We start from the raw sequence: 57,671 nt of genomic DNA on the forward strand, positions 1-57,671 counted from the left end.
GAACCTGTCCGCATTTTTGTGGGCGAGGCGGTTGAACAGCACGTTATCCACGCGCCTGCATAAATCGCTCGCCGAACAGGATAGCAAACTGGTTCATTGCTGATTTCCAGTCGAACGCGGACCGCACGGTCTTGGCCAGTACGTTGCGCAGCGCCAGCCAGAGCAGCTTGATGGCCGCCTCGTCATTGGGGAAGTGACCACGGGTCTTGATGATCTTGCGTAACTGCATGTTCAAACTTTCTATGGCGTTCGTGGTGTACACGACCCGTCGAATCTCCGGCGGAAACACGTAGAACGGCACGACGTGTTCCCACGCGCGTTGCCACGACTGCACGATCGTCGGGTACTTCGCGCCCCAGGGTCCGTCGGCGAAGTCTTGCAGCGCCTGCCGTGCCGCCTCTTCGCTGGCAGCCGCGTAGATCGGGCGCAGCGCGGCGGCGAGCACCTTACGGTCCTTGTAGCTGGCGTATTCGAGGCTGTTGCGGATCAGATGCACGATGCAGGTCTGAACAGTGGTCCGCGGATAGGCCGCGCCGATGGCTTCGGTGAGCCCCTTCAGGCCATCGACCACGGCGATCAGGATGTCCTGGCAGCCGCGCGTCTTCAGTTCGTTGAACACCTTGAGCCAGAACTTGGCCCCCTCGGTCTGCTCGATCCAGAGGCCCAGCACGTCGCGCTGGCCGTCGGCCTGAATGCCCAAGGCCAGATAGACGGCCTTGTTGCTGACCACGCCGTCGTCGCGGATCTTGACACGCAGCGCATCGAAGAACACGACCGGATACATCGCCTCAAGTGGGCGACTCTGCCAGCTCAGTGCCTCGGCCATTACCTCGTCGGTGACCGAGCTGATGAAGTCGGGAGATACCTCGGTGCCGTAGCTCTCAGCCAGAAAGGCCTGAATCTCGCGCACACTCATGCCGCGGGCGTACATCGCGATGATGCGTTCGTCGAAGCCGGTGAAGCGGCGCTCATGCTTTGGAATCAGGATCGGTTCGAAGCTGCCGTCGCGATCGCGGGGGACTTCGACCCGAACCGGGCCGCGATCGGTGATGACCGTCTTGCCGCTGGCGCCGTTGCGCTCGTTGGCTTGCCCGGCCGGCTTGGACTGGCCCGACGGGTAGCCCAGATGCATATTCATCTCGGCGCCCATCGCGCGTTCGATGACTGCTTTGTTGAACGCCAGCATCAAATCCTGGACCTCGGTCGGCGTCATCGGCCCCTTGACCAGTTGGTCCAGCAGTTCCTTGGGCAGTTCAGGCAGCGGCCCGCGGGCCGCTGCCTGACGCGCTACGGTTTGCCTCTTCTTCTTCATCGACATATCCATGACTTTTGCCTCTCATGATATGCCCCGCCCACAAAATGACGGATAGGTCCCGAGCCATTGATCGCGTCCGTACTTGTCGCGGTGATCCGGCCCGCAGCGACGTTCGTGATCTGACGTTCCGAGCCGCTTGCACCGACGCTGACGACGCTGCTCGGGGTTGTGCCGGCAAAAGAATAGGCCGCGCCGCCAATGGTGGCGCCCGACGTCGGGTGCGGGACATCGGTCGTGGAATTCGAACCGAGCGCGACGTCGCCGGCGTTGTTTGCCTGCGCGCCGTTGCCGAGTGCGATGGTGTTGTCGGCATTGGTCAGCGCGAGGTTGCCGATGGCGACCGCGTTGTTCATCGCGTAGGCCGGCGAGCCGAGGGTGCCCGGATTGCCGTTACGGTCGACGGCGTTGCCGTTTACGCTGAGGGTGTATCCCGTGCCGGCGCCGTTGCCGATCGCGACGTTGTTGCTGCCGGTTGTGTTCACGCCGGCGGCTGCGCCGGTCGCGACGTTACCGCTGCCGATCGTGCCGGCGCCTGCCGCCATGCCGGTGCCGACGTTCATGTTGCCGTTCGCGAGGCCGCCCGCTACTACGCCGGTATAAACGTTGGCGTTACCTTGTGCGCCGGATGCGACGAACGTGCCGATGGACACGTTGTTGTCGCCCGTGACACCGCCGGCCGCCGTACCGATCACGGTATTCATGTTGCCGCTGCTGGCGCGACCCGCGCCCGCGCCGATCGCGACGGTGCCGGGGCCGGCCGCCATGGCGTAGTCGCCGAGCGCGACGGTGCCGGTGCCGGCCGCGAGTGCATTCGTGCCGACTGCGGTTGCGAACGAGCCGGACGCGCTTGCGCCGATACCGGACGCCATCGAGTTCAGGCCGGTCGCGCCGTCGTTGTTGTAGTTGGCCTGCGGCGTACCGTTGTCGTTGACGCTGTAGTAGTGCGTCTTCGCGGCGGCGATCGCGGTCGACGTGGAAGTCGACAATGAGCTGATGCCGGTCGAGGTCGAGGTCGAGAGCGACGTCACCGTGCTATCAGTCGAGCTGAGGCCCGTCGACAGCGAGTTGATACCCGTCGAGGTTGACGTGGACAGCGAACTGATCGAGCTATTGGCCGACGACAGCCCCGTCGACGTGGACGTCGACAGCGACGTCACCGTGCTATTCGTCGAGCTCAGGCCTGTCGACAACGAATTGATACCTGTCGAAGTCGACGTGGACAACGAGCTGATCGAACTGTTTGCCGACGAGAGGCCGGTCGACGTCGAGGTCGACAGCGAGGTCACCGTGCTATCGGTCGAGCTCAGGCCCGTCGACAACGAGTTGATGCCGGTCGAAGTCGACGTCGACAGGGACGTGATCGAACTGGTCGCCGACGACAGGCCGGTCGAGGTCGAGGTCGACAGCGAGGTCACCGTGCTATCGGTCGAGCTCAGGCCCGTCGACAACGAGTTGATACCCGTCGAAGTCGACGTGGACAGCGAACTGATCGAGCTGGTCGCCGACGACAGGCCGGTCGACGTCGAGGTCGACAGCGACGTCACCGTGCTATCAGTCGAGCTGAGGCCCGTCGACAACGAGTTGATGCCGGTCGAAGTCGACGTGGACAGCGAGCTGATCGAACTGGTCGCCGACGACAGGCCGGTCGACGTCGAGGTCGACAGCGAGGTCACCGTGCTATCGGTCGAGCTCAGGCCCGTCGACAACGAGTTGATGCCGGTCGAAGTCGACGTGGACAGCGAGCTGATCGAACTGGTCGCCGACGACAGGCCGGTCGACGTCGAGGTCGACAGCGAGGTCACCGTGCTATCGGTCGAGCTCAGGCCCGTCGACAACGAGTTGATGCCAGTCGAAGTCGACGTGGACAGCGAGCTGATCGAACTGGTCGCCGACGACAGGCCGGTCGATGTCGAGGTCGACAGCGAGGTCACCGTGCTATCGGTCGAGCTGAGGCCCGTCGACAGCGAGTTGATGCCGGTCGAAGTCGACGTGGACAGCGAGCTGATCGAACTGGTCGCCGACGACAGGCCGGTCGACGTCGAGGTCGACAGCGAGGTCACCGTGCTATCGGTCGAGCTGAGGCCCGTCGACAACGAGTTGATGCCGGTCGAAGTCGACGTGGACAGCGAACTGATCGAGCTGGTCGCCGACGAGAGGCCGGTCGATGTAGACGTCGACAGGGACGTGATCGAACTGTTTGCCGACGACAGGCCAGTCGACGTCGAGGTCGACAGCGAGGTCATCGTGCTATCAGTCGAGCTCAAGCCCGTCGACAACGAGTTGATACCCGTCGAAGTCGAGGTGGACAACGAGCCGATCGAACTGTTTGCCGACGACAGGCCGGTCGACGTCGAAGTCGACAGCGAGGTCACCGTGCTATCAGTCGAGCTCAAGCCCGTCGACAACGAGTTGATACCCGTCGAAGTCGACGTGGACAACGAGCCGATCGAACTGTTTGCCGACGACAGGCCGGTCGACGTCGAAGTCGACAGCGAGGTCACCGTGCTATCGGTCGAGCTCAAGCCCGTCGACAACGAGTTGATGCCGGTCGAAGTCGACGTGGACAGCGAGCTGATCGAACTGGTCGCCGACGACAGGCCGGTCGACGTCGAGGTCGACAGCGAGGTCACCGTGCTATCGGTCGAGCTCAGGCCCGTCGACAACGAGTTGATGCCCGTCGAAGTCGACGTGGACAGCGAGCTGATCGAACTGGTCACCGACGACAGGCCGGTCGACGTCGAGGTCGACAGCGAGGTCACCGTGCTATCGGTCGAGCTCAGGCCCGTCGACAACGAGTTGATGCCAGTCGAAGTCGACGTGGACAGCGAGCTGATCGAACTGGTCGCCGACGACAGGCCAGTCGACGTCGAGGTCGACAGCGAGGTCATCGTGCTATCAGTCGAGCTCAAGCCCGTCGACAACGAGTTGATACCCGTCGAAGTCGAGGTGGACAACGAGCCGATCGAACTGTTTGCCGACGACAGGCCGGTCGACGTCGAAGTCGACAGCGAGGTCACCGTGCTATCGGTCGAGCTCAGGCCCGTCGACAGCGAGTTAATACCCGTCGAGGTCGACGTGGACAACGAGCTGATCGAACTGGTCGCCGACGACAGCCCCGTCGATGTGGACGTCGACAGCGACGTCACTGTGCTATCGGTCGAGCTCAGACCTGTCGACAACGAAGTGATACCCGTCGACAGCGACGAGATCGCGCCGCTGGACGACGACACCGTCGTCGACAGCGAATCCACGATCGAATTGGTCGCGAAGAGCTGCGAGCCGTTGATCGCGTCGGTACTGGTTGCCGTGATTTGACCTGCCGCGACATTGGTGACCTGACGCGTGGCGCCCGTGCTGGCGTTGCCGACACTCACCACGCTGCTCGGATTGCCGCCCGCGAACGTGCTGGTCACGCCGCCGATGGTGCCGGTCGGTGTCGGATTGGGTGCGGTGGTGACCGAGCCGCTGCCGAGCGCGACGTCGCCGGTGTTGTTGGCGATGGCATTCGGACCGATCGCGACCGAGTCGGTGCCGAGCGCCTGGCTGTCGGCTGCCGTCGAATTCGCGTGGAAGTACTTGATGCCCTGGTTGTTGATGTTATTGATCGCCGAGCCGACGCTGTTTGCGGTCGACGTCGTACCGTTCGCGTTGTAGGTGGTGTATGACGGAGCGGAGACTGTTCCGGTCGTCGGGTCGTACGTGGCACCACCGCCGAGCGCCGAGGCCGTGCTGCTGCCAAGGTTGTCGGTCTTTGTCGAAACCGTGCTGAGACCGGTGGACAGCGAGTTGATACCCGTCGAAGTCGACGTGGACAGCGACGTGATCGAGCTATTAGCTGATGAGAGGCCGGTCGACGTCGAGGTCGACAGCGACGTCACCGTGCTATCGGTCGAGCTCAGGCCCGTCGACAACGAGTTGATACCCGTCGAAGTCGAGGTGGACAGCGAGCTGATCGAGCTGGTTGCCGACGACAGACCCGTCGACGTCGAGGTCGACAGCGACGTCACCGTGCTATCAGTCGAACTCAGGCCTGTCGACAGCGAAGCGACCGAACTGTTGGTCGAGCTCAGGCCAGTGGACAGCGAATTGATACCGGTCGAGGTCGACGTGGACAGCGAGCTGATCGAGCTGGTAGCCGACGAGAGGCCGGTCGACGTCGAGGTCGACAGCGAGGTCACCGTGCTATCGGTCGAGCTCAAGCCTGTCGACAGCGAAGTGATGCCCGTCGAGGTTGACGTGGACAACGACGTGATCGAGCTATTGGCCGATGAGAGACCGGTCGAAGTCGACGTCGACAGGGACGTGATCGAACTATTCGCCGACGACAGGCCCGTCGATGTGGAAGTCGACAGCGAAGCGACCGAACTGTTGGCCGAGCTCACGCCGGTGGACAGCGAATTGATACCGGTCGAGGTCGACGTGGACAGGGAGCTGATCGAGCTGTTAGCCGACGAGAGACCGGTCGACGTGGACGTCGACAGCGAAGCGATGCTGGTCGAGGCCGAGGTGGAGAGGCTCGTGAGACCGGAGCCGATTGACGACATCGCTTGATTGGTGGCGTACAACTGCGAGCCGTTGATCGCATCCGTGCTCGTGGCGCTGACCTGGCCTGCCGCCACATTCTGGATCTGCCGCTCCGCACCTGCCGCGCCCACGCTCACCACGCTGCCAGCCGCCGGATTGCCGCCGGCATAGGTAGATGTGACGCCATTGATGGTGCCGGTCGGCGTCGGAGTGGCGGCCGTCACGGTCGAGTTGTTGCCGAGCACTACCGCGCCATCGAGTCCGGTGGAAACCGTGACGTTACTGCCCACCACGAATGCGTTGTTCGAGTTGATGGTGTTGCTGTTGCCGAGCGAGTACGACCCGCTTCCGGTGATCGTAGTCGGGTCGCCGATCGCACCCGAACTGCTGCCGCTCACGACGTTGCCCGTCCCGATGCTGATCGACTGGGCGCCGGTAGCCGTCGCACCCTGACCGATCGCGATCGCGCCGCCGGCGCTCGCCAGCGCCTGCGTACCCATTGCGATCGTGTTGCTTGCAGTAATGCCGCTTCCGGCAGAGGTGCCGAGCGCGATGTTCGAACTGCCCGTTACCGAGTTGCCTGCACCGAGGCCGCCCGCAAAGTTGGAACTGCCATTTACCGTGTCGCCGGCATTGTCGCCGACGGCGATGTTGGATGAGCCGGTCACGGTGTTGGCAGCGTTATTGCCGATGCCAACGTTACGATGGCCGGTCACCGTCGAACTCGCGAAGGAACCGACGCCGATGTTGTTGTCGCCGGTGGTCTTGTAGCCCGAGAGTGCACCCACGCCGACGTTGTTGTAGCCATCGACGATTTGCCCCGCCTTCCAGCCCACGCCGACATTCAGCGCACCCTTTACATTGCTGCCGGCGACACCGCCGACCGCCACGTTGTTGCCGGTGACCCCTGAGAAGACGATCGGTTGGGTGCTGGTGTCGGACACGTTGCTGCCAGTGCCCAGACTGCCGACTGCTACGTTCGCCGTACTCGACACGTTGTTGCCGACCTGAAGGCCAACCGCGGTGTTGACGGTCGAGCTATTGTTCTGCCCGGACTGGACGCCCATGGCGAGGTTGTCAAAGCCGGTGGAATTGATGCCCGCCTGCTGTCCGATCGCGATCACGCGGTTGCCGGAAGCGACCGCGCCGGTGCCGATGGCAATCGCGCTCGTGGTGCCGGATGCAATAGCGCCCGCACCGACGGCGATGCCGCTCGCCCCGGCAGCGGATGCACCCACGCCTGCCGCGAGCGAATTGAGGCCCGTTGCGCCGTCATTGTTGTAGTTGGCGCCTTGCGTGCCGCCGTCATTGACACTGTAATAGTGCGCCTTCGCGGCGGCGATCGCCGTCGAAGTCGACGTGGACAGCGACGTGACCGAGCTGTTGGTCGAGCTGAGGCCAGTGGACAACGAGCCGATCGAACTGTTGGCGGACGACAGGCCCGTCGATGCGGACGTCGACAGCGACGTCACCGAACTGTTCGTCGAGCTCAGGCCAGTGGACAACGAACCGATCGAGCTGTTGGCCGACGACAGGCCCGTCGATGCGGACGTCGACAGCGACGTGACCGAGCTGTTCGTCGAGCTCAGGCCGGTGGACAACGAACCGATCGAGCTGGTGGCCGACGACAGACCCGTCGATGCGGACGTCGACAGCGACGTCACCGAACTGTTCGTCGAGCTCAGGCCAGTGGACAACGAACCGATCGAGCTGTTGGCCGACGACAGGCCCGTCGATGCGGACGTCGACAGCGACGTCACCGTGCTGTTCGTCGAGCTCAGGCCAGTGGACAACGAACCGATCGAGCTGTTGGCCGACGACAGGCCCGTCGATGCGGACGTCGACAGCGACGTCACCGTGCTGTTCGTCGAGCTCAGGCCAGTGGACAACGAACCGATCGAGCTGTTGGCCGACGACAGGCCCGTCGACGTGGACGTCGACAGGCTCGCGATGCTCGATGTCGTCGTGCTCGCCACCGCGAAGAGCTGACTGCCGTTGATCGCGTCGGTACTGGTTCCGCTGACGAGGCCCGCGGCGACGTTCTGGATCCGGCGTTCCGCATTCGGCTGTCCGACGCTGACGACGCCACCGGCCGAACCTGCGCCAGCGTAGTTGCCGAACGTCTGGCTACCGATCGTCGTGTTGTTGACCGTAGTGGTGCCGGCGGTCGTCGTCGACGACGCGCTGGTCGTTACCGAGCGGCTCCCGAGAGCAATCGAATTCGCGACGTTCGCTGTCGAACCGACGCCGATGGCGACAGCATTCGAGACCGACGCGGTAGCATTTTGTGCGAACGCGACCGACCCTGCACCCGATGCGGTCGCGTTCGAGCCGAGGGCCGTCGCATAGGAATTCGAGGCCACAGCCGCGGCGCCGACGGCGACTGCACCGGCGCTGCCGCTCGCCGTCGATCCATTCCCGAGTGCAAGCGCATCGGCGCCGGTGGCCTGCGCGTTGGCGGAGAAGCTGCCGCCGTTGCCGAGCGCAATCGCGCCGGTGCCCGTCGCGGTTGCGGAATTGCCGATGGCGACTGAACCGTTGGCGCCGGTCGCGCTCGCCGAGCTACCGAGCGCGACAGAGCTGTTGGTCGCCATGCTGCTGTTGCCCAATGCGACCGAGCCTTGACCTGTCGCGGAATTCGCATTGCCGATTGCGACGGCGCCCTGGCCATTCGATGAGTCGTTCGCGCCCAGCGCGACCGCACCCGTCCCGATCGCCGAGTTCGGATCGCCGATCGCGACCGCGCCGTCGCCCGTCGCCGTTTGGCCGCGACCGATTGCGATGGCACCACCAGCCGCCGAGCTGCTGTTGGCAATCGTGCCACTCGAGCCGATCGCCACGTTCTGGCCGGTCGCGCCGGAGATGACGCCATCACCCTGGGCGATGCCATAGGCGCCATTAACCGTCGCGCCCCGACCGACTGCGATGCCCGACGTCGCCGTAGGCGCGACAGACGACTGACCGCCAACCGCGATCGCGTCCGAAGCGGCTGCGCTTGCACCGGTGGTTGCGTTTCCGCCGATGGAGACCGAGCCCGCGCCCAAGGCCTTCGCACCGGTGAACGTGCCTGCCACGCCGCCGCCGCCCAATGCAGTCGCGTTGACGCCCGACGCGGTGGCGAAGTTGCCGAACGCAGATGAGCCGATAGCGCTGGCCGTTGCCGAGTTGCCGGTAGCCACCGCGTTCGCGCCGCTTGCGGAGGCAGCATTGCCGAGCGCGGTGGCATAGTTTCCGGTTGCATTGGCCGTATTGCCGTATGCCGAAGCATCCTGCCCGTTAGCCGTAGCCGAGAAGCCGATCGCCGTTGCGGGCGTAGCCGCCGCCGTACCCGTCGTACCCTGAGCAAACGCATTCTGGCCGATCGCGATGTCGCCAGCACCCATTGCCTTGGACGTAGAACCGAGCGCCACTGCATTGCTGCCCGCGCTGGTCGCCGTCGCGCCCAGCGCGATCGAGCTGCCGCCGCTGGCCGTCGATGCGTTGCCGATGCTGAGATCCGAGCCCGCCGCCGCCGTGCCTGCCGTACCAATCGCGATCGCATTCGCGCCGCTCGCCACCGTCGCCACCGTGCCGCCGCCCATTGCGATCGACGCATTGCCGGAAGTGGTCGTACTCAACGTCGCGACGCTGCCGATTCGCATTGCGTTCACGCCGGCAGTACTGCCGCCACCCAACCCCAGATTGCCACTATTGACGTACAACTCGCCGCCCAGCGTCAGCGAATTGGATCCGACGCCGCTCGACGGACCGTAGAGCAACGCGCGGTTCGTCTGGGTCGCCTTATCGGACGAAATGCACATCGTCGAGGCCGACCCGAGCTGCGAAAGCGAGGGAACGGGTGTAAATCCACCCTGACCACCGAGGGACAGTGAAGTCGCGCTCGTTGGAGCATTGGTGTTGTTGTAGTTCCCCATCACCGAAACGCCTGACTGATCGAACGTCCAGCTACAGCCCGCATCGGTGCCGTCGTTGATGAACAACCCGTAACCCGCGTGTGCGGAGGAGGCAAAGCATGCCAGCAGCACGGCCGCGGAAAGCGGACGAAGTCGCCAGACACTCGCAAGCGCTCCGACCGAGGCTTCGCCATCCGCGCGCGAGACGACCGAGGATCGATTGGGTTTGCCGCGCGCCGTAACAATTTCCGATGCGGCAACCCAGGCGCCGAGCGCCTCATTCCATATTGAACGGTATGATTTATTCATAGAAAATTAACAGATTTTGATATTTAATTGTCCTAACTTCCTACACCAACCCATACCGGACAACGATGTATTCAATCAGCAGCCAGATGGCTTATTCAATCAATGACAATCAGGAATTCCCACAAACGACCAGCGTCCCCATCACTGATGCTCGTGAGTCAGCATCGCCGCAAACTGAGCGATATCGCTTCTTCAATATTGAGTTGGGGTTTCCCGACGAACATGCCCTGTTGCCCCACGTCCCCGTATGCGCTCAGCCATTTGAATTGCGCTTCATTCTCGACGCCCTCAACCACCACATCCAACCGCAACTTCGAACATAGATCGAGCAGATTCTCCAGAACGATAGCCGCCCGGTCGGATTTCGGCATATGCTTCAAGAACATCTTGTCGAGCTTCAGGCCGTCTATGTGCATCATGCTCAGCGCGATGAACGGTGGATGAGCAATACCGAAATCATCACAGAACAGCCTTATTCCGCGGTCTCTCAATGGCTTCGTGAAAGCACTCAACGACAGAAATTTCGACGCATCTTCTGTCTCGACGATCTCCAGATCGAGAAAATCAGCGTCAATTCCATAGCAAGCAGCCGTTGTTTCGATCTCTTCGCCGAACCCCTCCCGCACAAGAAGCGACGCAGGAATATTGATTGCCACGCGCGGCAGCGGCCGATGAGGCATCGCGTTCTTCGCGGCGACAGTTTCCCTGCAGGCGACTGCCAGCACAAAGCGGAATGCATCAAGTGCCGTCTCATGATCGCTCAAGACGTCACTGAATGCTCCGGCAGTCAATAGTCCGAATTGCGGATGGTCCCAGCGCAGCAGGCATTCGACGCATGACACCATGCTGCTCGGCGCATGCAGGATTGGCTGAAAAACGACGTGAAACTCCCCTGCTTTCAGGCCTCGTCGCACTCGCTCGGCGAACTCCCCGTTATCGACGCCGCTCGACCTTCCGCCGAGAGCATTTGCGGGCTCTTGCATAAACCACCCCGAATTTAATAATAACCCGCCTCACCCGAACCTATCTATCAGGCGTCCACATCTTTATTGTTATTCTTTGTCAATTTCACGAAACGAAAATAGGGCAAAAAAACTGATACCGCTTGTCACAAGCAGATACCAGGCAAGCGACATCGGATTCCCCGTCGCCTGAAGCAACCATGTCACATTGAATTGTGCAAATCCGCCGAAAATAGTGACGCCAATCGCGTAGATTACCGATAGCCCGGTTACCCTGATGTCCGCGGGGAATTGCTCGAGCATCAACAGTAAAAAGGCAGCCGCACCGATTGCACAGATGAACATGATGACAAACACCACCAATATCAGCAGCGCAATGGACGGCCTGTAATAAACCAGGGCAAGCAACGGATAAACCAGCAGCAGCGTTGCGCCGGATGTCGCATACAGTACCGTCTTGCGACTCGGAACATGATCGAGCACACGGCTGGAAACAATCGCCCCGCCCATGATTGCGATGCCGGCCGCACATCCCGAAAGATACGACGCGGCCTGCGGCAAGTGCAGTTCCTTCACCGCGTACAAGGGCATGTAGAAGCCCAATATGTACACCGCCGTCGTCCCGCTGATGATCAGCAGCACGCCGTGTCCCACACGCCCCGCATATCGATGCAGCAATTCCGCAATCGGCCATCGACGCGACTCGCCGCGAACGAGCGTCTCGTGGAGATTTCTACGAATATAGAATCCGACCGGTCCTATCAGAAGCCCGAAGATGAACGGAACACGCCATCCCCATGCGACGAGATTTTCGCGGGACAATGCTCTTGTCAGCAGAAAGCCGAACAAAGCCCCGAGGAGAACGGAGGCGCCCTGGCTCGCCATTTGCCAACTGACCATATAGCCGCGACGCTCCAATGCGCCGGACTCCATCAGATAGGCGGTCGACGTCCCGACCTCGCCGCCAGCAGACAGCCCCTGCAAAAGCCGCCCCGCCACGATCAGGATCGGCGCCACGATTCCGATCTGCGAATAGACCGGCGTACAGCCGATTAGTGCAGTACCGAGAACCATCAGACCAATGGTCAACGTCATCGCGGCCCTGCGGCCGTGTCGATCCGCGTAGCCGCCGATGATCACGCTGCCGGCGGGTCTTGCAAGAAAGCCCACGCCGAAGGTTGCCAGCGCGAGCAACAACTGGCCGGTCTCGCTTCCGACAGGAAAGAACTGCTGCCCGATGATCGCCGCAAAAAAACTGAACACGGTGAAGTCGAACAATTCCAGCGCATTGCCGATCGACGCGGCAACGATCACCTTCCTGTCCTGACCCATTCTCGAGGGACGGCCAGGGCGTCGGTGAAGTGGAACGTGATCGTGAGTGTTGCAGGACATAAGACCGCACCAGCGACGGGATACCCGCCAAATGTTCACGATCATCCGCGCGTGCGGAACCGACGTCTATTGAAATGTCCTCGCCCCCCTTAACTGTTTGGTTAACCTCTCGGATCGCGTGCTCGGCAGGCGCGATGCACACGCAAGCACCGCGGACCTCAATGTCCCAACAGGAGGCGCGTATGTGGATAAATCGGAATCGGTTCTCCGAGCGTATCGTTCACGCATTCGAGGAACGTCGTCATTGTTTTCGTCTGAACCGTGCCGGCACGCTGCAGGCTATACAACTCGAGATACGGTGGCGGGGTGATCAGAGGCAACGCGACCAACTGCTCTCGATAGATGGCGAGGAGCTCTTGAGTTAGCAGCAAGACGACGTCGAACTCGGCCGCCAGCATAAGTATGATGATAGGCGACGTACACAACAATGAGTGCGACGGCGGCTCGAGTCCAGCCGCGCGATAAAGCCCGGTGACATAGTCGCGATGTGCGCCTGTCGAATCCACGTAGACCCATGTCGCCTCGCGCAGATCTTGCAGAGAGGTAGCCGTGCTGTAAGCACCGTTTCGCGGCGCCGCGAGCGACAGCGGCTCCACCTTCAGTCGATTGCTTTCCACGCCGGACGGCAACGTGGCGAACGACGGTAACGCGGAGAACGCCAGGTCGAGCTTCCCGGCATTGAGGAGATCGTGCAGGGTTCCCGTGGCGTGATCATGGAGTTCGACGTCCACCATGGGCATTTGCTGACGGAAGCGAATGATCGCGCGCGTAATCAATAGCGCGGCCATAGGGCTCATGCCGATGCGGATCCTGCCGCTCGCGATCCCGCGCAACGTTGCCATGTCCTGTTCGCCTCGCCGAAGCTCTTCGAGCACGATGCGCGCCCTCACGAGCAGCGCGTCGCCTGCTTCTGTCGGCGTCATCCCGGTATTCGTACGATTGAAGAGCTGCAAACCCAGCGACTCTTCCAGTTCACGAAGCGTCTTGGAAACGGCAGGTTGTGTGCGATGCAATCGGATCGCGGCACTTGCAAGGCTGCCGGTTTCGGCAATGGTAACGAAGACTTTCAGCTGGCTAGGCTTCATCTCAATGTGGAGAGAGAACGGGTTCAACGAGCGGATCGCGCAGACTACGACAGATGCCCGCTTTGCGACATGACCGGAGTGTCAATCAATGTCATTCCACGCGACACGACCGCATCGGCCCGACTTCATGCGATGCATCCCCACCTCCATATGCAGCGGCCTTCATGAAAACGAATACGAAAAATCCAAAGGAAAATCGCCTCCGGCCCCACACGCAGTTCGCTTCGCGAACAGCAAACGCCGAATTGATTGGACCGCATCGCCAGACAGAGAATTCCGACCCTGCGTTGAATTCCTCGTGAATTTCATTTCGTCCGACGATTCCACGGAGCCTTGAATCACGCGCTCATTTTCCGTGACCATGTCACAACGTGACGCCGTCGATCAGCGTCATCAACCAGGCACCCCGGGCGTTCGCGGCCTGAATACTACTTCAGAGGAACGCGCCGGGAAAATTCTGAAAGAAAGTCGATGCGAGGATGGAAGTAGTCATTCCTCAAAATATCTGAATTCCTTAATTTCTTTATCCGCCACGAATCGTCTCTATATTTCCAGAAGCTAAGTCATCCATAACAATTCGAAAAATTCGGCCCCATGCAGCCTCATCATCAACCGCACTATCGCGTTGCTTCCGGTGACACGGAAGAGAAATGCATCGCTTCCTTCACCAGGGACCTCCCCCTCGATCCAGAAGAACGAGCGACGTTCCTTGACCACCGGCAAGGGCCGCTCACTCGCTCCACCTCCCCCATCCAACCCCAATAATTCCCCTTGACGCCCTATCTTTCGATATATATCTTTAGATATGTTTTACGACACATAGGACACGATCATGCGACACAACCCCTCCCGCGGCCATGCCCGATGCGACGGTCACGGTGCGCATGCCCGCCCCGACTGGTTCGCCGGTCTCTGGTACGCGATCGGCCGCCACCGTCGCGGCGGCCACGATGCGTTCGGTGGCGGCCCGTTCGGCGGCCGGGGCGGGCGCGGCGGCTTTGGCGATTTCGGCGACGACGGCATGCCGCGCGGCCGCCAGTTCAGCTCCGACGATCTCCAACTGCTGCTGCTCGCGCTGGTGGCCGAACAACCGAGCCACGGCTACGAACTGATCAAGGCGCTCGACACGCGCTCGAATGGTTTTTACAGCCCGAGCCCCGGCATGGTGTATCCGGCGCTCACGTATCTCGAGGAAGTCGGCTTCGTCGCGTCGCAGGCGGAAGGCAACCGCAAGCGCTATGCGCTGACCGACGCAGGCCGCGCGCATCTCGACGCCCAGCGCGAACGCGTCGACACGCTGTTCGCGCGCCTCACGCACCTCGCTCGCAAGATGGAATTCATGCGCCGCGCGTTCGCCGGGGAATCGGCGGGCAACGAAGCGCAGGACGAATCGCAGGCCGGCTGGCTGCCGGAATTCGTCGAGGCGCGGCTCGCGCTCAAGCGCACGCTACTGCACAAGAGCGCCGCCGATGCGGACGAACAGCGCCGCATCGCGGCCATTCTGCGCCGCGCGACGGCCGAAATCGAAGGCGGCGGCGGCGCGTGATCCGCGCCGCCGCGTCACCACTCAGGAGAACGGATTAATGCAGAACACATCCGAACGCACCGTCACCCGCGTGCGCCACACCCTCAAGTTCCGGCTGCTGCAGGTGCTGCGCGTGCAGACCGTGACGCCGCATCTGCTGCGCGTCACGCTCGGCGGCCCCGATCTCGCGGATTTCGAATCCGCGTCGTTCGACGATCACGTGAAGGTCTTTTTCCCGCCGGCCGGCGCGGAACGGCCCGCGCTGCCGACGCTCGGCGCGAACGGCCCCGAGTTTCCGGAAGGCGAGCCGAAGCCGGTCGCGCGCGATTTCACGCCGCGTCGCTTCGACCGCGCCGCCTGCGAGCTCGATCTGGAATTCGTGCTGAACCATCCGGGCCCGGCCTCGCAGTGGGCCGCGCAGGCACGCGTCGGCCAATGGCTCGGCATCGGCGGCCCGCGCGGTTCGTTCGTCGTCCCGACCGGTTTCGACTGGCATCTGCTGATCGGCGACGATACGGCGCTGCCGGCCGTCGCGCGGCGTCTCGAGGAATTGCCGGCCGGTGCACGCGCGGCGGTCGTGCTGGCAGTCGCGGATCGCACCGCGCAGATCTCGTTCGATACGCGCGCCGACGTGCATGAAATCTGGCGCTTCCGCGCCGAAGCCGACACGGCGAACGGCGACGTGCTGCTGAATGCCGTCCGTGACCTGCCGCTGCCGTCGTCCGGCGACGGCTACGTGTGGGCGGCCGGCGAAGCGCTGTCGATGCGCGCGGTGCGCCAGCACCTGACCGGCGAACGCGGCGTCGACAAGTCGCGCATCCGCGCGGCGGCCTACTGGAAGCGCGGCGCGGCGGCCGTGCACGAAACGCTGGAAGACTGACCGGGATGGGCGCCCGGTTGCCGGGCGGCTGAAACAATCGTGGCGCCGGCGCAGCGGCGGGCTTGGCATCGGCATCGCGGCTGGTATATATGTATGTCTGCGACGCCGCTGTCGGGCGACAGCCGCCGCAGCCCGCCCAGGAGCGCCCGGTCATGACAAAAGAAAGCCACGCTTCGCCTTTCCTTCGCCACCTGAAGATCGCCGGTTATTGCGGCCTCGCCGCAGTCGTCCTCGCGCTGTTCGTCGCGATGTGCGCGATCCTGACGGAAAGCGCCCTCGACCGCGATGCCGCACGGCATCCGGCCGATACGCCCGAACTGCACGATGCGGACGGCGGCCCGTCCGCCTCGGCCGAATCGGCCCGCACACCCGGCTCGTCCGGCTGACGGCGTCCTGCCCGCTTCCTTCCGCTTACGGCGCCTGCCGGCGCCCCCTCACGACCGCATGCACCGAATCGCCGAGCCGTTCGAGCAGCGCGGTCACGCGTTGCCCGTACAGGTGCGCGGCCAGCGCGCCGACCGTGCCGACCAGCACGCCGCCCGCCATGTCGAACGGCCAGTGCACGCCCGCATAGATGCGCCCCCATGCGATCGCGACGGCCATCGCGGCCATCACGAAACCGGTGACCCGCGTCGTGCCGCCGAGCAGCAGGCCGACCGCCATGCTCCACGCGAACGTCATGTGATCGCTCGGAAACGAGCTGTCCGGCGCGTGCGGAATCAGTTGCGTGCCGACGCCGGCCATGAACGGGCGCGGCGAGAACCAGACATGCCCGAGCACCTGCGCGAGCACGAGCGCCACGCAGACGCCCACACCGGCTTCGATCGCCTGGCGCCGCGCGGGGCGCGCGCCGAAGATCCAGGTCAGCAGCAGCACCGCGGGCAGCGCATAGACGAGCCAGTCGGCGGCGAAGATCGCGAGGTGGGCAACGCCCGGGTGCGGTGCACCCCCGGCGTTGATGGCGGAAAAGAGGGCGAGATTGAGGTTCTGCATGAATCCGGTTGCGTGGGGCGTAAAAGATCGGCCGGTTGCCCGGCCGGATACGAACGATGCCAGGGCGTGGCCGCTTAAGCGGTGCTGAGTGCTGAATGCGGCAGCCGCCCGGACAAGGCCCGCGCGGCGAACGGACTTAGATCCTGCACCGCAACACAAGTTCACACAATTGTCATATTACCGCGCGAACGTCCCCGTAAAGGCCCACCCCGCCTCCCGTAAAGGCTCACCTTTTTCACATGATGGCGTCATCGACACGTGCCACCATCGCCCGGCCCGAGTGTCGTCCAGGCCGTTTGCCTCATTCATCTCAATATTTACGCGTCGAATTATTCGAAATCGGCAACAATTAATTCCAGATGCGGCATCGCACAACGGCAACGCACAGGCATACGATTACGACCACTCATCCACGAAGCGATCAACAACAAGGAGTCCGCATGAAACCCAGCGATGTCCGATCGAAAGCGTTTGCGATGCCGTTGACCAGCCCTGCGTTCCCGATGGGCCCGTACCGTTTCGTCGATCGTGAGTTTCTGATCATCACGTACCGCACCGATCCGGACCGCCTCCGTGAAATCGTCCCCGAGCCGCTGCAGGTCACCGAGCCGCTCGTGCATTACGAATTCATCCGCATGGCCGATTCGACCGGCTTCGGCGATTACACCGAAAGCGGCCAGGTGATCCCGGTCGAATACGACGGCAAGCCGGGCGGCTATACGCTCGCGATGTATCTCGACGATCACCCGCCGATCGCCGGCGGCCGCGAGCTGTGGGGTTTCCCGAAGAAGCTCGCATCGCCCACGCTGCACGTGAACACCGATCACCTCCTCGGCACGCTCGACTACGGCAAGGTGCGCGTCGCGACCGGCACGATGGGCTACAAGCACAAGGAACTCGACATCGACGAGCAGGCGAAGCGGCTCGCCGGCCCCAATTTCCTGCTGAAGATCATCCCGCACGTCGACGGCACCGCGCGGGTGTGCGAACTGGTGCGCTACTACATGCAGGACATCAAGATGAAGGGCGCGTGGACGGGCCCCGCTTCGCTCGAACTGGCGCCGCATGCGCTCGCGCCGGTGGCCGACCTGCCGGTGCTCGAGATCGTCGAAGCCCGGCACATCGTCGCAGATTTGACACTCGGCCTCGGCGAAGTCGTCTACGATTATCTGGCCCAGTAACACGTCCGCAGTCCTTTCTCCCTGTCAATCCTTTCACCACGGGAATTCGAACATGAGCAATCTGAATGGCAAGACCGCAGTCGTCACGGGCGCCGCGAGCGGCATCGGCAAGGAAATCGCGCTGGAGCTGGCCAAGGCAGGCGCGGCCGTCGCGATCGCCGACCTGAACCAGGACGGCGCGAACGCGGTTGCCGACGAGATCAACAAGGCAGGCGGCAAGGCGATCGGCGTCGCGATGGACGTGACCAACGAGGAAGCCGTGAACAGCGGCATCGACAAGGTGGCCGAAGCGTTCGGCTCGGTCGACATCCTCGTGTCGAACGCCGGCATCCAGATCGTCAACCCGATCGAGAACTATTCGTTCTCCGACTGGAAGAAGATGCAGGCGATTCACGTGGACGGCGCGTTCCTGACGACCAAGGCCGCGCTCAAGCACATGTACAAGGACGATCGCGGCGGCGTCGTGATCTACATGGGCTCGGTACACTCGCACGAAGCGTCGCCGCTGAAGTCGGCGTACGTGACGGCCAAGCACGGGCTGCTCGGCCTGGCCCGCGTGCTGGCGAAGGAAGGCGCGAAGCACAACGTGCGCTCGCACGTCGTGTGTCCGGGCTTCGTGCGCACGCCGCTGGTCGACAAGCAGATTCCGGAGCAGGCGAAGGAGCTCGGCATCAGCGAAGAGGAAGTGATCAAGAAGGTGATGCTCGGCAACACGGTGGACGGCGTGTTCACGACGGTGCAGGACGTCGCGCAGACGGTGTTGTTCCTGTCGGCGTTCCCGAGCGCCGCGCTCACGGGCCAGTCGTTCATCGTCAGCCACGGCTGGTTCATGCAGTAAGGTCCCTCGCCTCCCGAACGGGAGGCGATTCCCCGCAGCACCGCTTATTCTTACGACGGGATGCCGTCTGTCGACGTCATTCCGTTCGCCTCCGCCGTCCACGGCGGGATTTCTCGGAGCAACTGATGAAACCGCACGCGCGTACAGAAAAGCAGGCCGTCGATGCGGCGGACCTGCAGCACGAAGCCGGCGCGCCGGCTGCTGCGCGGTCGCTGCCGTACGAAACGATCGCGCTCGTCCTGCAGGGCGGCGGCGCGCTCGGCGCATACCAGGCCGGCGTGTTCGAAGGGCTGCATGAAGCAGACATTCCGCTCGACTGGATCGCGGGCATCTCGATCGGCGCGCTCAACACGGCGCTGATCGCCGGCAATGCGCCCGAGCATCGCGTCGAGCGCCTGCGTGAATTCTGGGAAACGATCTGCCAGCCGGCGTTCTTTCCCGCGGTGCCGGCCGCGTTCGAGTTCGCGCTGTTCAACAGCATCGACCAGATCCGCACGTTCTTCACAGCATCGCAGGCCGCGAGCGCGATGATGCAGGGCCAGCAGGGCTTCTTCGTGCCGCGCTTTCCGACGCCGCTGCCGGGCGTGTCCGACCATCCTGAAAAAGTCAGCTGGTACGACACGTCGGCGCTGCGCACGACGCTGCTGAAACTATGCGATTTCGACCGGATCAATTCGGGCGAGACGCGCGTGTCGGTCGGCGCGGTCAACGTCGGCACCGGCAACTTCGTGTACTTCGACAACTCGCGCATCCGTCTCGCGCCCGAGCATTTCATGGCGTCCGGTGCGTTGCCGCCCGCGTTCCCGCCCGTCGAGATCGAGGGCGAGTATTACTGGGACGGCGGCGTCGTGTCGAACACGCCGCTGATGGAAGTGCTCCGCGCCCGGCCGCGCCGCGACACGCTCGCGTTCCAGGTCGATCTGTGGAGCGCGCGCGGGCCGCTGCCGCGCACGATGGCCGACGTCGCCGAGCGCACGAAGGACGTGCAGTATTCGAGCCGCACGCGTTTCGTCACCGATACGCTGCAGCGCGAACAGCGCTACCGCAACGTGCTGCGCCACGTGCTCGACCAGGTGCCGGAAGAGCAGCGCAAGAACGACCCGTGGTGCGTCGAGGCCGACGCGATGTCGAGCGGGAAGAAGTACAACATCCAGCACCTGATCTATCAGCAGAAAGCGTACGAGCATCACTACAAGGACTATCAGTTCGGTCTGTCGACGATGCGCGACCACTGGTCCGCGGGTCTCGACGACATCCGCAAGACGCTCGCGGTGAAGGACGGCCTCGCGCTGCCCGTCAACGACGCGGGCTTCGTCACGCACGACATTCACCGCCGCCGGTAATGCCGTGTGCAACGGGCCGGTGCGCCGCATGCGCCGGCCCGTCCTCCTTTCCGATTCGACATGCCGATTTTCATTGCGCTATTCGCGCTCATCGCCCTGGGCTGGGGCGCCGTTCACCTGTTTCACGTCATCGCCGCGCAGTTCGGCCAGCCGGTCGCGATCGCGGCCGCCGTGCTGGCCGCCGCGATCCTGATCGCACTGATCGCGTGGTGGCTCAAGCGCCGTCGCGACATCGCACCGAACACGAAGGAAGAAGGCTGGACGCATATCGTGCATCGCGCGTGGGGCGAGTTGCGCGTGTCCGCGACGCAAGGGCTGCTGTGGCTGTCGCATGACGGCGCGGACGGCCGCTATACGCTGTCGCAGCTCGACGGCTGCGAGGCCGCGCCGATCGACGGCCGCTGGCATCTCGTCGTGCGCGTGCGCGACGCCGTGCGCGGCGAATGGAAGCTGCCGATGATGAACAAGCACGATGCACAGCGCTGGGCGCGCGTGCTGATGCTCGCGAAGGACAACCGGCTCTGAACTGAACGCGCGTTCGGCCCGCACGGGCCAGCCGCACGACGGCCCGCTATCGCGCGCCGAGTGCCCGCAGCGCATCGAGCACGTGCTGCGTCGTCCGTTCGACCGGGCCGGCCCGGTGGGCAATCCCCAACTCGCGCCACAACGCCGGACGTAGCGGCCGCATGACGATGCGCGCATCCGGCAGCGGGGCCCCGGCCTCGTGCGGCAGCAGCGTCGCGCCGTACCCTGCGGCGACCAGGCTCTTGATCGCATCGTTGTAGTTGAGTTCGATCCGCGGCTCGGGCCGGTGGCCGCCGAGCGCGAACCATTCCGTCGTGAGCCGCGACAGACGCGTCGTCGCATCGTTGAGAATCAGCGGCCGCGCGGCCAGATACGCGGGCGTCACCCGGGCCGGAAGCGGCCAGTCCGCGGGCAGGAAAGCCATCACCGGGTCTCGACGCCACGCGCGGATCGACAGCCCCGCGACCGGCGCTTGCGGCAGCGCGACCAGCCCGACATCGAGCGTGCCTTGTGCAATGCGCGCCAGCGTGTCCTGCGACGTGAGCACCGCGATCTGCACGTCGATATCCGGATGCTGCGCGCGCAATCCGGCCACCGCCTGCGGCAACAGGTGTGCGATCGCACCGGTCGATGCGCCGAGGCGTACGCGCCCGGTCAACCCCTGCACCTGTCGCTGCACGTCGTCCAGCGTGGCCTCGACTTCCGCCAGCAGACGCCGCGCCCGCTCCACCAGCACTTCTCCGATCACCGAGGGGCGCACGTTGCCGCGGGTGCGCGACAGCAGCGGCGCGCCGACGCGGCTTTCCAGCTCGGCGACATGCAGACTGACGGTCGGTGGCGCGAGATGAAGCCATTGCGCCGCCGCCACAAAGGATCCCTGGTCCGCGATTGCGACCAGCGTACGCAGGCGGTCCAGACTGATCTCGCGCATCACACACCTCTCGTTCAGGAAAGCTGAATCTGACGGTCAGCAAATTCAACTTTTCCTATTCTAGGCGTTCGGTGGACGATACGGCTTCCCCCGACGACCGAACGCGACGAACACGACCATCATGAGCTTCCCCACTGTCTTCATCGACGGCGACCAGGGCACGACCGGGTTGCAGATTCACGCGCGTCTGCGCGACCGCACCGACGTGCAGCTGCTCACGCTTCCCGCCGCCGAACGCAAGGACCCCGCGCGGCGCGCCGACGCACTCAACGCGTGCGATATCGCCATCCTGTGCCTGCCCGACGCGGCCGCGCGCGAAGCGGTCGGCTTTATCCGGAACCCGGCGGTACGCGTGATCGACGCGAGTTCGGCCCATCGCACGCAGCCCGAATGGGTCTACGGCTTTCCCGAGATGGCCGCCGGACACGCGCAACACATTGCGCAGGCGAAGCGCGTGACCAATCCGGGCTGCTACCCGACGGGCGCGATCGGCCTGCTTCTCCCGCTGCTGCAGGCCGGGCTGCTGCCGCGCGACTACCCGGTGAGCATCCACGCGGTGTCCGGTTACTCGGGCGGCGGGAGGGCTGCCGTCGACGCATTCGAATCGGGCGACGCCGCCGCACGCGCGTTGCCGCTACAGGTCTACGGCCTCGCGCTCGAACACAAGCACGTGCCCGAGATCCGGCAGCATGCGGGGCTCGCGCATCGCCCGTTCTTCGTGCCGGCCTACGGTGCCTATCGGCAAGGCATCGTGCTCACCATACCGATCGAGCTGCGCCTGCTTCCGGCCGGGGTGACCGGTGAGCGGCTGCATGCGTGTCTCGCGCACCACTACGCGAACGCGCGTCACGTCGACGTGATGCCGCTCGCGGACGCACGCGCGGCAACGCATCTCGATCCGCAAGCGCTGAACGGCACCAATGATCTGCGGCTCGGCGTGTTCGTCAACGCAGACGGCGGTCAGGTGCTGCTGTCCGCCGTGTTCGACAATCTCGGCAAAGGGGCATCCGGCGCTGCCGTGCAGAATCTCGACTTGATGCTCGGCGCGCTGCACGCGGCGTGACGCTCCGCAGGCATCGTCGGCGGTGCCTGCGCACGCCCCCGTAAAAGCTCACCTTTAGCCGGTTTCAGGCCGTATCGTCACCCGCGGCGCCATTCAGGCCGGCCAGCGTCTCCACCAGAAAATCCACGCACACGCGCACCTTCGCCGACGCCGCGACGCGTTCCGGATACACGGCCCAGATGTTCGCGGGCTGGATCGCGTCCGGCAGCACGCGGCACAACGCGCCGCGCTCGATCAGCGGCCCGGCCTCCCAGATCGAGCGCAGCACGATGCCGCGCCCGGCCAGCGCCCATTGCACGGCCACTTCGCCATGGTTCGTCGACAGCGCGCCGCCGACCTTCACCGTGGCCGGTTCGCCGCGCACGTTCAGCCGCCATACGCCGAACGGATGATCGCGCTCCTTGATCGCGAGGCAATCGTGCGAGGCCAGATCCGCGAGCGAGCGCGGCGTCCCGCGGCGGGCGAGATAGTCGGGCGACGCGCACAGCACGCGATGGTTCGTGGCAAGGCGGCGCGCGATCAGGTGATCGGCGATCTCGTCGCCGATGCGCACGTCGAGGTCGTAGCCCTCGCCGGCCACATCGACGAGCCGGTCGAACAGATCGAGCCGCACGTTCAGTTGCGGATAGCGCGCGCTGAAGTCGAGCAGCGCCGGCGCGACGACGTGCCGGCCGAAGCCGAAGCTGCTCGACATGCGCAGCGTGCCGCGCGGCACCGTGCGCGTGGTCGACACATCCTCGACGAGATGATCGACGTCGTCGAGAATCTTTTCGGCGCGCGCGAACACGCGCTCGCCGGCTTCGGTGACCGTCATGCGGCGTGTCGAGCGGTGCAGCAGGCGCGTGCCGAGCTGCGCCTCGAGCATCGCGACGCGCTTGCTGACATACGCGGGCGACACCGCGAGCTGCTCGGCGGCCGCACTGAAGCTCGCGAGGCGGACGACCAGGCTGAACACGCGCAGGTCGTCGAGGTTCGGCGATTTATTCACGATTCGTGGAAAGTCGATTAACTTTTGAGCGATTTTAATCCATATGGAAATAAATAGAATGACGTGACGGGCCGCTGCCTTCCCCGCAGCCGGCCGAACAGCCAAGGAGATTTGCATGACCGACAGGACTTACAGGATTGCCGTGATCCCCGGCGACGGCATCGGCCGCGAAGTGATGCCCGAGGGCCTGCGCGTGCTCGAAGCCGTGACCGCGCGCTTCGGCGTGCGCTTCGACTTCGTCGAGATCGACTGGGCGAGCTGCGACTACTACGCGCAGCACGGCACGATGATGCCGGACGACTGGAAGGCGCAACTGTCGGGCATGGACGCGATCCTGTTCGGCGCGGTCGGCTGGCCGGCGACGGTGCCCGATCACATTTCGCTGTGGGGCTCGCTGCTGAAATTCCGCCGCGAATTCGACCAGTACATCAACCTGCGGCCCGCGCGCCTGTTCGACGGCGTGCCGTCGCCGCTCGCCGGCCGCCGCCCGGGCGACATCGATTTCATGATCGTGCGCGAGAACACCGAGGGCGAATATTCGTCGGTCGGCGGCACGATGTTCGAAGGCACCGAGCGCGAAGTCGTGATGCAGCAGTCGATCTTCACGCGGCACGGCACCGAACGCGTGCTGAAATTCGCGTTCGAACTCGCGCAGCGGCGCGCGAAGCGCGTCACCGTCGCGACCAAAAGCAACGGCATCGCGATCAGCATGCCGTGGTGGGATGCGCGCGCGGCCGAAATGGCCGAACGCTATCCGGAAATCGCGGTCGACAAGCAGCACATCGACATCCTGTGCGCGCGCTTCGTGCTGCAGCCGGACCGCTTCGACGTCGTCGTCGCGTCGAACCTGTTCGGCGACATCCTGTCGGATCTCGGGCCGGCCTGTACGGGCACGATCGGCATCGCGCCGTCGGCGAACCTGAACCCCGACCGCACGTTCCCGTCGCTGTTCGAACCCGTGCACGGTTCGGCGCCCGACATCGCGGGGCAATACATCGCGAATCCGGTCGCGATGATCTGGTCGGCGGCGATGATGCTCGACTTCCTCGGTAACGGCACGGGCCGCGAACGCGACGCGCACGATGCGATCGTCGCCGCGATCGAGGACGTGCTGCGCACGGGGCCGCGTACGCGCGATCTCGGCGGCAACGCGGGCACGCAGGAAGTGGGTGAAGCGATCGCCGCACGGATTGCGGGTTGAGGGTTGAAGGTCATGCCCGGCGCTCGCGCCGGGCATGACCTTCGTGAAACGGTCTGCGGTGAGCGACGCATGATGCGGTTGCGCACGTGTGCGGACTCCGCCGATGCGTCGGCGGTGAAGTCGAGCGGTGAGCAACGACACGTCGCGACGCGCACTGCTTGTGCGGTCTTTCGTTGAGCGTCGAAAGATGATCCGATCGGTGAGTTGCACGTCGCGCTCGCACACACCGATCGTCAATGCACGATCGCTTAAACGCGATCGGTGAGATGCATCACGCGGTGAAGCACACCGCAGCACTTCGACGCATGCACCGTTTTACCCGCGCGATGTCGCGTCGATCTATTCAACGCACACAGCTCGACGCGATATTTCACCTCGTCCCGAAAAATCTCACCTTCAGCGGACGGCTCCCGAATTTCCTCACCATTGAACCCGGGTGATGCGTTCGCCGATCCGTCGAACGCATGCGAGCATCACAGCCCGAGGTCGGACAGCCCCGGATGATCGTCCGGACGACGGCCAAGCGGCCAGTGATAAAGACGGTCCGCTTCGCGAATCGGCAGATCATTGATGCTCGCGTGACGATGCGCCATCAGGCCGTTTTCGTCGAACTCCCAGTTCTCGTTGCCGTACGAACGGAACCAGTTGCCCGCATCGTCGTGCCACTCGTACGCGAAGCGCACCGCGATGCGATTGCCGCCGAACGCCCACAGCTCCTTGATCAGCCGGTAGTCGAGTTCGCGCGCCCACTTCCGCTGCAGCAGCCCGACGATCTCGTCGCGGCCCGTCACGAATTCCGCGCGATTGCGCCAGCGGCTTTGCGGCGTATAGGCGAGCGATACGCGTTGCGGGTCGCGCGTGTTCCACGCGTCCTCGGCGGCGCGCACTTTCTGGCGCGCCGTGTCGAGCGTGAAGGGCGGAACGGGCGGACGAACTTCGGGGGAAGCGGACATGGGTTGCTCCTGTTCAGGGTTCTGGCTGCGAATGCACGCAGCCGGTTCGGATTCGCTGCGTCGACTACCGCGATACGGTATCGAGCAGCAGTTCAGCCGTCGCGCGCGCATCGCGCGCGGCGTTTGCATCGCCGCTGACGAGCGCCACGCCGATCGCGCCGTCGATCAACACGAGCCACTGACGCGCGATGCGCGCGAGCCCGCGGCGCTCGATGCCGGTTTCATCGGCATAGGCGTCGAAGCGCTCGCGCACGAACGCCAGCAGGCGTGCCTTGTGCATGCGGGCAACGATGCGCACGGGATCGTCGGCGTCGGGTATCTCGCCCGACGCATTCAGGAACGCGCAGCCGTGAAAGTCGGGCTGCCCGAACCAGTCGCGCAGCACGTCGAACATGCCGAGCAGTTGCGCGCGCGGCGCCTTGCCGCGCGCCAGCGTGGCGTCGACGAACCAGCGCATCCAGCGTTCGTCGCGACGTTCGAGCGCGGCGACCACCAGCGCCTCTTTCGATTCGAAATGCGAATAAAAGCTCTTTCGTGCCGCGCCGGATCGCTTGACGATCGCATCGACACCGGTCGCATGGATGCCGCCCGAATAGATCAGCGCTTCGGCCGCGTCGAGCAGCCGGTCGCGAACGCCCGGGTCGCCGGAGGAGTCGAGAAGTGTGTTCATGGGTTTACGGTAGAACGATCGTTCTCCGTCGTCAATACCCGGATGAAGAGGCCCTGCCGGTGGGAGGGCTGAAGTGCCCGAAGCGCCGGCGCGTCGTGTTGAGCCTTCAGCTCGCCCCGCGCGGATCGAAGGGTGAACGGATCAAGTAGTGGTCTGCGCACCGATCAAGGCCAATCGGTGTCGATCGCATCGCGCATCAGTGAGTCGCAACGCTGTGTGCGGCTCACGGTTGATGTTCCGGTTCGGCACGATGTCGCATACGGTGGCGTGCGAGCGCTCGCACGCCAAGCGAAGCGAAGCAGGGAAGTGCGGGGAAGAGGAGAAACAGGCGCCGAATGGCGTGACGAGGAGAAGCGATGCGTCTGTCGACAGGTGAAGCGACCATGCAACTGCACGTCACCGACGCGGGATCGTGTGGCGATTCGGCGCGCAAACACAGCTCCCGAATAATCTCACCTCAAGCGTTGAATCGCGCGTTCCGACGCGCGACGTTGCGCGTGCAAACGAAAGCGGGGCAGTCGGCGAACGCGCCGCACTGCCCCGTCTCGACGCTCGACTCAGACCGTCCAGTCGAGAATCACCTTGCCGCTTTCGCCGGACAGCATCGCGGCGAAGCCTTGCTCGTAGTCGTCGGCTGCGAAGCGATGCGTGATGATCGGCGACAGGTCGAGGCCGCTCTGCAGCATCGCGACCATCTTGTACCAGGTCTCGAACATCTCGCGGCCGTAGATGCCCTTGATCTCGAGCCCCTTGAAGATCACCTGGTTCCAGTCGATCGCCGTCTGCGCGGGCGGGATGCCGAGCAGCGCAACCTTGCCGCCATGGTTCATCGCCTCGAGCAGGCTCGTGAATGCGCTCGGCACGCCGGACATCTCGAGACCGACGTCGAAGCCTTCGGTCATATGCAGGTCGGCCATCACGTCGCGCAGCGAGTCGCGCGCGACGTTGACCGCGCGCGTCGCGCCCATCTTGCGCGCGAGCTCCAGCCGATAGTCGTTGATGTCGGTGATGACGACGTTGCGCGCGCCGACGTGCTTCGCGATCGCGACGGCCATGACGCCGATCGGGCCCGCGCCGGTGATCAGCACGTCTTCGCCGACGAGATTGAACGACAGCGCCGTGTGCGTCGCGTTGCCGAACGGATCGAAGATCGACGCGAGATCGTCGGAGATCTCCGGCGGAATCTTGAACGCGTTGAACGCCGGAATCGCCAGGTATTCGGCGAACGCGCCCTCGCGGTTCACGCCGACGCCCACCGTATTGCGGCACAGATGCCGACGCCCGGCGCGACAGTTGCGGCAGAAACCGCACGTGATGTGGCCTTCGCCGGACACGCGATCGCCGATCGCGAAGCCGCGCACTTCCTGCCCCATCTCGACGATCTCGCCGACGTATTCGTGGCCGACGTGCATCGGCACCGGAATCGTCTTCTGTGCCCAGTCGTCCCACTTCCAGATATGGATGTCGGTGCCGCAGATCGCCGTGCGGCGAATCTTGATCAGCACGTCGTTGTGGCCGACTTCGGGACGCTTCACGCGCGTGAGCGTGAGGCCGGGGCCGCGTTCGAGCTTTGCCAGTGCTTTCATGGTCGCGCCTCCGTCAGATGATGCCGAGCGACTTGCCGACGCGCACGAACGCGGCGACCGTCTGGTCGATCTGTTCGGGCGTATGCGCGGCGCTCATCTGTGTGCGGATGCGCGCCCGGCCACGCGGCACGACGGGGAACGAGAAGCCGATCACGTACACGCCTTCGCCGAGCAGCTTGTCGGCCATGTTCGTCGCGAGCTGCGCGTCGCCGAGCATCACCGGGATGATCGGATGCGCGCCGGGCACGAGCGTGAAGCCGGCTTCGGTCATCTGCTGGCGGAACCGCGCGCCGTTCTCGCGCACGCGCTCGCGCAGCTTCGCGCCTTCGTCGCTGCCGAGCAGTTCCAGCACCTTCAGCGATGCCGCGGCGATGCTCGGCGTGAGCGTGTTCGAGAACAGGTACGGACGCGAGCGCTGGCGTAGCAGCTCGATCACCTCGCGACGCGCGGCGACATAGCCGCCCGAGGCGCCGCCGAGCGCCTTGCCGAGCGTGCCCGTGATGATGTCGACGCGGCCTTCGACGCCGCAGTGCTCGGGCGTGCCGCGGCCGTGCGTGCCGATGAAGCCGACCGCATGCGAATCGTCGACCATCACGAGCGCGCCGTAGCGATCGGCGAGATCGCAGATGCCTTTGAGGTCGGCGATGATGCCGTCCATCGAGAACACACCGTCGGTCGCGATCAGCTTGTGGCGCGCGCCCGCGGCGTCGGCCTCCTTCAGCTTCGCCTCGAGGTCGGACAGATCGTTGTTCTTGTAGCGGAAACGCTTCGCCTTGCACAGGCGAACGCCGTCGATGATGCTCGCGTGATTCAGCTCGTCGCTGATCACCGCGTCGTTCTCGTCGAGCAGCGTCTCGAACAGCCCGCCGTTCGCGTCGAAGCAGCTCGAATAGAGAATGCTGTCCTCGGTGCCGAGAAACGCGGCCAGCGCGCTTTCCAGTTGCTTGTGGACGGTTTGCGTGCCGCAGATGAAGCGCACCGATGCCATGCCGAAGCCGTCCTGGTCGAGGCCGGCCTTCGCCGCGTCGATCAGGCGCGGATCGTTCGCCAGACCCAGATAGTTGTTCGCGCAGAAATTGAGCACGCCGGCACCGCCGGCGAGCCGCACGGCTGCCGCCTGGGGACTCGCGATCTCGCGCTCGGTCTTGTAAAAACCGTCCGCGCGGATCTGGTCGAGCGTCCCGCGCACCTGGGCGAGAAAGGCATCACGCATCGCAAAGCTCCTGACAGGGTTTCGCATTCCGCGGCGCACGGCTCGTGGCGGCGCAACGGCCTGCTACTGTTATAGTCGGTCGTTCGGTTGACCGCATTTATCCGATATTCCGAACTAGAATTCGAAATATCGAACAACTCTAAGCGAACGGAATCCAAATGGCAAGTTCCTCCGGATCGCGGCGCACGCGTGCCGACGCCGCCCCGCAGCCGCCGGCCGCGACCCCGCCGCGCGTGGGCGAGCAGATCCAGCGGCTGCGCAACGAGCGCAAGCTGACGCTCGACGACCTGTCGCGCGCAGCCGGCGTATCGAAATCGATGCTCTCCGAGATCGAACGCGACAAGGCCAACCCGACGATCGCCGTCGCGTGGCGGCTGACGAACGCGCTCGGCATCACGCTCGACGAACTGTTCTCGCAGCCGAAGGCGCCCGAGACGATCCGCGTGGACGGCCCGCACGACATTCCGACGCTCGCCGGCCACGACGGCCGGTACCAGTTGCGCGTATGGGGCCCGATCGACCTCGCCGGCAAGTTCGAGTGGTACGAGCTGACGCTGCCGGGCGGCGGCGCACTGGTATCGAACGCGCACGAACCCGGCACGCGCGAGCACCTCACCGTGCTGCAGGGCGCGATGGAAATCGAAGCCGCCGCGGCCAGCCGGCGCCTGAAAGCGGGCGACACCGCGCGCTACCCGGCCGACGAGCCGCATGCGATCCGCAATCCCGGCAAGACCGAAGCGCGGGCCTTGTTGATCGTGATACATCGCTGACGGCGCGTATAGCTAGCCAAAAGGACAATCGCAGGCCAGTTGCGGAAAATACTGTATGTTTGTACAGTATACGGACATTCCGCCATGCACGGGCCGGAGCCGGCGCACCGAGGCGCCCGCTCCGGTCGACAGGAGCCTGCAATGACAGAAGAACAAGATTTGGCCGCGCTCAGCTTCAAGGCTGCCGCGCACGACCTCGAATTGATCGTTCGCCATATCGCCGGGCGCTACATCCGTCAGCGCGTGCCGCTGACGTGGCGCCTGCTGCACGCGATCGAAGCCGAAGCGCTCGCCGATCTCGGCTTTGCCAGCCGGCACGACGCCGGCATGCGTCAACTGTTCGAACGGCCGTCGGACATGACGTTTCCCGAAACGGACGATCCGATCGACTTCGGGCGCTCGAATGCGCTGCCCGCGGTTTTTTCATTCGCCGTTCTCGCGTACGAAGCTGCGGCAACGACACACGATACCGCGCGCCCCGTGCGCGCTCACCGCCAGCCGAAGGCGTGGGGCGACTGATGGCCCAGCCCCGGCCGCGGCGCATGGCGGCCGGTTCACCCGCTTGCTGCCCGATACGTTGCGGAAAGGGCTACCATATACGCAACTAACGGAATTAATACCATGTCCCTTCCCGCCTCTCCCGACACCACCGCCCCGCCGGAAGAAAAGGATCTGTTCGACCGCGATGCATCCGACTGGGTCGTCTCGCCCGAAGCCGCGTTCGACGCGTGGCTGGCGATGCAGGACTATCGCCGCTCGTCGGCCGATGTCTATCGCGCGCAATGGGGCGCGTTTCTCGCGTGGATGCGTACACATCAAAAGAACCTGGCGACGGTCGATACGCCGACCATCGCGAACTTCGTCGGCGAGTTGCCGATCAAGAAAACGCAGCGAATGCGCTATCTCCGGCTGATCGAGCGCGTGCTCGATCATATCCGCCGCACCGAGTACGCATCGACCAATCCGGCCCGCTTCATTGCTCAGGATGGCGAAGCGAACTGGCGCAATGCCCGCGACAACGAACCGACCGGTTTCCTCACGCCGGCGGAGCGCGCGACGTTGCTCGCGTATCTGTTTTCGCCGATCGGCGTATCGGGTTCCGCGTACTGGAAGGAGCGTCGCGACCGCGCGCTCGTCGCCGCGTTTCTCGGTGCCGGCATCAAAACCGGCGAAGCGCGCGCACTTACGATTAGTTGCATCAATACGAGCGGCACGTCGCTGCGGATCGAGTCGACGCATCCGGATTTCGCGCGCGAAACCCATCTGGCCTCGTTCGCGATCGCCTTGCTCGAAGCCTGGCTCACCGAACGCAAGCGCCAGGAGATTCCGGGAGAGCTCGTCTTCCCCGCATCGCATGCCGGGCGACCGATGCACAAGGCGACGATGCTGCGCGCGATCGACGCGATCGTCGAATCGGCCGGGCTCACGTCGTCACGCACCGCGCGTGCAAGCCCGCAAACATTGCGCAATACCTACGCGGCCGAACTGTTCGAGCACGATGTGGCGCCCGAGCGCGTCGGCAAATGGCTGGGCTTCATGCGGCCGATCTCGTCGAATCGCCTGCATCGCGCCTGGAAAAACTGGCGCGACGGGCTGGCCGACAGCAACGGTGACATGTCCGACCGCGACGAAACTCACTGATCGGGAAATGGCTGCTCACGCAAAACGATCCGTGAGCAGCCTTGCGTGGCGCAGCCTCACCGTTTCGCAGCTCCCGAAAAACCTCACCTCAAGCGTCCCGGACCCTCTCACCTGTGCGGCGCCGCCGACTTCCGGGTCAGGGTTGCGCAAAACGCGCGACGGCTTCGAAGCGGGACGGCCATGCGCCCGAAGCGTGCTCGCACTCGGGGCACGCGACTTCAAAACCCTCGTCGCCGTGTGACAGTTCCGGTTCGCCGTCGCAATGCGGGCACCTGGCCGGCGCCGGAATCTCGTGATCCAGCGTGGTGCCGATCGCGGCATACGCGTCCGCATCCAGTTGTCCGGCATCGGCCAGGCGCCGAAGCAGCGCGGCGATTTCCGGATTCATCCCGCGGTTCGCGCGCAACGAACTCGCGTCTCGCGTTGCGCGGTCCAGTTCGTCGCTCTGGGTACGCAACTGTTCTTCGAGCCGGTCGGCGCGCGCCTTGGCCGAACTCAATTGCTGCAGGAAATCGAACTCCTTGCGCTGAACGTCGCGCAACCCGCTCTGGTAGGTCGACGCCATGCTGCGCAACGAGTCCAGTTCGACCAGCATCGGCTTGACGCGGCGTTCGGCTTCGGCCACCGCATCCTTGATTTGCTGCGCGTAGTGCTCGGTACGCTGCTGCAATTCGGCTTGCAGCGCATCGATGCGGTCGCGCAGCGCGGCGTTCTGGGCCTGTTCGGCATCGATCCGGCCGGCAGCCGCGGCCAGTTCCTTTTCCAGTCGGGCGACTGTGGTGAGCAATGTGGCTTCGCTTGCCGAACCGTGGGTGGTCTGCGACGCGAGCTGAACCTCGAGTTCGGTCACCCGCGCCTGCAATTGCTCGTTTCTCGCTTCGCCGCGTGCGAGCGCCCCTTCAAGCGTTTCCTGGCGGACGGTTGCGTCGCGCAACCGCTGTTCGGCGTCGGCCATGTCGGCGCGAACCTGCTCGCGGTCACCATCGAGGCTGTCGCGCGCGGCTTTCAATGCCTCTTCATAGAGTGCGCCGAGCAACGCGCAGGCCTTTTCCTCGACGGCTTTTGGGATCGCCGCGCCGTCGAGCCTGATCTTGGAGGCGGAACGGATGCGTTCCCAGAAATGGTCGATGTCTTTCGGGATGTCACTGGCGCTGCCGGTTTGGGTCAGATCACGGACGTTGGCGGCCGACGGCCGGATACCCAGATCGAAGAACAAGCGCTTGCACGCATGCAGCGACAATTCCTGGCGCCGTGCACCGCTTGCGCGCAGCGATTCCAGTTCTTCCCGAATGACTTGACGCATTTCGTCCAGGGTCATGGCAACACTCACAGACAATGAAGTGTGGCAATCATAACGAAATACGTATTTCTTGATACTTGTTTCGAGGGTCCGTTGTGAATTTACGTCGTTTTGCACAGAAATCGGATCTGTGAGCCGATCCTGCTGAAGGTGGCCTGGAATTCCGTGAAACAAAGCGAAGAAAGTCAGTCAAGTCCTTGTACTACAAGCGATTTCCAGCGAACCAGGAATTTGGGCATTTGTTTCACATGACGACGGATCCGGTTGCCTGTGGGTGTTCAGGGGTTGGGGTGTCTGTGGAAAACTCGTCAGCCCATGTCTTGAGAGTATTAGAAGTAAACACCCTTGAACCCTTAGTTAAAAACGTTAACGCCACGGCACAGCCTTATGGTGCAAGGCTTTCCGGCCGACAAGGTGAAGTTTTACGGGAGCCAAGGTGATCTTCTGCGGGAGCTAAAGTGATGGGGTTCAGGGAGCTGCGTGAGCCGTTGCAGGAAGGGTCGTGAGCGGATTCGGGATCACAGTAAAACACGCGTTTTCCCACAGGTGAGGGTTTTCGGGGCCGCACAGCCACGGAACCCGCGCGGTGCCTGACTGCACAGTTTTCTGCCTGTGCAGACATAGGTGAGAATTTGCAGGACCTGCTTTGCGCCCCGATTCTGCCCATCTTTTGGGCAGATTTGGCGAAAGGTGAGGTTTCACGGGACTCCACGGGAATTTGCTGTGAGGATTTCCGGGAAGCGAACGCCATTTTGCACAGCAAAAGTGCTCTCAGGGGCCTGTGATGCCCCAAAGGTGAGGTTTTTCGGGAGGGAAATCCGGGTTTTCCTGCCCGGATCCCCCTAAGGTGAGCTTTTTCGGGGCATGGATCACAGGCCGTGACCTGGCTCACAGGTGAGGCTTTCCGGGAGCGGTATTTGCTAAAAAAATGGTCAAAGGTGAGGCTTTTCGGGGCCTGTGACCGGCCGAATTCGCCGAAAAGCCCGCCAGGACTGGAAGAAATCTCGTTTTTGCTGTGCCACCTTTTGGCACAGGTGAGATTTTTCGGGGGCCGACATACGGTTGTCGTATGAGGGATTCCAGTCGAAAGGTGAGGTTTTTCGGGGGATCCCGGGGCTGCACAGCCAAATGCCTTCTGTGCATAAGTATCGGAAGAGATTGGGATTTTTGATACCGCGCCGGTTACGGTGAGGTTTTTCGGGAGCCATTTCCGTGCCCGCTGTTGTGCCGCATTTTTTCGGTAAGGTGAGCGTTTTCGGGAGTCATTGGCAGCCAGTCCCGCGTGTGCCGGGCCTTCCTCGGCATCCGGACGAATCAACATGCTGTGCCTGAGGTGAGTATTTTCAGGACCGGACACGATTCGCGCGCTGTACAATGCGCGCCCGGGCTGGCCAACTACCTGCTGATCGGGCCGCGCGTGCCGGTTTCGACGGCGGTTTTCCGCGTGTCGAAGCCGAACCGATCTTCCGGCGAGCCGCGCCTGTACATGCATACAGGCCGATGTGCGGCGGTCGGGGAGGGACGGTGAGGTGCAATCGCAACCCTGTGCTGAACTCACGGCTGCGCAGTCGCAAAATTACGACAAATCGAAAGGTGAGCCGATACGGGAGCCAATTTCGCACGTGTCGCGCACAGGTGAAATTCTGTGAATCGGCGCATGCCGCGGCACGTCTGGAAGAGTCTGGAACGCTGCACGGGCGGACCGGTGAGCGTTTTCGGGAGCAGTTCGGGTGAGTGCCGTTTCGCCGGCGCGCTTCACCGGCTATGGTGAGCATGTCGTTCTGGACGCACATCACCGCAGGCGCTATCCTTCCGGAAAACTTCTCCTCCGACCCGACGTATGGCCACGACGAAGCGCGCCAAGAAAACCGATGTGGATGTGGTGAGTGCCAGTTCAGCCGAATTGCGAAAGGCCGTCGAGGCGATCGCCATTCAGCCGAAGAGCGGCAAGATCACGCTCCTCACTCGCAAGCTGTTCAATGTCCTGCTCGCCGTGGCGCAGCAGGCCGACGACTCGGGCGACACGTATCGCGCGCTGCTGTCGGATATCGTCGCCAACTCCGCTTTCGATTCGAACGACACCGCGCTGGTGAAGGAACACCTGCGCCGCATGGTGTCGGTGCAGGTCGAATGGAGCACGGGGACGTCGAGCCAGAAGCCCGGCCGCAAGTGGGGCATCTCCACGCTGATCGCCGATGCGGAAATTCTCGAGGATCCGACCACCCGCCGCGTGTGGGTCGAATTCTCGTTCGCACCGAAGATCAAGAAGAAGCTGCTCGACCCGGTCCAGTATGCGCGCCTGAGCCTGCAGTTCCAGAGCCAGCTGCGCAGCAGCGCCGGACTCGCGCTGTACGAGATCTGCGTGCGCTACCTGACGAACCCGAGCCACCTGACGATGCGCGAGCCGTGGGAATGGTGGCGGCCGATCCTGTCGGGCACACCCGACACGGAAGCCGGCGACGAAGCGAAGCGCGAGTACAAGTACTTCAAGCGCGACTACCTGCGCCCCGCGATCGCGGAAGTCAACGCGGTCACCAACATCTTCGTCGAGCTGATCGAGCATCGCGAAGGGCGTCGGGTTGCCGAGATCCAGTTCCGCGTGACCGAGCGCAAGCAACCGATGCTCGCGCTCGACGAACACCCCAACGTATTCGACAGCACGCTGGTCGACCGGATGGTGAAGCTCGGGATCCCGCTGAAGGAAGCGCAGACGCTCTATGCGGACAGCGAGGAAAACCGGATTCGCGCCGCATTGCAGATGACCGAGCAGCGGATGCGCAGTACGACGCTGCCGCCGGTGCGCAGCGCGCCGGCGTTGTTCAAGGATGCGCTGAAGAAGGGGTATGCGCCGCCGGTCGAGTCGGTCGACGCGCTGCCGGCCGGCACGCCGGCAGCGAAGGTCGCGGCTGCGCAGCCGGACGATCTGAAGGCTCGCCTGCTGAGCGAGTTCTCCGCGTTCCGTCGCAAGGAAGCGAAGGTGCTGTACGAAGAGCAGGGCGACGCGGAGCGCGAAGTGGCGCGCGAGTCGTTCGAGTCGGAGGCATTGCCGACGATGGGCTCGCATCTGCGCGACGACTGGCGCAAGCGCGGCCTCGATTCCAAGCTGGCCGAGACGGCCTTTTTCGACTGGCTGGCCCAGAAGACCTGGGGCGAGCCGACGGACGGCGACCTGCTGTCGTTCACGCTGAACCAGTCGCGGGCCGCTTGAGACCCGCTCAGGCCCGCTGACGGGCCGCCGCCGGTCCCCACCCCCTGGTCGGGTGGGACCGGCGTCCTCACCAGGCCCTGCCGGCCGCTTTCCTCACTCCGACAACAGCATCCGCTCGAGCTGCTCGAGGATCGCGTCGCGCTTGTCCTTCGGGAGGCCGCGCAGGCGCAGTTCGATGCGGTCTTCGCCATAAGACTTCAGGTCGCCGACCGACTTGCCGCCGAGCTTGATCTCGAGACGCTGCGCATAGCGCTGTCGGCCTGCGGCCTTCGGCGTCTCCTGCGCCGCGACGCGGCCCTTGACGATGTCCGACACCTGGCGCGTGCTGAGATCGTCCGACACGATCTTGTTGATCAGCCGCAGCGTCGCTTCGGTGCCGCGCGCATTGTGATAGCGGCCGACCTGATACGCCATGTTCGACCCGAAGCGATCGGGGCGCGCGACCATTTCCTGCATGATCGCTTCCGGCAGCTTGCCGATCGACAGCGCGACGGCCACCGTCGACTCGTCGAGGCCGAGATGCTCGGAGAGTTCTTTCTGGCTCTGGAAATGCTTGTCGTCGAGGAAGCGGCGCCACACGACGGCGTTGTCGAACACCGTCTGCGAATCGCGCTGAACGTTGAGGTCGTAGCCGAGCTTGTAGCTCTGGATGCCGATCGGCACGTCGATCACGATCGCCTTGACCGACTCCTTGTTCGCTTCCTTCAGCGCCCGCACGCGGCGGCCACCGTCGCTGACGAAATACGTGCCCGGATTGTCGTAATCCGGAATCACGTGAATCGCCTGCTGCTGCCCCTGCTTCGCGAGGTTGACCGCGAGTTCGGCAATCGACGATTTCAGATAGAAGTGCCGTGGGTTGAACGGGCTGTGCTTGATCGCCTTCAGCGGCAGCTCGATCACCTGCCCCGGCGCATAGCGATTCTCGAGGCGCCACGCGCGATATGGCTGCGATTCGTCGATCGACGGATCGATCGTGAATTCCGGCGCAGGCGGCGGTGCGATGTCTTTCTTCGCGGATTTGGTCGGCGCCGGGGTGGGCGTCTCGGACTTGACGATACCGTCGATCGCATTGAGCCGATCAAGCGCCGTGCGCTTCTCGCTCGTCGTGATATCCGGGCGCGCTTGGAATCCTTTGGCAAATTGGGAAGGTTTCATGTGACTCCTTTATGCGCATAAAGTCAGGGCAGCATGGCGACGATTTCGTCGGCACATGCGCGAATTTCGGCGGCGGCCAGCTTGCCGCCGCGATCGTTCATCTGCAGTACGGTCTGACCGAGCGCCATCGCCTGCTTGTACGCTTCCCGAGTCGGAATCTGCGTCTTCAGCAGCGGGAAGCCGAGTTCCTCGAGTGCACGCTTGAGCTCGCGGGTCAGCATGCGCTTCTCTTCGGTCTTGTTCAGCAGGAAGACCGCGCGGAGGTCTTCGTTCATCACCTGAGCCTGCTGAATCAGTTTGACCAGCCCGACGCTCGACCAGTAATCGGCCGGCGACGATGATGTCGGGATCACGGCAATCGATGCGGCCAGCAGGACGACGCCGGAGACTTTCTCGGTGATCGACGGCGGGCAGTCCACGACGATGATGTCGTAGTCGTTGATGAACTTCTTGATCTCGCGATGGATCTGGCCGTCGGCTTCGGCAAGGTTGACGACCGGAAACGGGATGCCGTTGTCGCTGTCGCCGGCTGCGCTCGACCAGTGAATCAGCGTGTTTTGACGGTCTGCGTCGATGACGAGGACGCGCTTCCCTTTTTCGTGGAACGCGGCGCCGAGATGCATGGCAATCGTGCTTTTGCCGACGCCCCCTTTTTGTTGAGTGACTGCAATGATTTCCGCGGCCAATTTTCACTCCTGTTTTGGTCGTTGGAATTCTACAGGACGATATTTGAATTTCAATGAAATTGTCGTTCGACAACTACGCATTGGCCATTCGGACTATCGGTTTATGCGCATAAACGAGGTGGTGGAGATGGGTAGCGCGTTTGGGTGGTGTGTTGGAGATGGCGAGGCTGATGCCGAGGAGGCGATGGGCCGATCGATGGTCGGGTCTTCACGTGCTACCGCGTCGGAGGGCTGTTCGCCGCAGAGATGTCTCGGTGCGCTGCCCTTTCGCTGGACGGACTGCGTCGCCTGCGAGTTTGTGCGCATAAAGTCTGCCGAGGTCGAGGCGATCAACTTCGTCGCTAGAGCGCCCGGCATTCGCGAGCGAGAGGAGTGATCTGCGGGCCGGAGTCAGATGCGCGCCCATGAGTTGGTCGCTGAACGGGCATGTATCGAGGCAACGCCCTGTTGGCCCGCAGCGTTTATGCGCATAAACCGGATGCAACAATGGCCCGCGATGCAGGGCCGCAGGCAGAGATCTCGCCTGCGAGCAGCGCGCGATGAGGTCGCGCCGGGATGGCTATCGATACAGTGATCTCGTGGTGCCGTCTCGTATCGACAATACGTCCATGCCCGGAGCCGAGCAGCCCTCGTTCCACACTCAGAGGCTTTATGCGCATAAACCTAACCGACGTGCTTCGCAATCACGCGCCCGCTTTCGCCACCCGAGACAGCCCTCACGAGACAGCCCTCACGAGACAGCCCTCACGAGACAGCCCTCACGAGACAGCCCTCACGAGACAGCCCTCACGAGACAGGAACCCTCACGAAGCATTGGCTGGGCTAACTGCAGTTCCTTGGTCCCGCGAAGCAGGCCGCCCGATTTTATGCGCATAAACACAATCACTCTTTAAGGCGTCTCCCCAGACACCAGACACGCCCCTCTTCCGTCACGGCGCGCGTTAAACCGAACCGCCTCAGCGACCTGTCGAAAGGAAAGCCGCCCCGATCTTGGTTGAACCACCCCACCGAGCCCCTCGATGCAGACTGGCTACAATACTGGGCTCCACCATCCAGGCTTGAATGATGATCACGATCTACCACAACCCCCGATGCTCGAAGTCCCGCGAGACGCTTGCGTTGGTCGAGTCGCTGAATACCGCCGGCGCGGCGCTGAACGTCGTCGAGTACCTGAAGACGCCGCCAACGGTCGAGGAACTGGAAACGCTGCACAAGCAGCTCGGCCGCCCGGTCCGTGACATGCTGCGCGACGGCGAGGAGCCGTACAAGGCGCTGAACCTGGCTCGCGCGGCTCTGACCGACGCTGAAGCCTACGCGGCGATCGCCGCTCATCCGATTCTGCTGCAACGCCCCATCGTCGTGTATCGCGGCAAGGCGGCCATCGGTCGTCCGCCTGAGTCGGTGAAGGCGCTGTTCGAATAATTCTTGCCCGGCGTATTTTTCTTATTGCATCAACGTGACCCAGCCCAGCCCGGCACACGCAACGGCAATCCAGGCCGACGCAATCGCCGGGTAACCTTGCTACCCGGCACCGAAACGATACGTCGACACCGCGGCGCCTAGCCTCCACCGGACGACCCACCATCATCGTCCGGGTCCCGCCCCGCCGCCGCTTTCGCGGCCGTCCGCAACAGCGCGATCTGTCCGCGATAGGCGCGGCATCCGCTGCAAGTCGGCAAATGCACGCGCACCCGCAGGCGCTCGTGCAGCGTCAGATGCCGGTCGAGCGCATCCGACAGCAGTCGTGTCACGTCAGTACATTTCCCCGGCAGCATCTTCGGTCGTCAGTCCTTTTTCGCTAAGGCAGGTTCGCAGACGCGTGCGCGCCCGGTACAGCAGCACGCTGCAATGATTCGTCGTCAGCGTCAACTCGCTGCAGATGTCCGCAATCTCGACGTCGAGGAATTCGCGCATCATGAACACGCGTCCGATCTGCTCCGGCAGATGGTCGAGGCAGACCTGGAACAGCGTCCAGAACTGCTGTTGCTGCAACAGCGTTTCGGGCTTCGGCCACGGTCGCGGTTTCGCATGCGCGGCCCAGTGTCCGTTGTCCTTGAACAGTTCGCGATCGAGCACGGATTCGCCGTCGAGCTCCGCATCGAGCGCGCTCAGGCTCACCATCCGCTGCCGTACGCGCAGCACGTCGATCAGCTTGTTGCGCAGGATGCCGAACACCCAGGTCTTGTGGGCCGACAGCCCGGCGAACTCGCCGGCATGCGACCACGCGGCGGTCAGCGCTTCCTGCACGGCGTCTTCGGCCGCGTCGGCATCACGGAGCTGGAGTCGCGCGAAGCGCAGCAGGTCGCGCCGCAGTTGCGCGAGATAGGCGGAATCGTCGTGGGCGGACGGCATGTCTGGGTGGCAGTGTCTCGAAGCGATCGCGCGTGCGTCACGGAGCGGGCGCGTCGCGGTGCGAGCAGCTTACTGGGCGCGGTGCCGGCCTGCAACGCAATGTTCCGTCACGAATTCACGAAACCGGCTGCCGCGCTGCGCTATGCTTGCCGAACCCCGTTTCGCGCGTCGACGCCGCCGCGCGGCGGGCAATCTGTAACGTCAGAACATAACGGTCGAGTTATCCACAATTTCTGTGGAAAACCTTGTGGAAAGTCGGCCGGACGGCCCCGTGGGACGGCTCGCGGGCTGGCTTGCCTATAAACAGACCTTTGTCGCCCATTCGGAAGCAATCGATCCGATTCCTCACTCACCGGAAGGAGAATGCCATGTCCTATCGTATTGCGGTCGTCGTCGGCAGCCTGCGTCGTGCTTCGACGAACCGTGCGCTCGCGCACGCCGTGATCTCGCTCGCCCCCGCCGATTTTTCGTTCGAGTTCGTCGAGATCGGCGAGCTGCCGCTGTACAGCCAGGACTACGACGCGGATCTCCCGGAAGTCGCGAAGCGCTTCAAGCAGTCGATCGAAGCCGCCGACGCGCTGCTGTTCGTCACGCCCGAGTACAACCGCTCGATTCCGGGCGTGCTGAAGAATGCGCTCGACTGGGGCTCGCGTCCGTGGGGTTCCAACTCGTGGTCGGGCAAGCCGGGCGCGGTGCTCGGCACGTCGCCGGGCGCGACGGGCACCGCGCTCGCGCAGCAGCACCTGCGCAACGTGCTCGCGTACCTCGACGTGAAGACGCTCGGCCAGCCCGAGATGTTCATCAAGCACGACCCGGCACGCATCGACGACCAGGGGCAGATCGTCAGCGAGGACACCCGCAAGTTCCTGCAGGGCTTCGTCGATCGCTACGCGGGCTGGGTGCGCCTGCTGAAATCGGCCTGACGTCGTCGGCCTGATCGCCGCGCCCGTTCACGCCGTCGCGTCGGCGCCAGCCCGCATACCGCGGATCACGCGCCGGCGTGTCGTGCGTCGCGCGCTTCGCGGATGCCCAGCAGGATCTCGTCGAGCAGCGCGATGTCGAACGGCTTCGACAGCACGCGGACGTTGACGGTGCGCGTGCGGTCGAGCTCCTCCGCATAACCCGTGACGAGAATCACGGGCAGTTTCCCCGGCCGCTTTTCGACCGCTTCGGCCAGGTCGATGCCGTTCAGGCGGCCCGGCATGTGGATGTCCGAAATCACGAGATCGAACGCGTCGTTCGCGGTGGCGCCTTCGATCAGGCGCAACGCGTCGTCGGCGGTGGGCGCATAGGTCACGCGATGACCGAGCAATGACAGCAGCGCTTCCGTGCCGGCCGCGACTTCGCCGTTGTCCTCGACGAGCAGCACGTGCAGGCCGGCGAGCGCGCCGCTCCCCGCGTCGTGCGCGCCGGCCGCCGGCCGCGCGACGACATCCTCGGCGCGTGCGCGCGGCAGGTACAGACGCACCGACGTCCCCGCGCCGACCGCGCTGTCGATCGTCGCGAGGCCGCCCGAGCGTTCGCAGAACGCGAATACCTGCGGCAGGCCGAGCCCCGTCCCCATCCCCTGCGCCTTCGTCGTGAACAGCGGTTCGAATGCGCGCGCGAGCACGTCGGGCGCCATGCCCGAACCCGTGTCGTCGAGCGAGATCTGTACGAAATCGCCGGTCAGCGGAAAGCCGTCCTCGCGGCGCAGCGTGACGTTGCGCGCGCCGACCGTGAAGCGTCCGCCGGTCGCCATCGCGTCGCGCGCGTTGACCGCGAGGTTGATCACCGCGAGCTCGAGCTCCGCGACGTCGACGCGAATCGGCCAGACGCCCGGCTCGATCGCGATGACCAGCGACGACTTCGACCCGAGCGACGTCTTCAGCAGTTCGCGGCACGTGCCGACCCACTGCCCGATGTCGATCGTCTCGTTGTGCAGCGGCTGCTTGCGCGCGACGCCGAGAAGCTGGCGCGTGAGCGACTGCCCGTTCTTCAGCGCGCGTTCGATCGCGCCGAGCTCCTTGTCGAGTTGCTCGACGCCGCGCCGCCGCGCGATCTGCACATTGCTCGAGATGATCATCAACAGATTATTGAAGTCGTGCGCGACGCTGCCGACGAGATTGCCGAGCGCCTGCATCTTGCGCGACTGCCGGTACGCCGATTCGATCGAGCGCCGCATCGACGCTTCGGCCTGCCAGCGGTCCCACGCCTCCTCTTCCGCCTTCAGCCGCTTGAGCGACAGCCAGATCACCGACCACAGCGCGACCGACGGCGCGAACATCGAGATGAACAGCACGCTCAGGTGTTCGTACCATTCATGCCAGATCGCCGACGTGCGGTACGCGCAGCTCACGTAGACGGGATAGCTGCCGACCTGGCGATACGCGACGATCTCGCTGCTCGCGCCGTCGTGGCGCACGCGCACGACGCCCGCGCGCGGATCGTTGCGCGCATTGCCGAACGTGACCGAGCGATCGGTGTGCGCCAACGACGGCGGCGGCGGATACGACGCGATCACCGCGCCGTCCGAGCGCGCGAGCGCCATCGTCATCGGCGTGCTCGCGCCGCCGAGCAGGTCGCGGTAGAACGCGTTGAAATACGACGACTTCAGCGCGATCGACACCATGCCGGCGAACGAACCGTCGCTATGGCGTCGCGCGACGCCCGTGTTGAAGACGGGAATGTTCTCGAGCTTGAGCGGCCCCATCATCAGCCGCGAGATGTGTTCGATGACCTTGCCGTCGCGGATGCCGGCAAAGTCGTCGCGATTCGCGATCGACGCATACGGCGCCGGATAGTAGAGGCTGTTGGCGAGCAGCATCCCGCTCGCGCCGAAGATCGATACGGCGGCCACCTGCGGATAGCCGCCGCCGATCGTGTTCAGCGCTTCGTGGATGTCGGATTCCCTGTTGCGCACGGTCGCGTCGTCCATGTCCTGCACGAGGTCGACGATGCGCGCATCGAGCGTTTCGCTCAGGTCGAACACCTTGAGCGCGTGCTCCTCGGCGACGCGCACCGTGCGCATCGTCACGTCGCTCGCGGCGGCCTCGCGCGCGTTCAGGTCGTTGTACGCCATCACCACCACGTAGATGCACGGCAGCACGATCGCCGCGACGAGCAGCACGATCAGCGTCACGCGGCGCACCGCGAAATCGTGCTCGGGTGCGCCGGACGCGTAGCTGCCGTCGTCCTGCCAGTCGTCGGCGGGAGGGGGGGCGGGGGCGTGGGGGGCGGCAGGCCGTTCGGACGTCATCGAGGAAAGCGGGTGAAGCAGCGGTGCCTGCCATCATAAACGAGTTGCGGCAGCCCGCCGTGCGGCGCCGTACGGACGCGATCCTGTCGCATATGACAGAGGTAAACCGTCAGATTGAAAACGCGACGAATCCGGCAGCGCAAACGTACACAAGGAAAAATTTTGCGTACTTATCTCGAAAATGGTCGCGCCTGTTTTCGGAATGGCGCGCGATCCGATCGATTCTGTTCGAAATGGTGAAAATGGCGAGTTGCATCGCCTCCGGTTTACTCCGAGAATCGCGCCTTGCTTTCCCTATGACAGATACATGCGCCCGCCGGCGATTGCCGCGCGGTGCGTCGCGCGCACCCGCGTCGCGTCGCCCGTGCGCGGCCGCAAGGCGGTTGCCCGCGCCCGAAACGCATGGCACTAAAGAAGTGGGCCGCGCGGTCGTTAACGCGAGAGAGACCATTCCGTATACAGCATCGCCCCATGCCTTTGCCGATTGTAATTGCCGACGATTCGCTGCTTGCTCGCAAACTGCTGACAAAGGCGCTGCCGGGAGATTGGGACGTTGACGTCGCGTATGCAGCGAATGGTCGCGAGGCCTTGGCGCTCTATCGTGACGGCAAAGCTTCCGTGATGTTTCTGGACCTGACGATGCCCGACATGAGCGGATATCAGGTCCTGGAAACACTGCGCCACGAAGATCTGAACACGTTCGTGATCGTGGTATCCGCCGATATCCAGCCGCAAGCGCAAGCACGCGTGCGTGAATTGGGCGCGATCGCATTCGTTGCCAAGCCCGTGACGTCGGAGGCATTGCTGCCCATTCTCAAGGAGTATGGGTTGTATGCCTGAATCGGTGTTCACGGCGGAGCAACGCGACGCGTTGCAGGAAATCGCCAACCTTGCAATGGGCCGCGCCGCCGCGCGGCTTGCGTTGCTGCTCGGGCGCTTCATCGAGCTGTCGGTGCCGCGCGTGCGCGTCGTGAAAGCGGCCGACGCGGGCGACGCGCTGCGCGAGATGACGGGCATCCACGACAACGTGACCGCCGTGCGCCAGGGCTTCCGTTCCGACATCAAGGGCGAGGCGATCGTGCTGTGCCGCACGGCGGGCGTCGCGCGGCTCATGTCGGTCGTCGACCGCACGTTCGGCGACGGCGTGTACGGCGGGATGGCGACGCCGGACGAGGTCGTGTTCGACGTCGCGAACGTGCTGATGGGCGCCTGCGTCGCGTCGATTCTCGACGAGCTCGGCCGCAAGCCCGTGTTCTTTCCGCCGGGGCTGCTCGGCGCAAACGTGTCGTTCGACGATGTCTTCCAGCCGAACGATCTCGCGTGGAGCGTCGCGCTGCTGCTCGAGGTGAACTTCGGGCTCGAGGATCACACGTTCCGCGCACATTTCGTGATGCTGATGGCCGAGGATTCGATGCGGCTGATGGGCGACGCGCTCGACGCGTTGCTGTCCGCGCTATGACGGCCGCCGCCCCGTCGCTGAGCGACCTCGTGATCGAGCGGGTCGGCTTCGGCCTGTTCGTGCTCGACCGTTCGATGACCGTCCTGATGTGGAATCGCTTCATGCAGGACCACAGCGGCATCCCGGCCGCCGACGTGATCGGCCGCAACCTGTTCGACCGCTTTCCCGACCTGCCGCGCGCGTGGCTGTCGCGCAAGCTCGAGAGCGTGTTCCAGCTCGGCAGCTTCGCCTTCAGCTCGTGGGAGCAGCGGCCCTACCTGTTCCGCTTCGAGCACGACCGGCCGATCACGGGCGGCGTCGACTACATGCAGCAGGACTGCACGTTCATGCCGCTCACGCGCGGCCGCGACGTCGAGGCCGTGTGCGTGACGATCTCGGACGTCACGCATGTGAGCGTGATGCAAAGAGAGCGCGAGGAAGCGGTCGCGAAGCTGCGCGAGCACGCGAATCGCGACGGGCTGACCGGCATCGCGAACCGGCGCTTCTTCGAGGCGCGGCTCGGCGACGAATTCGCGCGCTGGCAGCGCTACGGCAGCGACCTGTCGGTGCTGCTGTTCGACCTCGACCACTTCAAGACGATCAACGACCGCTTCGGGCATGCGGCCGGCGACGCCGTGCTGCGCGAGACGGCGCGCCGCGTTGCGTCGATCGTGCGCGCGCAGGATACGTTCGGCCGTTTCGGCGGCGAGGAATTCGCGCTGCTGCTGCCGTGCACGAATCTCGACGAGGCGATGCGGGTGGCCGACAAGGTGCGCGAGGCGATCGGCAGCACGCCGGTCGATGCCGAGGGCGTCAGCGTGCCGGTCACGGCGAGCGTCGGCGGCGCGTGCGCGAAAGCCGGCGCGCTGACCTGCGACGTGCTCGTCAGCGAGGCCGACGCCGCGCTCTATCGTGCGAAGCGGCTCGGGCGCGATCGGTCGGTCGCGTATACGCCTGACTGACCGCACCCGCCCGCTCAGCTTTTCGCGATGTCGGCGAGCACGCCGGCCAGCACGGCCGGCTCCGACACGAACGGCGAGTGGCTGCTGTCGAGCTGATGCACGTGGGTCGGGTTGCCGGGCGCGAACGCGTCGGCTTCGTCGATGAAGCGCTGCTGCAGCGCGGGCAGGATCACGCGATCCTGCAGGCACTTGATGTAGTGACGGTCGATCGCCCCCCAGCGTGCGGCGGTCGTCGGGATCGCGGTCGCGAACGGCGTGGCCGGCACGTCGCAGCTCATCAGGTTCGTGACCGCGTCGAAGTCGGCCTGCGGCACGTCTTCGTACAGCGCGCGCTTCATCGAGTCGCGATACGCGGCGTCGCCGCTGTGCGGATCGATGCGCAGCGCACCGGCCACGCGCGGGCTCGCGAGCATCAGCGGGCCGAGCAGCTCGCCCTTGTTTTCCGGCGCGCGCACGTAGTCGAGGCCCGGCACACCCGACGCGGGCATGAAGGCCGCGAGATAGACGAGCTTCGCGATCTTCTCCGGCGCGCGTTCGGCGGCCGCCGTGATCGCGAGGCCGCCCATGCTGTGCCCGACCAGCACGACCTTGCCGTGGCCGAGCGCGTACGCGTCGTCGACGGCCTGCATCACCTGCGTCGCGTAGTCGTCGAGCGTCGTGTTCGCGACCGGCGACGGCTCGGCGCCGAACGCGTCCTTGTCGAGCGGCCGTGCGAGATACGACGCGGGAAAGCGCGCATGGATGCCGTGCGCGGGCAGGTCGCGCGCGATCGACAGGTAGCCGCGCGCAGCGAGCGCGTCCGCCACGTGCGCGTAGCACCACGCGCCATGCCACGCGCCGTGCACGAGCACGAAAACGGGATGATCGGACTGCGGGGTGGCGGTGTCGTTCGTCTCCATGGTGTCCGTATTTTTTCGAGAAAGGTGTCATCTTAGACGAACCCGCCGGTATCGAGACGCGATCGCGCGGCGCGTTTCCTGATCGGCAACGATCCGTCCCTTTGTGTCGCGCAGGCCACATTTCGTCCGGATCCGATTTGAATTTGTGCCGAAGCGCGCTAATTTGTTGTTTTGCTTGCGATTGCTCCCCATGAACGTCGACTATCTCTTCTACCGGAAGCCGAACAAACCCGGCCCCTATTCGCTCGACGACCTGGGCGACATCGCGCCGCCGATCGGCCCGGGCGCCCTGGTGCGCGAGGGCATCGCGCGCGTGTTCGAGCAGATCGACTGGCAGGAATCGCCCGACGTGCCGGGCGCGTGGTTCGGTACGGGCGGCGCGGTTTTCCAGTTCACCGCCGAGCCTGACGGCCGCGTGACGAGCTTCATGGGCTCGCGCCTCGAGCGCCGCTCGATGCTGCAGCTCACGCGCGAAATGGGGCTCATCGCGCTCGACCTGCAGCGCGACATCGTTTACGGCTGACGCGCTTTCGGGCGGCCGTTCGCGGAGGCCGGCCGCAGCGGCCTGCCGGTGGCGCTCGATGCCCCGCCACACATGGCGCGTGTCCGCCATCGAACTTCAAAGATTGCTATACTTTCGGCCAATTCCGGCTTCCGGCCGGTAATTTGTGCCTGTCTGCGTCGATCGTTCGCATATCTCGCACGCATTGACGTCCTGACCATCCCAGCCGGGCATGGCTTCTTCAATCGCCCCGCGTGGGTGTCTCCGTGGAGCTCGTCTTGGCCGTTTCCCATTCCGTCGTGGACGAACAAGAAACCGACGCCGCTGCCGTCACATCGGGCAGCTCCTTCTATCTGGCGATGCGCATCCTGCCGGCCGTGCAGCGCGATGCGATGTTCCAGGTCTACGCGTTTTGCCGCGCGGTCGACGACATCGCCGACAGCGACCTGCCGCGCGCCGAGCGCAACGCGGGCCTCGATCGCTGGCGCGCGGACATCGACGCATGCTTCGCCGGCCGCCCGCCGCGCCACCTGGCCGCGCTCGATCGCGAGATCCGCGCGTTCAACCTGCAGCGCGACGATTTCCACGCGATGATCGACGGGATGGCGATGGACGCGGTGGAAGATATCTGCGCCCCCGACGAGCCGACGCTCGACCTCTTCTGCGACCGCGTGGCGAGCGCGGCCGGCCGGCTGTCGGTGAGGATCTTCGGGATGCCGGAAGCCGAAGGGATCACGCTGTCGCACCACCTCGGCCGCGCGCTGCAACTGACGAACATCCTGCGCGACATCGACGACGACGCGGCGATCAACCGGTGCTACCTGCCGCGCGAGCTGCTCGCGCGCGAAGGCATCGCGATCACCGATCCAGCGACGATCGTGCGCGATCCGGCGCTGCCGCGCGTGTGCGCGACGCTCGTCGAGCGCGCGCTCGAGCACTTCCGCCAGGCCGACGCGGTGATGGATACCTGCCCGCGTGCGCAGGTGAAGGCGCCGCGCATCATGTCGGGTGCGTATCGCTGCATTCTCGAGGCCGCGATCGTACGCGGCTTTGCCGCGCCGCGCGCGCCGCTGCGCAAGCCGAAGGCGCGCATGCTGATGATCGCCGCGCGCTACGCGCTGTTCTGAGTCGACCGACGCGATGCCCAGAACCGTCCACGTGATCGGCGCAGGACTCGCGGGCCTGTCGGCCGCGGTCGAGCTGCAACGCCGCGGGCGGCGCATCGTGCTGCACGACGCGCACGCACACGCGGGCGGCCGTTGCCGCTCGTGGTTCGACGGGACGCTGAACACGACGCTCGACAGCGGGCTGCATACGGTTTTCGCGGGACAGCCCGCGACGCAGCGCTACCTGCGCGCGATCGGCGCGGCCGATCAGCTCGCGGGGCCCGCGCTGGCTGAATTCCCGGTCATGGACATCGCTTCGCAGCAGCGCTGGACGCTGCGTTTCGGCAACGGCCGCTGGCCGTCGTGGCTGTTCGATGCCGCGTCGCGCGCGCCGGGCACGACGCCGCTCGACTACCTCGCGCTGGCCCCGCTCGCGTTCGCGCGCACGGGCCGCTCGCTCGCGCAGACGATGCGATGCGACGGCGTGCTGTGGGATCGCTGGCTGCGACCGTTTTTCCTCGGGGTGCTGAATATCGAGCCGCGCCACGCGAGCGCCGAGCTCGCGCGCGCTGCGCTGCGCGGCGCGTTTGCCGCGGGCGGCCCCGGCTGCCGTCCGCTCGTCGCGCGCCGCGGGCTCGGCAGCGCGTTCGTCGAACCGGCGCTGCGGATGCTGCAGTACGGCGGCGCGCAGATCCGCCTGAATTCGCGGCTCGACGCGTTCGAATTCGGCGCGCACGGCAATGCGGTGGATGCGGTGTCGGTCGGCGGCGAGCGCATCGATCTCGCGCCCGGCGACGCGGTCGTGCTGGCCGTGCCGCCCGAGGTCGCGCAGCCGCTCGTGCCCGAACTCACCGCGCCCGACACGTTCAGCGCGGTCGTGACCGCGTATTTCGCGATCGAAAAGCCGGCCGGCAATCCGCTGCAGACGACCGTCGTCAACGGCGTCGTCGATGCGGTGCGGACCGGCGACGGCCTGCTCGCGGCGACGATCCGCGATGCGGGCCGCTGGCTCGACATGCCGCGCGACACGCTCGCGCGGCGCATCTGGGAAGACGTCGCGCGCGTGACCGGCGCGAACCCGGAAACCATTCCCGCGTGGCAGCTCGTCGTCGAGCCGCGCGCGGGCTTTGCGGCGGTGCCGTCGCAGGAAATGAAACGTCCGGCCGTGCGTACGCGCTGGACCAATCTTGTACTCGCGGGCGACTGGATTGCCACCGGCTTGCCCGCCACGATCGAGGGCGCGATCCGTTCCGGCCAGCTGGCCGCGGACGTGCTCCAGACGCAATAAAGAGAGGGACCGATGAACGATCTCACCGAAATGGCTAGCTTGTCCGCCGGCGCTGTGCCGGCCGACGTCGACGCGGCTGTCGCGCGTGCGACCGACGCACTGCTGGCCGCGCAGCAACCGGACGGACACTGGGTCTACGAACTCGAAGCCGATTCGACGATTCCCGCCGAATACGTGCTGCTCGTCCACTATCTGGGCGAGACGCCGAACCTCGAGCTCGAACAGAAGATCGGCAAGTATCTGCGCCGCATCCAGCAGGCCGACGGCGGCTGGCCGCTGTTCACCGACGGCGCGCCGAACATCAGCGCGAGCGTGAAGGCGTACTTCGCGCTGAAGGTGATCGGCGACGACGAGAACGCCGAGCACATGCAGCGTGCGCGCCGCGCGATCCACGCGATGGGCGGCGCCGAGATGTCGAACGTGTTCACGCGCATCCAGCTCGCGCTGTACGGTGCGATTCCGTGGCGCGCGGTGCCGATGATGCCGGTCGAGATCATGCTGCTGCCGCAGTGGTTCCCGTTCCACCTGTCGAAGGTGTCGTACTGGGCGCGCACCGTGATCGTGCCGCTGCTGGTGCTGAACGCGAAGCGCCCGCTCGCGAAGAACCCGCGCGGCGTGCGCATCGACGAGTTGTTCATCGACCCGCCCGTCAACGCCGGGCTGCTGCCGCGCCAGGGGCACCAGAGCGCCGGCTGGTTCGCGTTCTTCCGCGTGGTCGACCATGCGCTGCGCGCGGTCGACGGCCTGTTCCCGAGCTATACGCGCGAACGCGCGATCCGTCAGGCCGTGTCGTTCGTCGACGAGCGCCTGAATGGCGAGGACGGCCTCGGCGCGATCTATCCGGCGATGGCCAACGCGGTGATGATGTACGACGTGCTCGGCTACGCGGAAGATCATCCGAACCGCGCGATCGCGCGCAAGGCGCTCGAGAAGCTGCTCGTCGTGCAGGACGACGAAGCGTATTGCCAGCCGTGCCTGTCGCCCGTGTGGGATACGTCGCTCGTTGCGCATGCGCTGCTCGAAACCGGCGATGCGCGCGCGCAGGCAGCCGTGCTGCGCGGCCTCGAATGGCTGCGCCCGCTGCAGATTCTCGACGTGCGCGGCGACTGGATCTCGCGCCGCCCGAACGTTCGGCCCGGCGGCTGGGCGTTCCAGTACGCGAACGCGCACTACCCGGACGTCGACGATACGGCCGTGGTCGTGATGGCGATGGATCGCGCGCAGAAGCTCGAGCAGTCGGACACGTATCGCGAATCGATGGCGCGTGCGCGCGAATGGGTCGTCGGCATGCAGAGCAGCGACGGCGGCTGGGGCGCGTTCGAACCGGAAAACACGCAGTATTACCTGAACAACATCCCGTTCTCCGATCACGGCGCGCTGCTCGATCCGCCGACGGCCGACGTGTCGGGCCGCTGCCTGTCGATGCTGTCGCAGCTCGGCGAGACGCCGCTGAACAGCGAGCCGGCCCGCCGCGCGCTCGACTACATGCTGAAGGAGCAGGAGCCCGACGGTAGCTGGTACGGCCGCTGGGGGATGAACTACGTGTACGGCACGTGGACCGCGCTGTGCTCGCTGAACGCGGCCGGCCTGACGCCGGACGATCCGCGCATGAAGCGCGGTGCGCAGTGGCTGCTGTCGATCCAGAACAAGGACGGCGGCTGGGGCGAGGACGGCGACAGCTACAAGCTGAACTACCGCGGTTTCGAGCAGGCGCCGAGCACGGCGTCGCAGACGGCCTGGGCGCTGCTCGGCCTGATGGCGGCCGGCGAAGTGAACAACCCGGCCGTGGCACGCGGGGTCGACTACCTGGTCGCGCAGCAGAACGAAGAAGGCCTGTGGGACGAGACACGCTTCACCGCGACCGGCTTCCCGCGCGTGTTCTACCTGCGCTACCACGGCTATCGCAAGTTCTTCCCGCTGTGGGCGCTGGCGCGCTACCGCAACCTGAAGCGCGACAACGCGACGCGCGTCACGGTGGGGATGTAACGCGTGGGCGTGTCACGGCACAACGGCGCATTGCCCGTCATCGCGGTCACGGGGATGGCGTTCGAGGCGCGCATCGCGCGCGGCGACGGCGTCGAAGCCGTGTTCGCCGCGCGGGCCGACCGGCTCGAACGCGCGCTGACCGATGCGACCGCGCGCGGTTGCGCGGGCATCGTCAGCTTCGGCACGGCGGGCGGCCTCGCGCCGGATCTGGCGCCCGGCGCGCTCGTGATCGCGAGCGCGATCGACGGGCCGTTCGGCCGCGTGGAGACCGATGCGGGCTGGAGCACGCGGCTCGTCGCCGCGCTGCATGACACGCCGGTGTGGGCGCGCGTCACGCGCGGCACGATCGCGGCCGTCGGCGCGCCGGTCGTCAGCGAACAGGACAAGGCGTCGCTGCATCACGCGAAGGGCGCGCTGGCCGTCGACATGGAGTCGCACATCGCGGCGGCCTTCGCGGCCGCGCGCGGCGTGCCGTTCGCGGTGTGCCGCGCGATCGTCGATCCGGCGTGGCGCACGCTGCCGCGTGCGGCAACGGCTGGCCTGCGCGACGACGGCAGCACGGCGATCCTGCCGATCCTGCGCGAACTGCTGAAGCAGCCGTCGCAGCTCGGCCCGCTGCTGCAGGTCGCCAGCGACGCGCGCGCGGCGCGCACGACGCTGATCCAGGCGCGGCACGCGTTCGAGCGGGCGGGCGCGATGCGGATCGTCTGAGCGGCACGCGCCGCTGGCCTCTCCCCCGCTTCCCGGTTTGCCGTTTCGCGCGGACAAAAAAAGAGCGCTGCATGATGCAGCGCTCTTCGTTTTTGCGCGGCCGCCGTTGCGGCGTTACTGCGCGGCCGGACCGCTCGCGGGCAGCGTCGGCATCGCCGGCGCGATCGGCGCGCCGTTGGCGGCCGGCACCGTCGTCGCACCGGCCGAAGCGGCAGCCGGTGCAGCCGCCGACGCAGCCGCCGACGCAGCAGCAGGCGCGCTCGCGGGTATCGCGTTGTCCGCACCCGGGTCGTCGTACTGCGGCAATCCCGGCGCGGCCGGTGCGTTGTTCGGCGCCGGGCCCGATGCGCCACCTGCATCGCCCGGATCCTCGTAGTTCGGCAGCCCCGGCATGGCGGGCGCGGCTGCCGGCACGGCGCCCGCTTCACCCGGTTCGTTGTAGCTCGGCAGCGCGGCCGACGACGACTGGCTCCGGTACGTCAGCGACTTGCGCTGCTGCAGATACGCATCGCGCACGAACGAATACGGATCGAGCGCGGCCTGCTTCAGCAGGTCGGTCGCGCCGAGCAGGTCCGAACGCGCGCTGATGAACTGCGCGATGTACATCGGATTGCGCGCGGCCGGCTCGATATAGTTCAGCAGGTTGAAGCGCACGTCCACCGCGCGGCCGACGCCGTCGCGGATCGTGCTCGGCCCGAACACGGGCAGCACGAGGTACGGGCCGGACGGCATGCCCCAGCGCGCCATCGTCAGCCCGAAATCCTGGTGATGCTTCGGCAGCCCGGCCGGCGTCGCGATGTCGATCAGGCCGGCGACGCCGAACACCGAGTTCATCGCCACGCGCATCAGATCCTGCGTCGCATCGGTGATGCGCAACTGCAGCAGGTTGTTCGCCATGTTGCCGAGATCGCCGAGGTTCGAGAAGAAGTTGCTGATCGCGGTGCGCACCGGGGTCGGCGTGACTTTCTGGTAGCCCTTCGCGATCGGCTGGGCGATGTTCGTGTCGACCGTGTCGTTGAACTTGTACATCGCCCGGTTCATCGGCTCGAGCGGGTCGTTGGGATTGCGGTTCGGTCCCGTCGCGCAGCCGGTCAGCATCGCGCTGGCGGCGACGGTCGCCGCAATGATTCGCACCTTATTCATTGATTCCTTGCGATTGGTTCTTGGCGCGGTTGACGCGCGGTTTGCCCATCAGGACGGGCTGGAACACCACGGCGCCGATCAGCGTACAGGTCAGGGCCAGCGCGAGCAGCTTGCCCATGCTCGACGTGCCCGGATGGTGCGACAGCCACAGGCTGCCGAATGCGGTCGCCGTCGTCGCGGCGCTGAACAGCACGGCGTGCGTGAGGCTCGAATGCAGCAGCCCCGTCTGCCCCGCGCGCCACGCCATCACGAAATACACCTTGAACGCGACGCCGACGCCGAGCATCAGCGGCAGCGCGATGATGTTCGCGAAGTTGAGCGACATGCCGAGCACGACGCACATCTCGAGCGTCACGATACCCGACACGAGCAGCGGCACCAGCGTCCGCAGTACGTCGCCGAAGCGGCGCAGCGTGACCCACAGCAGGACCGTGATCGAGATGATCGACCACAGCCCCGCATGCAGGAACGCGTTGATGATCGTGTCGGCCGAATGCAGGATCGAGATCGGCCCGCCGGTCGCGCCCGGTTCCGCGGCCTTTACGGCCTTGGCGAAACGGCGCAGCATCGTGTCGTCGTTCGGGTCGACGCCCTTCGGCACTTTCGGCGAGATCTGCACGAGCGCGTGGCCGTCCGGCGCGACCCAGTCGCGCACCACCTGCGGCGGCAGCGATTCGCGCGTGATGTCCTGCGGCTGCAGCAGCGAGGCGAGCTGGTTGAGCGCGATGCGCAGCGTATCGGAGAACGCACGTTCGGCACGGTCGCGCGTCGCGCTGTCGGCGGCGGCGAGCTTCGCGAGCGATGCGGACAGGTGCTGCGCGGCGGCGGCGCCCGGGCCCGGGTGATCTTCGGCCGCATAGCTCAGGAGATCCGACACGCGCTTGAGCGCGGCCACGCGTTGCGCGTCGGTCGCGGGCGGCGCGGCCGGCTGCGTCAGCGCGGGCAGCAGCTCGCTCGCGGCCGCGGCGATCGCCGCGCGCTTGGCCGGCTGGTCGGCGGGGATGAAGGTCGACAGCGTGGTCGTGCGGCCGACTTCAGGCATCGCGTCGAGGCGCTTCGCGGCCGCATCGGCTTGCGCGAGCGACGGCGCGAGCAGCGTGACGTCGTTGACGGAGGCTTCCGGCGAATCCTTCAGCGCGAGCAGCGTCGCCATCGATTCGCTGTTCGGGTCCTTCAGGTGCAGCGGGTTGAAGTCGAAATGCAGGAACGCGAGCAGCGGCAGCGCGCCGATCACGACCGCGAGCGTGCCGATCAGGATCGGCTTGCGATGGCGATCGAGGTAATCGTCGACCGGCGCGAGCCACGGGAAGCCCGGCGTCTTCGATTCGCCCGGCGGCGCGAACAGGCGCAGCAGCGCGGGCAGCAGCGTGAGCGTGGTTAGCAGTGCGACGAACATCCCGACGCCCGCGATCAGGCCGAGCTCGGATACGCCGCGATACGCGGTGGGGATGAACGAGAAGAAGCTCGCCGCGACGGCCGCGGTGGCGAGCGCGAGCGGCATGCCCATCGAGTGCGCGGCACCGATCAGCGCGTGATCGATGCGCTCATCGCGGAAGCGTTCCTCGCGGTACTTCACGCCGTACTGGATCGAGAAGTCGACGCCGAGGCCGACGAACAGCACCATGAACGCGACCGAGATCATGTTCAGCGAGCCGACCATCGCGAGGCCGAGCGCGGCCGTCACGACGAGGCCGACGAACAGCGTGACGAGCACCGAGCCGATCATCCGCTTCGAGCGCAGCGCCAGCCACAGGATCACGAGCACGGCGAGCAGCGTGAGCGCGCCGTTGAGCGCGGCGCCGTCTTCGACCGACGCGAATTCGTCGTCGGCGAGCGGCTGTTCGCCGGTCAGGCGCACGGCCGCGCCGTAGCGCTTGTCGAGATCGAGCGAACGGGCCGCGTCGCGGATCACCTGGCTCGTCGCCGCGCCGGCCTTCAGCGCGCCGTAGTTGACCACCGGCTGCACGGTGACGAACGCGCGCGCGGGCTGCCGCGCGGCATCGTTGTCGACCAGCGCGCGCCACGAGAACGCGGCTGGCTTGCCGGCCAGCACGTCGTCGACGGTCGCCGCGCTGCGCGCGAGTAGCTTCGCCATCGCGGGCAGCTTCACCTGGCCGGTCAGGAGCGGCTGGCCGAGCGTGGTGGACAGCGTGGTGGCGAGCCCGGTGAGGCTCGGGTTCTTCGCGAGTTCGTTGACGAGCGGGCGCGCGCTCGCGAGCTGCGCGGTCGTATCGGAGACGTCCTGCGGCGACAGGAACAGCAGCCCGTTGTGCTCGAAGAACGGCCCGCCGCCCGGTTCGGCGACCGGGCCGATGCGACCGGCGTCGGCGTCCTTCTGCAGCGCTTCGGTCAGCGCGTGCGCGGCGGCAGTCGCGAATTCGGGCGCGGGCGCCTCGACGACCGCGAGGATCGTGCCGTTGCGTTGCGGGAACGCCTTGTCGACGGCCTGGCCGAGCGCGGCCCATTGCGGTTCCGCATCGACAAGCTTGCTGATGTCGGTGTTGATCTTGAAATGCTGCGCGACGTAGACGCCGCTGAAGGCGGCGATGGCGAGCGACAGGACGACGACCCAGACGGGGCGGCGCACCGACCACGCAACGAGTCGGACGATGAGAGAAGTCACCATGTGGCGGTGGGGAGCGGCTGGCTAGGGCAAAGTAGCCAAGTATACCGGCGCGGCGCGGCGACGGTCGTGACGGTGGGGAGATTCGGGGCGGGAAGGATATTTGCTCCCGGCGTTGCAATCGGATCGCGCGGCCGGTTCATTTGTATGGGGATATTTACATAATCGGCACGGCACTGCGTCGACGCGCCGCTGCGCGCCTGTGACAAACGCGACTGAAAGGTAACAGTCGGTCACCGGGCGGCAACGCGGCGTCAGGCCCGGTATACTTTGCTCCACCGGCCGATGCAAAGAGCCGGCCGTTTTTTCCCATCGAGTGCGAAATTCGTATGAAACGTCATCTGTTTGCTTTCGTCGCGGCCGCCGCCGTGTCGATTTCCGCTTTCGCGCAGAGCGCGCCGGTCGATATCGTCCGCACGGCGGTCGAGGGTACCGTCAATGCGATGAAGGCCGATCCGGCCGCGCGCGGCGGCGACATGGCGAAGATCACGCAGGTCGTCGAGCAGCGCTTCCTGCCCGTGACCAATTTCGAGCGCACCACCCGCATCGCGGTCGGCGACGCGTGGAAGCAGGCCACGCCGCAACAGCAGCAGGAGTTGTACAAGCAGTTCCGCTTGCTGATGACGCGCACCTACGCCGCGTCGCTCGCGCAGCTCGGCAACCAGGACGCGAAGTTCTCGTTCAAGCCCGGCGGCGCATCGGGCGCTGACGCGCTCGTGCAGTCGACGGTCACGACGCCCGGCGACAGCCAGTCGGTCGGCTATCGTCTCGGCAAGGTCGGCAACGACTGGAAGATCTACGACATCGACATGTCGGGTGCGTGGCTGATCCAGGTCTACCAGGGCCAGTTCAAGAGCCAGCTCGCGACGGGCGGGATCGACGGGCTGATCGCGTATCTGCAGAAGCATAATTCGCGGACGAACTGACGGCTGTTGCAAGGCCGTGGTCTGAATGTAGGAAGGGCGTCCTCGGGCGCCCTTTTTTCCTGGCGGCACGTGGATTGCCGCTATGTGCCGACGCCGAGCATCCGCAGGCAATCGTTGACCACCGCATCGACGAACGCGGCGCGATCCGTTTCCGGCGACGCGATGATGTGGTCGGTCGCGCCGTGCACGCCGGCGTAGATCAGCAGCGCGGTGACTGGCGGGTGCGCGAGCCGCCAGGCGCCGGCCCGGACGCCACCGTCGAGAATCGCACCGAGCTGCTCGAGGATCGCGTTCTTGTCGGCATTCTCGCGATCGTGGTGATGATGGTTCGTGTAGACGATGTCGTGCGTGCGATAAGTCGCCGCGT

General features: G+C 65.1%; 47 protein-coding genes and 1 pseudogene (1 of these 48 running past the window's edge). 26 read left to right on the top strand and 22 right to left on the bottom strand.

The window, feature by feature from the left end:
- Positions 1-43: 43 nt before the first annotated feature.
- Positions 44-1,312 carry an IS256-like element ISBcen18 family transposase gene (locus HWX03_RS24545; RefSeq protein ID WP_175872986.1) on the bottom strand — a complete coding sequence of 423 codons (1,269 nt, stop codon included), beginning with the start codon at positions 1,310-1,312 and terminating at the stop codon, positions 44-46.
- A 62-nt stretch (positions 1,313-1,374) separates the two neighbouring features.
- A pseudogene (locus tag HWX03_RS24550) lies at positions 1,375-9,105 on the bottom strand (hemagglutinin); the annotation flags it as partial.
- A 148-nt stretch (positions 9,106-9,253) separates the two neighbouring features.
- On the opposite strand from HWX03_RS24550, the gene HWX03_RS37020 reads away from it, so the two are divergent.
- A complete protein-coding gene (locus tag HWX03_RS37020) occupies positions 9,254-9,592 on the top strand; it encodes a hypothetical protein (RefSeq protein WP_244132782.1) in 339 nt (112 codons plus the stop codon).
- Positions 9,593-10,199: 607 nt separating this feature from the next.
- Here HWX03_RS37020 and HWX03_RS24555 read toward each other — a convergent pair.
- The 3 genes from HWX03_RS24555 to HWX03_RS24565 all read right to left on the bottom strand — a co-directional run bounded on the left by HWX03_RS24555 (position 10,200) and on the right by HWX03_RS24565 (position 13,507).
- Positions 10,200-11,024 carry an EAL domain-containing protein gene (locus tag HWX03_RS24555; RefSeq protein WP_175872988.1) on the bottom strand — a complete coding sequence of 275 codons (825 nt, stop codon included), beginning with the start codon at positions 11,022-11,024 and terminating at the stop codon, positions 10,200-10,202.
- 69 nt (positions 11,025-11,093) lie between these two features.
- Positions 11,094-12,317 carry an MFS transporter gene (locus HWX03_RS24560; RefSeq protein WP_175872989.1) on the bottom strand — a complete coding sequence of 408 codons (1,224 nt, stop codon included), beginning with the start codon at positions 12,315-12,317 and terminating at the stop codon, positions 11,094-11,096.
- A gap of 236 nt (positions 12,318-12,553) precedes the next feature.
- A complete protein-coding gene (locus HWX03_RS24565; RefSeq protein WP_175872990.1) occupies positions 12,554-13,507 on the bottom strand; it encodes a LysR family transcriptional regulator in 954 nt (317 codons plus the stop codon).
- 805 nt (positions 13,508-14,312) lie between these two features.
- Here HWX03_RS24565 and HWX03_RS24570 point away from each other — a divergent pair.
- The 3 genes from HWX03_RS24570 (at position 14,313) to HWX03_RS24580 (ending at position 16,271) form a co-directional block, all read left to right on the top strand.
- The gene (locus tag HWX03_RS24570; protein WP_175872991.1) at positions 14,313-15,026 is read left to right on the top strand and encodes a PadR family transcriptional regulator; all 714 of its coding nucleotides are present in this window, start codon (positions 14,313-14,315) and stop codon (positions 15,024-15,026) included.
- A 37-nt stretch (positions 15,027-15,063) separates the two neighbouring features.
- Positions 15,064-15,885: a siderophore-interacting protein gene (locus HWX03_RS24575; protein WP_175872992.1), complete on the top strand. Its 822-nt coding sequence runs from the start codon at positions 15,064-15,066 to the stop codon at positions 15,883-15,885.
- Between the two features lie 152 nt (positions 15,886-16,037).
- Positions 16,038-16,271, top strand: coding sequence for a hypothetical protein (locus tag HWX03_RS24580; RefSeq protein WP_174433622.1), 234 nt, complete (start codon positions 16,038-16,040; stop codon positions 16,269-16,271).
- Between the two features lie 25 nt (positions 16,272-16,296).
- Here HWX03_RS24580 and HWX03_RS24585 read toward each other — a convergent pair whose 3' ends face one another.
- Entirely contained in the window at positions 16,297-16,878 is a 582-nt protein-coding gene (locus HWX03_RS24585) for an undecaprenyl-diphosphatase (protein ID WP_175824241.1), read from the bottom strand.
- Between the two features lie 440 nt (positions 16,879-17,318).
- Between HWX03_RS24585 and HWX03_RS24590 the strand changes: the two genes are divergently transcribed.
- The 4 genes from HWX03_RS24590 to HWX03_RS24605 all read left to right on the top strand — a co-directional run bounded on the left by HWX03_RS24590 (position 17,319) and on the right by HWX03_RS24605 (position 20,765).
- Complete coding sequence (locus HWX03_RS24590) at positions 17,319-18,059, top strand: acetoacetate decarboxylase (protein WP_175872993.1); 741 nt, start codon at positions 17,319-17,321, stop codon at positions 18,057-18,059.
- 52 nt (positions 18,060-18,111) lie between these two features.
- Positions 18,112-18,897 (top strand): 3-hydroxybutyrate dehydrogenase, encoded by a 786-nt coding sequence (locus tag HWX03_RS24595; RefSeq protein WP_174433619.1) that lies wholly within the window; start codon positions 18,112-18,114, stop codon positions 18,895-18,897.
- Between the two features lie 125 nt (positions 18,898-19,022).
- Positions 19,023-20,240 (top strand): patatin-like phospholipase family protein, encoded by a 1,218-nt coding sequence (locus tag HWX03_RS24600; protein ID WP_175872994.1) that lies wholly within the window; start codon positions 19,023-19,025, stop codon positions 20,238-20,240.
- A 60-nt stretch (positions 20,241-20,300) separates the two neighbouring features.
- Complete coding sequence (locus tag HWX03_RS24605) at positions 20,301-20,765, top strand: hypothetical protein (protein WP_175872995.1); 465 nt, start codon at positions 20,301-20,303, stop codon at positions 20,763-20,765.
- A gap of 46 nt (positions 20,766-20,811) precedes the next feature.
- On the opposite strand, the gene HWX03_RS24610 is transcribed toward HWX03_RS24605, so the two are convergent.
- Positions 20,812-21,696 (bottom strand): LysR family transcriptional regulator, encoded by an 885-nt coding sequence (locus HWX03_RS24610; protein ID WP_175872996.1) that lies wholly within the window; start codon positions 21,694-21,696, stop codon positions 20,812-20,814.
- Between the two features lie 121 nt (positions 21,697-21,817).
- Here HWX03_RS24610 and argC point away from each other — a divergent pair, with 121 nt between their 5' ends.
- Positions 21,818-22,759, top strand: coding sequence for an N-acetyl-gamma-glutamyl-phosphate reductase (argC, locus tag HWX03_RS24615; protein WP_175872997.1), 942 nt, complete (start codon positions 21,818-21,820; stop codon positions 22,757-22,759).
- A 64-nt stretch (positions 22,760-22,823) separates the two neighbouring features.
- Here the strand turns inward: argC and HWX03_RS24620 are convergent, their stop codons facing one another.
- Positions 22,824-23,747 (bottom strand): LysR substrate-binding domain-containing protein, encoded by a 924-nt coding sequence (locus HWX03_RS24620; protein ID WP_175872998.1) that lies wholly within the window; start codon positions 23,745-23,747, stop codon positions 22,824-22,826.
- A gap of 115 nt (positions 23,748-23,862) precedes the next feature.
- Here HWX03_RS24620 and HWX03_RS24625 point away from each other — a divergent pair, with 115 nt between their 5' ends.
- Positions 23,863-24,948: a tartrate dehydrogenase gene (locus tag HWX03_RS24625; RefSeq protein WP_175872999.1), complete on the top strand. Its 1,086-nt coding sequence runs from the start codon at positions 23,863-23,865 to the stop codon at positions 24,946-24,948.
- A gap of 473 nt (positions 24,949-25,421) precedes the next feature.
- On the opposite strand, the gene HWX03_RS24630 is transcribed toward HWX03_RS24625, so the two are convergent.
- The 4 genes from HWX03_RS24630 to HWX03_RS24645 form a co-directional block, all read right to left on the bottom strand.
- A complete protein-coding gene (locus tag HWX03_RS24630; protein WP_011548744.1) occupies positions 25,422-25,901 on the bottom strand; it encodes a nuclear transport factor 2 family protein in 480 nt (159 codons plus the stop codon).
- 64 nt (positions 25,902-25,965) lie between these two features.
- Positions 25,966-26,571 carry a TetR/AcrR family transcriptional regulator gene (locus tag HWX03_RS24635; protein ID WP_175873000.1) on the bottom strand — a complete coding sequence of 202 codons (606 nt, stop codon included), beginning with the start codon at positions 26,569-26,571 and terminating at the stop codon, positions 25,966-25,968.
- A 557-nt stretch (positions 26,572-27,128) separates the two neighbouring features.
- Positions 27,129-28,157 carry an L-threonine 3-dehydrogenase gene (gene tdh, locus HWX03_RS24640; protein WP_174387311.1) on the bottom strand — a complete coding sequence of 343 codons (1,029 nt, stop codon included), beginning with the start codon at positions 28,155-28,157 and terminating at the stop codon, positions 27,129-27,131.
- A gap of 13 nt (positions 28,158-28,170) precedes the next feature.
- Entirely contained in the window at positions 28,171-29,370 is a 1,200-nt protein-coding gene (locus tag HWX03_RS24645) for a glycine C-acetyltransferase (protein WP_175873001.1), read from the bottom strand.
- 158 nt (positions 29,371-29,528) lie between these two features.
- Between HWX03_RS24645 and HWX03_RS24650 the strand changes: the two genes are divergently transcribed.
- From HWX03_RS24650 to HWX03_RS24660, 3 genes are all read left to right on the top strand, one after another.
- Positions 29,529-30,140 (top strand): XRE family transcriptional regulator, encoded by a 612-nt coding sequence (locus HWX03_RS24650; RefSeq protein ID WP_034205807.1) that lies wholly within the window; start codon positions 29,529-29,531, stop codon positions 30,138-30,140.
- 141 nt (positions 30,141-30,281) lie between these two features.
- Positions 30,282-30,659, top strand: coding sequence for a DUF2471 family protein (locus HWX03_RS24655; protein WP_174387314.1), 378 nt, complete (start codon positions 30,282-30,284; stop codon positions 30,657-30,659).
- Between the two features lie 102 nt (positions 30,660-30,761).
- Positions 30,762-31,781 (top strand): tyrosine-type recombinase/integrase, encoded by a 1,020-nt coding sequence (locus HWX03_RS24660; protein WP_175873002.1) that lies wholly within the window; start codon positions 30,762-30,764, stop codon positions 31,779-31,781.
- Positions 31,782-31,917: 136 nt separating this feature from the next.
- Here HWX03_RS24660 and HWX03_RS24665 read toward each other — a convergent pair whose 3' ends face one another.
- Positions 31,918-33,099 (bottom strand): DNA-binding protein, encoded by a 1,182-nt coding sequence (locus tag HWX03_RS24665; RefSeq protein WP_175873003.1) that lies wholly within the window; start codon positions 33,097-33,099, stop codon positions 31,918-31,920.
- 1,822 nt (positions 33,100-34,921) lie between these two features.
- On the opposite strand from HWX03_RS24665, the gene HWX03_RS24670 reads away from it, so the two are divergent.
- Complete coding sequence (locus tag HWX03_RS24670; protein ID WP_096473176.1) at positions 34,922-36,289, top strand: replication initiation protein; 1,368 nt, start codon at positions 34,922-34,924, stop codon at positions 36,287-36,289.
- 93 nt (positions 36,290-36,382) lie between these two features.
- On the opposite strand, the gene HWX03_RS24675 is transcribed toward HWX03_RS24670, so the two are convergent.
- Positions 36,383-37,444, bottom strand: coding sequence for a ParB/RepB/Spo0J family partition protein (locus HWX03_RS24675; RefSeq protein WP_174387318.1), 1,062 nt, complete (start codon positions 37,442-37,444; stop codon positions 36,383-36,385).
- 23 nt (positions 37,445-37,467) lie between these two features.
- The gene (parA, locus tag HWX03_RS24680) at positions 37,468-38,130 is read right to left on the bottom strand and encodes a ParA family partition ATPase (protein WP_174432525.1); all 663 of its coding nucleotides are present in this window, start codon (positions 38,128-38,130) and stop codon (positions 37,468-37,470) included.
- Between the two features lie 43 nt (positions 38,131-38,173).
- On the opposite strand from parA, the gene HWX03_RS24685 reads away from it, so the two are divergent.
- The gene (locus tag HWX03_RS24685; protein WP_175872985.1) at positions 38,174-38,506 is read left to right on the top strand and encodes a hypothetical protein; all 333 of its coding nucleotides are present in this window, start codon (positions 38,174-38,176) and stop codon (positions 38,504-38,506) included.
- Between the two features lie 689 nt (positions 38,507-39,195).
- Positions 39,196-39,552: an arsenate reductase (glutaredoxin) gene (arsC, locus tag HWX03_RS24690; RefSeq protein WP_175873004.1), complete on the top strand. Its 357-nt coding sequence runs from the start codon at positions 39,196-39,198 to the stop codon at positions 39,550-39,552.
- A gap of 137 nt (positions 39,553-39,689) precedes the next feature.
- Here arsC and HWX03_RS24695 read toward each other — a convergent pair whose 3' ends face one another.
- Positions 39,690-39,905: a zf-HC2 domain-containing protein gene (locus HWX03_RS24695; RefSeq protein WP_175873005.1), complete on the bottom strand. Its 216-nt coding sequence runs from the start codon at positions 39,903-39,905 to the stop codon at positions 39,690-39,692.
- Complete coding sequence (locus HWX03_RS24700; protein WP_175823647.1) at positions 39,883-40,482, bottom strand: RNA polymerase factor sigma-70; 600 nt, start codon at positions 40,480-40,482, stop codon at positions 39,883-39,885. The genes HWX03_RS24695 and HWX03_RS24700 overlap by 23 nt, the downstream gene beginning before the upstream one ends.
- A 368-nt stretch (positions 40,483-40,850) precedes the next feature.
- On the opposite strand from HWX03_RS24700, the gene HWX03_RS24705 reads away from it, so the two are divergent.
- Positions 40,851-41,405, top strand: a complete 555-nt coding sequence (locus HWX03_RS24705) for an NAD(P)H-dependent oxidoreductase (protein WP_175823648.1) — start codon at positions 40,851-40,853, stop codon at positions 41,403-41,405.
- Between the two features lie 65 nt (positions 41,406-41,470).
- Here the strand turns inward: HWX03_RS24705 and HWX03_RS24710 are convergent, their stop codons facing one another.
- Entirely contained in the window at positions 41,471-43,720 is a 2,250-nt protein-coding gene (locus tag HWX03_RS24710; protein ID WP_175873006.1) for a hybrid sensor histidine kinase/response regulator, read from the bottom strand.
- Positions 43,721-44,191: 471 nt separating this feature from the next.
- Between HWX03_RS24710 and HWX03_RS24715 the strand changes: the two genes are divergently transcribed.
- From HWX03_RS24715 to HWX03_RS24725, 3 genes are read left to right on the top strand one after another with little or no spacing between them, the layout of a single operon-like run.
- Complete coding sequence (locus tag HWX03_RS24715) at positions 44,192-44,560, top strand: response regulator (RefSeq protein ID WP_011548759.1); 369 nt, start codon at positions 44,192-44,194, stop codon at positions 44,558-44,560.
- Complete coding sequence (locus HWX03_RS24720; RefSeq protein WP_174432530.1) at positions 44,553-45,179, top strand: chemotaxis protein CheC; 627 nt, start codon at positions 44,553-44,555, stop codon at positions 45,177-45,179. The genes HWX03_RS24715 and HWX03_RS24720 overlap by 8 nt, the downstream gene beginning before the upstream one ends.
- On the top strand, positions 45,176-46,120 hold the full coding sequence (locus HWX03_RS24725) for a diguanylate cyclase (protein ID WP_174387324.1): 945 nt from the start codon (positions 45,176-45,178) through the stop codon (positions 46,118-46,120). Before HWX03_RS24720 ends, HWX03_RS24725 begins: the two co-directional genes overlap by 4 nt.
- 14 nt (positions 46,121-46,134) lie before the next feature.
- Here HWX03_RS24725 and HWX03_RS24730 read toward each other — a convergent pair whose 3' ends face one another.
- Positions 46,135-47,019: an alpha/beta fold hydrolase gene (locus tag HWX03_RS24730; RefSeq protein WP_175873007.1), complete on the bottom strand. Its 885-nt coding sequence runs from the start codon at positions 47,017-47,019 to the stop codon at positions 46,135-46,137.
- Between the two features lie 190 nt (positions 47,020-47,209).
- On the opposite strand from HWX03_RS24730, the gene HWX03_RS24735 reads away from it, so the two are divergent.
- The 5 genes from HWX03_RS24735 to HWX03_RS24755 all read left to right on the top strand — a co-directional run bounded on the left by HWX03_RS24735 (position 47,210) and on the right by HWX03_RS24755 (position 52,612).
- Entirely contained in the window at positions 47,210-47,542 is a 333-nt protein-coding gene (locus HWX03_RS24735; protein ID WP_069619675.1) for a hypothetical protein, read from the top strand.
- 257 nt (positions 47,543-47,799) lie between these two features.
- Positions 47,800-48,648: a presqualene diphosphate synthase HpnD gene (gene hpnD / locus HWX03_RS24740; protein ID WP_175873008.1), complete on the top strand. Its 849-nt coding sequence runs from the start codon at positions 47,800-47,802 to the stop codon at positions 48,646-48,648.
- Positions 48,649-48,661: 13 nt separating this feature from the next.
- Entirely contained in the window at positions 48,662-49,915 is a 1,254-nt protein-coding gene (gene hpnE / locus HWX03_RS24745; protein ID WP_175873009.1) for a hydroxysqualene dehydroxylase HpnE, read from the top strand.
- 12 nt (positions 49,916-49,927) lie between these two features.
- Complete coding sequence (gene shc / locus HWX03_RS24750) at positions 49,928-51,901, top strand: squalene--hopene cyclase (RefSeq protein WP_175873010.1); 1,974 nt, start codon at positions 49,928-49,930, stop codon at positions 51,899-51,901.
- Positions 51,902-51,955: 54 nt separating this feature from the next.
- Positions 51,956-52,612: a phosphorylase gene (locus tag HWX03_RS24755; protein WP_244132773.1), complete on the top strand. Its 657-nt coding sequence runs from the start codon at positions 51,956-51,958 to the stop codon at positions 52,610-52,612.
- A 114-nt stretch (positions 52,613-52,726) separates the two neighbouring features.
- Here the strand turns inward: HWX03_RS24755 and HWX03_RS24760 are convergent, their stop codons facing one another.
- A complete protein-coding gene (locus HWX03_RS24760) occupies positions 52,727-53,755 on the bottom strand; it encodes a VacJ family lipoprotein (protein ID WP_175873012.1) in 1,029 nt (342 codons plus the stop codon).
- Complete coding sequence (locus tag HWX03_RS24765; protein ID WP_175873013.1) at positions 53,748-56,381, bottom strand: MMPL family transporter; 2,634 nt, start codon at positions 56,379-56,381, stop codon at positions 53,748-53,750. The genes HWX03_RS24760 and HWX03_RS24765 overlap by 8 nt, the downstream gene beginning before the upstream one ends.
- Positions 56,382-56,707: 326 nt before the next feature.
- Between HWX03_RS24765 and HWX03_RS24770 the strand changes: the two genes are divergently transcribed.
- A complete protein-coding gene (locus tag HWX03_RS24770; RefSeq protein ID WP_175823655.1) occupies positions 56,708-57,304 on the top strand; it encodes an ABC transporter substrate-binding protein in 597 nt (198 codons plus the stop codon).
- 80 nt (positions 57,305-57,384) lie between these two features.
- Here the strand turns inward: HWX03_RS24770 and HWX03_RS24775 are convergent, their stop codons facing one another.
- Positions 57,385-57,671, bottom strand: the end of a protein-coding gene (locus HWX03_RS24775) for a TetR/AcrR family transcriptional regulator (RefSeq protein WP_175873014.1). It continues 352 nt past the right edge of the window; the window shows 287 of its 639 coding nt (coding positions 353-639); its start codon lies beyond the right edge, outside the window; it ends in the stop codon at positions 57,385-57,387.

The sequence above is a fragment of the Burkholderia sp. BCC0397 genome, assembly GCF_902832865.1.
Lineage (GTDB): Bacteria > Pseudomonadota > Gammaproteobacteria > Burkholderiales > Burkholderiaceae > Burkholderia.

Bases quoted from the DNA above. Each gene is read 5' to 3' on its own strand.
- HWX03_RS24670 (WP_096473176.1), top strand. From the start codon at position 34,922: ATGGCCACGACGAAGCGCGCCAAGAAAACCGATGTGGATGTGGTGAGT.
- HWX03_RS24650 (WP_034205807.1), top strand. From the start codon at position 29,529: ATGGCAAGTTCCTCCGGATCGCGGCGCACGCGTGCCGACGCCGCCCCG.
- HWX03_RS24660 (WP_175873002.1), top strand. From the start codon at position 30,762: ATGTCCCTTCCCGCCTCTCCCGACACCACCGCCCCGCCGGAAGAAAAG.
- HWX03_RS24730 (WP_175873007.1), bottom strand. From the start codon at position 47,019: ATGGAGACGAACGACACCGCCACCCCGCAGTCCGATCATCCCGTTTTC.
- HWX03_RS24710 (WP_175873006.1), bottom strand. From the start codon at position 43,720: ATGACGTCCGAACGGCCTGCCGCCCCCCACGCCCCCGCCCCCCCTCCC.
- HWX03_RS24605 (WP_175872995.1), top strand. From the start codon at position 20,301: ATGCCGATTTTCATTGCGCTATTCGCGCTCATCGCCCTGGGCTGGGGC.
- HWX03_RS24595 (WP_174433619.1), top strand. From the start codon at position 18,112: ATGAGCAATCTGAATGGCAAGACCGCAGTCGTCACGGGCGCCGCGAGC.
- HWX03_RS24555 (WP_175872988.1), bottom strand. From the start codon at position 11,024: ATGCAAGAGCCCGCAAATGCTCTCGGCGGAAGGTCGAGCGGCGTCGAT.
- HWX03_RS24770 (WP_175823655.1), top strand. From the start codon at position 56,708: ATGAAACGTCATCTGTTTGCTTTCGTCGCGGCCGCCGCCGTGTCGATT.
- HWX03_RS24675 (WP_174387318.1), bottom strand. From the start codon at position 37,444: ATGAAACCTTCCCAATTTGCCAAAGGATTCCAAGCGCGCCCGGATATC.
- HWX03_RS24700 (WP_175823647.1), bottom strand. From the start codon at position 40,482: ATGCCGTCCGCCCACGACGATTCCGCCTATCTCGCGCAACTGCGGCGC.
- HWX03_RS24725 (WP_174387324.1), top strand. From the start codon at position 45,176: ATGACGGCCGCCGCCCCGTCGCTGAGCGACCTCGTGATCGAGCGGGTC.
- shc (WP_175873010.1), top strand. From the start codon at position 49,928: ATGAACGATCTCACCGAAATGGCTAGCTTGTCCGCCGGCGCTGTGCCG.
- HWX03_RS24755 (WP_244132773.1), top strand. From the start codon at position 51,956: ATGGCGTTCGAGGCGCGCATCGCGCGCGGCGACGGCGTCGAAGCCGTG.
- HWX03_RS24580 (WP_174433622.1), top strand. From the start codon at position 16,038: ATGACAAAAGAAAGCCACGCTTCGCCTTTCCTTCGCCACCTGAAGATC.
- HWX03_RS24545 (WP_175872986.1), bottom strand. From the start codon at position 1,312: ATGAAGAAGAAGAGGCAAACCGTAGCGCGTCAGGCAGCGGCCCGCGGG.
- HWX03_RS24575 (WP_175872992.1), top strand. From the start codon at position 15,064: ATGCAGAACACATCCGAACGCACCGTCACCCGCGTGCGCCACACCCTC.
- HWX03_RS24635 (WP_175873000.1), bottom strand. From the start codon at position 26,571: ATGAACACACTTCTCGACTCCTCCGGCGACCCGGGCGTTCGCGACCGG.
- HWX03_RS24590 (WP_175872993.1), top strand. From the start codon at position 17,319: ATGAAACCCAGCGATGTCCGATCGAAAGCGTTTGCGATGCCGTTGACC.
- HWX03_RS24570 (WP_175872991.1), top strand. From the start codon at position 14,313: ATGCGACACAACCCCTCCCGCGGCCATGCCCGATGCGACGGTCACGGT.
- HWX03_RS24715 (WP_011548759.1), top strand. From the start codon at position 44,192: ATGCCTTTGCCGATTGTAATTGCCGACGATTCGCTGCTTGCTCGCAAA.
- HWX03_RS24695 (WP_175873005.1), bottom strand. From the start codon at position 39,905: ATGCTGCCGGGGAAATGTACTGACGTGACACGACTGCTGTCGGATGCG.
- HWX03_RS24600 (WP_175872994.1), top strand. From the start codon at position 19,023: ATGAAACCGCACGCGCGTACAGAAAAGCAGGCCGTCGATGCGGCGGAC.
- HWX03_RS24630 (WP_011548744.1), bottom strand. From the start codon at position 25,901: ATGTCCGCTTCCCCCGAAGTTCGTCCGCCCGTTCCGCCCTTCACGCTC.
- HWX03_RS24585 (WP_175824241.1), bottom strand. From the start codon at position 16,878: ATGCAGAACCTCAATCTCGCCCTCTTTTCCGCCATCAACGCCGGGGGT.
- HWX03_RS24645 (WP_175873001.1), bottom strand. From the start codon at position 29,370: ATGCGTGATGCCTTTCTCGCCCAGGTGCGCGGGACGCTCGACCAGATC.
- HWX03_RS24665 (WP_175873003.1), bottom strand. From the start codon at position 33,099: ATGACCCTGGACGAAATGCGTCAAGTCATTCGGGAAGAACTGGAATCG.
- HWX03_RS24625 (WP_175872999.1), top strand. From the start codon at position 23,863: ATGACCGACAGGACTTACAGGATTGCCGTGATCCCCGGCGACGGCATC.
- HWX03_RS24610 (WP_175872996.1), bottom strand. From the start codon at position 21,696: ATGCGCGAGATCAGTCTGGACCGCCTGCGTACGCTGGTCGCAATCGCG.
- arsC (WP_175873004.1), top strand. From the start codon at position 39,196: ATGATCACGATCTACCACAACCCCCGATGCTCGAAGTCCCGCGAGACG.
- HWX03_RS24735 (WP_069619675.1), top strand. From the start codon at position 47,210: ATGAACGTCGACTATCTCTTCTACCGGAAGCCGAACAAACCCGGCCCC.
- hpnE (WP_175873009.1), top strand. From the start codon at position 48,662: ATGCCCAGAACCGTCCACGTGATCGGCGCAGGACTCGCGGGCCTGTCG.
- HWX03_RS24655 (WP_174387314.1), top strand. From the start codon at position 30,282: ATGACAGAAGAACAAGATTTGGCCGCGCTCAGCTTCAAGGCTGCCGCG.
- HWX03_RS24705 (WP_175823648.1), top strand. From the start codon at position 40,851: ATGTCCTATCGTATTGCGGTCGTCGTCGGCAGCCTGCGTCGTGCTTCG.
- HWX03_RS24765 (WP_175873013.1), bottom strand. From the start codon at position 56,381: ATGGTGACTTCTCTCATCGTCCGACTCGTTGCGTGGTCGGTGCGCCGC.
- tdh (WP_174387311.1), bottom strand. From the start codon at position 28,157: ATGAAAGCACTGGCAAAGCTCGAACGCGGCCCCGGCCTCACGCTCACG.
- HWX03_RS24760 (WP_175873012.1), bottom strand. From the start codon at position 53,755: ATGAATAAGGTGCGAATCATTGCGGCGACCGTCGCCGCCAGCGCGATG.
- argC (WP_175872997.1), top strand. From the start codon at position 21,818: ATGAGCTTCCCCACTGTCTTCATCGACGGCGACCAGGGCACGACCGGG.
- HWX03_RS24720 (WP_174432530.1), top strand. From the start codon at position 44,553: ATGCCTGAATCGGTGTTCACGGCGGAGCAACGCGACGCGTTGCAGGAA.